The organism is Flavobacterium gelatinilyticum (assembly GCF_027111295.1).
GTDB lineage: Bacteria > Bacteroidota > Bacteroidia > Flavobacteriales > Flavobacteriaceae > Flavobacterium > Flavobacterium gelatinilyticum.
The window spans coordinates 173,014-230,684 of record NZ_CP114287.1; the positions used below are offsets into that span (position 1 = coordinate 173,014).

The window sequence follows — 57,671 nt, forward strand, 5'->3', positions numbered from 1 at the left end:
CGTTTTAGCGCATCCTGAAAAACCCAGTCAACATTGTTGTTAAACTGCTCAGATCCAGGCTGTACATGCATGGCAAAAATAGTTTTCTTATGTTTGGGATCTTCCTGATTAAACTGCTGCTGCAAAAAATTAAAGTCAGGCACAGGATGTGAGTAGTCAAATTCCAGCGCATTGGTATTCATGCATATAAATTTAGCGGTGCCTGCTGTAAATGAAAAGTTTTCATTTCCAAAAACAGAACGAAAAACATCTTGTCCGTTTGCCAGACAATCGTGATTACCAAGCAGCACTACATACGGAACGTAAAGTTTGTTCATTATATCGCGCATCCATAGAAACTCTTTTGTCAGCCCAAAATCAGTTATGTCGCCCAGATGAATTACAAAATCAATATCGTTACGCTTATTTAATGTATTGACAAATTCTTGAGTTTCATCATACCAGCGCTGAGTATCGCCCATTACAGCAAACCGGATAGTATCTTTGTTTAAGCAGGCAGCTTCGATACGTTTTATGTTTTTTTCGTTTATATTTCTTTCTCCTGTTATTTTACCGTCATAAGGATGGTAATCGAACATATCGCATGAAACCAGCAGACAGCACAAGAGTGAGGTAAGCAGGGTAATTTTTGGCATAATATATTTTATTGGCAGTTTAATTGATACAGAGTTTTTCCATGCATGTCTTTGCCATTCAGCTGCATTGGACTCCCGGCTTCTATAATTTTTATAGTACAGTAAATATCATGGCGTTGCAGCAGACTACAGACTTCTGACGCATATGAATCGAAGGAGGTGCTATTGTTTTTAACATTAATGACCAGCACACCGCCATACTCAAAGTCAGCGAGCAGGGCTCTGGAATCTTTTCTGATTTCTTCCAGTGCTTTAAAGTGTTTAGCTTCTTTTTCTATAGTGTGGCCGCAAGAAATAGTTGCCAGAAAAGAAAGCAGCAGTAAAATTTTTGAACTCATTAGAGGTAGTTTTGTGTAAGAAAATTAAGTGCTTTACTGAAAGGGGTATGTTTTAAACTTTTAAAAAGAACAATTAAATTTCAGGGATATGAATTCTTCTTTTACCCCTTCAGTGTAGTAAAGCACATCTAAATCCTTTATAAAGATAGTAAGATCAGGGACTGCATATTTAACTATAAATCCTAAGCGGAAAAAAGAGCTTCTGAATCGTCACTTTTATCAGTCCAAATTATTTGGTATCTCCTCTCTTTAAAAAAGAGGCAGTTGTTAGGTAATAGTAATGCCGAATGTAATTTTTCTGATACATAAGAATATCTTAAAACATTTAGATGCAATTCATCTCGTTTTTGAATGAGGCTGCCTGATGAAGAAATTTTTAAATTGACTTCCGGATAAATGTTTAAAAAATTAAATTTGTCTTTTATCAATATTCAAAGTGAGTAAATACCAAAGAATTGAAAATTACAGCTTACGCGATATTCTAAATATCCTGGGAGAGGAAGCCGCGCACGGGACAGAGTTTCATGTTCACTACAATAAAGAAGTAATTAGTGAGAACCCGTTTCCATTTCCGTTTAGAAGCAGTAATATAGCCATCATGCTTGTACTTTGCGGTAAGATGAAAGTACAGATTGATTTGGAAACCTTTATTGTCAGCCCAAAAGATGTTATGGTATTTTCTTCCCAGTCTATAATTCATATCCAGGAAATAATAGAACCGGTTCAGAGTATTGGTTTTGTATTTACAGAAGAATTTGCTTTATCCAATATACTCAACTACGAAGATATAAGGCTTTTTCGGTTTACAGAACTAAATCAAACCCCTATTTTATCACTTACAGAAGAGAATTATAGTATTATTTTGGATATCATGACAAAGATGTATAAACTTAATTTGTCACAATCCGAAACCAATCTTTACAAGAATGCGAAGGTCTTTCACCACTTTAATCTCCTGGCCTTGGAAATGATGGAAATGCACCGAACAAGAGGAAATCAGGCCGATGTGAAAACCAGCAGAAAAAAACAGATTATTCACGATTTTTTGTCCCTGCTTTCTATTCATATTCGTAAGAACAGAAATGTTCAGTTTTATGCTGATAAACTTTTTATTACTTCAGGACATTTGTCTAAACTGCTCAAAGAAGCTACAGGAAACACTTCCCGTGAAATTATTGAAGAAGCCGTAGTTATGGAGGCACGAAACCTGCTGATGGAAACTTCATATTCTCTGGCAGAAATTGCTGAAATACTCAACTTCAGCGATCAGTCTTTTTTTGGAAAATTCTTTAAAAAGAAAATGAAAATCACCCCAAAATCATTTCGGGACAAATACAAATAACCTTTAAATTACTGCTGTATTTTTCTGTAAAAACCGCCTTTTTTGCAAAAAGGATGCGAGATGTTAATGTTAAAAATAACGGTTTTAGACCAAAAACGGCTCAAAATAGACCTTTTGCAGACTAAAGATTCTATGGAGATTTGCACCATCAGTTTGAAATAACTGGATGGAATTTTTAATAATAAATTTAAAAAGCAAATTATATGGTAATCTCTAAGAGGAATATCTTGTCTATTCTGAGTGTTATGTTATTAAGTGCCGGCTGCGGTAAAAAGGAAACAGACCAAAACCAGACCACTGCACCTGTAAAAGTCAGCGTAAGAGAAATAGAGCTGTCATCTCAGGCAGAGGTTTTGGACTACAGCGGTACTATCGAAGCAGACAATACCGTTTCTATTGGCTTTAGTATCCCCGGAAGAGTAAATGCTGTTATGGTGCAGGAAGGCGAGCGTGTTGTAAAAGGACAGCTCCTGGCATCAATTGAGCAGAATTCGTATCAAAACAATCTTATTGCAGCAAATGCAGGCCTTGAACAGGCACAGGATAACTTTAACCGTCTGGACCAGCTGTATAAAAAAGGAAGTCTTCCGGAACGGGATTATATTGCCGGAAAAACCGGTTTAGCACAAGCGAAGGCTAATAAAGAAACGGCATCAAAAAACATGCAGGATACCAAATTGTATGCTTCTTTTTCCGGAATCGTAACCCATAAACTAACGGAGGCAGGAGCCAGTGCCGCGCCCGGAATTCCGGCTTTTACCATTGTAAAAACAGACAAAGTATATGCTGTTGCCGCTATAAATGAGAATGAAATCAGCTCACTAAAAATAGGTGCAGATGTGCTTATTACGATTCCGTCCCTGAATAGAGAAATCAAAGGAAAACTTACCATAATCAATCCACAAGGCGATGATCTTTCGAAAACCTATACCGTTAAAGTTCGTCTTGAGAATGCAGGCGGACAGCTTCTTCCTGGAATGATTGCAGATATCAGCATTAACTCAGGAAAGACTCAAAACTCAGTAATTATTCCCGCACAGGCTGTAGTGCGCGATCCCGATAATATAAACTACGTCTATATCGCTAAAGAAGGCAATACCGCTTTTAAGAAGAGAGTCAATATTTCTAAAATGACGGGAACTAATGATGTAGTGGTGAAAGAAGGACTTCAGCAGGGAGATAAAATCATTGTAGAGGGACAAACCAACTTAACAGATGGCACGCCTGTCAAATTCTAATTCCCTAAAATCCAATTAAAAGATGACAAAGCGTAAAATACACTTTTTAGAAGCCGCAATGAAACACAAGCAGGTTGTCATTGTGCTGGTTATCCTGATGATGCTTATGGGGATTAACTCTTTAGTTAATATGCCCCGAAGCGAAAACCCCCGAATTGACATGCCTACTGCTCTGGTATATGCTATTTATCCCGGTGCAGATGAGCATCAGGTAGAGGAAGAAGTAGCAAAAAAAATAGAACAGTACTTATTTTCATTTGAAGAAATCAAAAAGAAAAAAGTAAAATCTGAAGTTCGCGAAGGGCAGGTTTTTATAACTACTGAAATATATACAACGGTACAGGACAGAAAAAAATTCTGGCATACCTTGCAGCTGGATATGGATGCTAACCTGCGTTCAAAACTGCCTCAGGGCGTTATTGGTCCTTTTATCAACAGTAATTTTGCCGATGTAACGGCTATGATTATCTCTGTATCTTCAAAAGAACGTTCGTATGCTGAGATTGAAAAATACCTTGATAAACTTGAAGACGGTCTTAAAGTCATTCCAATGGTTTCTAAAATCAACCGTTCAGGAGGACAAAGACAGCAGATCTACATCAAAATTAACGACAAAAAGCTGCAGCAGTACGGCTTAGATGCCGGCGCGCTGATGGGAATCCTCCAGCAGCAGAATATTACAGGTTACACCGGAGAAGTGTCAGTTGGTTCAAATAACATTGTTCCTATTTATGCAGACAGCCGTTATAAGGATGAGAATGATATAGCAGGCCAGATTGTATACACAACACCTTCGGGAACGATTGTTCGTTTAAGAGATGTGGCAGAAATCGAACGACGTTTTGAAGAAAAATCTTCATTTGTACGTGTAGGCGAAGACAAAGCCATGGTTTTATCGGTTGATATGCTTCCGGGGAACAATATTGTAGCATTTGGTGAAGAGGTTGAAGCAAAGATTGCTGCCATACAAAAAAACTTTCCGCCGGATGTAAAGATGAAAACTATTGTGAACCAGCCAAAGGATGTGGAACACAGCATCAGTCACTTTATGAAAGAATTTGGTCTGGCAATTGGTTCAGTGCTTTTGGTGGTAATGCTGTTATTGCCTTTTCGAATAGCTGTGGTAGCTTCTGCAGCTGCCCCGATTTCCATGCTGATAACTTTTGCTTTTATGAACATGCTTGGTGTTGAGCTTCATCAGGTAACACTGGCGGCACTTATTATTGTACTGGGAATGGTGGTGGATAATGCCATTGTTGTGGTAGATAATTATATAGAAAAACTCGACGAAGGTGTACAGCCCTGGACAGGTGCCTGGCAGGCCGCCAAACAATTAATGGTTCCAATATTTACAGCAACGCTTGCAATCATATTTGCCTTCCTGCCACTGGCTATTTTTATGGACGGAATTGCTAAAGATTTTATGTTCTATCTTCCGGTAACGGTTGCCATTGCACTTATTGTTTCAATGCTTATTGCGCTTCTTTTTACGCCTTATACGTGTTATGTGTTCATAAAGAAAGGATTAAAACACAAAATAAGTGACAGACCGCTAAAGAAAAACCTTCTGGATCATCTTCAGTCTGTTTTTGATAAAGGAGTAGAAGCCGCTTTTAGAAATCCTAAAACAGCCATGGGATTGGGATTACTTTCTGTGATTGCCGCTCTTTTTATTGCAACAAAAGTAGATTCAGAATTTTTTCCTTTAAGTGAACGCAATCAGTTTAATATGGAAGTCTGGATGCCAAACGGAACATCTCTTGAAAAAACCGAAGCGAAAGTAAAAGAATTAGAAAAAATTCTAAAAGAGGACAAACGTGTTGTTGATGTTACCAGTTTTATAGGAATGAGTTCACCGCGTTTTCATACCTCATATGCTCCCGAAACACCAAGGAAACACTTTGCACAAGTATTCATTACCACAACCGACAGCGATGCGACAAATGAAATGGCAAGGGAATATCTGGACAAACTGAAAGGTTTTATGCAGGACGGAGCCGTTAAAATTAAACAACTGAGTTTTCAGGAAGGTGCGCCAATTGATATTAGGGTTGTAAGCGAAAATGAAGCCGATCAGAAGCGTACAGCATTAGAAATCAAGAAAATTCTTGAAAAGGCAGAAGGAGTAAACTATGTCCGCCTAAGCAGTGAGTATGATTATATGGGAGTAAAACTCAATATAGACAATGCTAAAGCAAACCGTTTAGGTATAACCAAACAAGCCATTACACAAACTTTAGGCGCAGGTTTAAAAGGATATTCTATTTCGACTTTATGGGAAGGAGATAAAACGGTAGACATTTTTCTTCGCTATGACGAAGACAGCCGTAAAGATCTTGTTGCCTTACAAAACCTGCATATTACAACCCGTTACGGAAAAAAAGTACCGCTTAAAGCTGTAGCAGCACTGGATCCTGAATGGCATACCGGAATGCTTCTGAGAAGAAACGGGTTAAAAATGCTAAGCGTGTATTCTGAAGCACAGCTGGGTAAAAAACCGTCACGTATTCTTCAGGACATACAACCTGAAATAGATGCTCTTAAACTTCCGCCAGGAACTACTATTCAATATGGCGGTGATGCAGAATCAAGCGGGGAGAATGCACCAAGTATGGGAGTATCACTGGGAGTAAGCCTTATTCTGATTTTCCTTACTCTGTTATTTCAGTTCAAAAGTCTTGGAAAATCGCTTATCGTATTGTGTACTTTTTTACTAAGCCTTTTTGGAGCATTCTTAGGACTTCTTGTAACAGGAAATCCGCTTGGTATGACCGGATTTATGGGAATTATAAGTTTAATTGGTATCGTGGTGAGAAACGGAATTATACTGGTTGATTATGCCGATGAACTCATCAGGGATCATGGATATAAGCATAAAGCAGCGGCGATTGCGGCGGCTAAACGAAGAATGAGACCCATTTTCCTTACTTCAGCTGCTGCTGCGGTGGGAGTAGTGCCTATGATTATCGGGAAATCGCCTATGTGGGCTCCACTGGGAAGCGTATTGGCTTTTGGATTGATTTTCTCGATGATACTGACCCTCTTTGTAGTGCCTGTTATGTATTACAAATTACTGAAGCAGCCTATAATCGAAGATGAAGCACCGAAGGAACAGCCGGATGGAGAAGATGATGTACTGTATAAACCGGTTCACGAGCATTGATAATAATAAATTCTTCAAACGTCCCGTCGTTTCGTCGTGAGTTTCGGCGGGACAGTTTAAAAATGAATTGATATGAAAAGCAAACACAACACTATATATATACTATTCCTGATTTTACTCTCAGGAATAGCCCAGGCACAAGAGACGGTTTCTCTGGATCAGATAAAAAGCATGGCTTTAGAAAACAATAAAAAGCTCAAAAAAGCCCAAAGCAGTATCAATGCTGCCAAAGCCGCCAATCAGGCTGCAAATGCAGCAACAAAACCTAAGGTAGATGCAAGTGTTATAGGCCTCTATCTTTCAGATCCTTTTAAAACTTTACTGCCGGAATACAGCGCTAACGGTTCTGTTGCCGTGACTCAGGTTTTATATGCAGGAAGTAAAATTCAGACTGCAAAAAAAATGACAAATTCGGTTGTGGATCTGCAAAGTATCCAGAAAAATTTAACCGAGGATGAAGTATTACTGAATGCCGAAACAGCGTATTGGCAGGCTGTCAACTTAAAAGAAAAAGTGGTTCTGGCAGAAAAATACTTAAAACTCTTAGGCGAACTGAAAAAAGACCTTGAAAACTCCTTTAATGCCGGTTTGATTTACAAGAATGATCTTTTGAAAGTTGAAGTACAACAAAATGAAGCCATCCTAAATCTGACAAAAGCAAAAGACGGTTTAACCGTAACCAAACTGGCTCTCTCACAAATTACAGGTTTAAGCGCAGCAGATTATGATGTAACAGGCAGTTTTTCAGATGATATTCAATTGGTAAGCAAAGCCGATGTTGCATCTGCTGTTAATAATCGTCCTGAAATAAATGCCCTCAGTAAGTCGGTTGAAGTGAATGAATATCAGGAGAAATTACTTGAAGGAGATCAGAAACCGACTGTCGCGCTTAGTGCAAACGGTCTGGCATCATACGGTAAAAAGATTAATTTTTCTGATGGAAGCGATAATATGCAGGCTTTCGTAGGGTTGGTAAGCGTTTCAATTCCCATTCTGGACTGGGGAGCAAAAAAGCAAAAAGTGAAAGAGCAGCATTTTGTAACCGAAGCACAAAAAATTGAACTCGAAGAAACAAAAGAACTCTTAAGTATTGAGGTCCAGAATTCATGGCTGATGCTTAATCAGGCTGCTGTACAAATCGATCTGAACAAGAAATCACTTAAACAAGCTGAGGAAAACCTTCGTTTAAATCAGGATCGTTTTGATGCCGGAACCGTTCTGGGAGAAGACGTTTTGGAAGCGCAGGTGCTTTGGCAGAAAGCCTATGCTGATCTTATTGATGCAAAAGCCGGTTACAAAATCACCGAAGCCAAATACAAAAAAGCAATCGGTGAATATTAAATAAGTTTTATAAGCAGAAGAAAAAAATCTTCTGTTTATAATAAAAACAGCTATGATGTTCTGCAAAAGCATCAAAAAATGCAAAATCATGATCTTTTGCGCATTATTAAAAAAACAGGAAGATTAAAATATTGATTTACTATTACTTAGTTATTGTTTGGGAGATACTATCTCCATGTTAATTAATAATGGCTGCCTTATCGATAAAATGTTTGGGATACTTTTCATTGGTTTTTTATTAAATAAATATTTTACAGATAGTGGCAGTCATTATTTTTTACATAATAATTGATTTTAAATACACTTGTTTCCTTTCTTCAAAAGCATATTAGAATAAAAACTACACTTAAAAAAATAGATTATGAATGCCGTCATAACAGCTGTCGGCGGTTATGTGCCGCCTTCTATTTTAGATAATAAGAAGATATCTGAGAAAGTTGAAACTTCAGAAGAATGGATTGAAAAAAGATCCGGAATTCAGCAACGCCGAATAGCAGGCGCCGATACGGCGGTATCTGATCTTGCTTCTTCTGCGATTAACAATCTTATAGAAAGTTATGAGGTTGACCCAAATGAAATTGAAGCTTTGATACTTGCTACTGCCACTCCGGATCATATGCTGGCGCCAGCAGCGGCAATGGTCTGCGAAAAAAGCAATTTAAAAAACGCATTTGGACTTGATGTAAATGCGGCCTGCAGTGGTTTTTTATATGCATTGGAATTAGCAGGAAGTATGATAGAGAGCGGTCGTTATAAGAAAATTATTGTCGCCGGAGCAGACAAAATGAGTTCTATAGTAGATTATGAAGACCGGTCTACCTGTATTTTATTTGGTGATGGAGCCGGAGCCGTATTGCTTGAAGCATCAGAATCTCACTTTGGATTAATGAAATCAAAACTTCATACAGACGGCAGCGGTACTTCTTCGCTTTTAGTGCCGGCAGGAGGTTCAAAAATGCCGACAGGAATGCAGAGTCTGCTTCACCGGAATCATTATATAAAACAGGATGGATCATATGTTTTTAGAAAAGCGGTGGCAGCGATGAATTCCGTTAGCCGTGAAGTTTTAACCAATAACGGCTTTACTACAGGTGATATCGACTGGGTAATACCGCATCAGGCTAATCTGCGGATCATAGAGGCGGTAGGTTTAGATTTAGGTATCGATAAATCCAAAATAAAAGTCAATATCCAGAAATACGGCAACACAACTTCTGCAACAATTCCTTTATGTTTATGGGATTTTAAAGATGATTTTACAGCAGGACAAAATTTACTGATAACAACCTTTGGTGCGGGTTTTTCCTGGGGAGCAGCCTGCATAAAATGGGGCGTTCTCAGAAATAGGAAATCTTCATGCAAAACGATTCAGGAGCAGGAAAACGAATTGTTAATGTATTGACAGCAGTAAAAACATTGGGTATGAATAACATCACATTTACAAGAGAAGAACTTTATAAATTGGTCTGGGAGAATCCTTTAAATCAGATTGCAGTAAAGTATAATATTTCAAAATCGGATATTAAAAAAGCCTGTATTACTATGAAGATTCCTTTGCCGGTAAGCAGTTATTGGAGAAGTTTTAATTTAAACTCAAAACCGCTTCCTGCTTTGGCAGATGTTTTTTTAGAAACAAAAAGTGTTGAGATTCCACTCAATGACAAGAAAAATATTCTAAGGAAATCCTTTAATTCAGGACCCGATTTTGACTTAGCCGTACGTATTATAAACGATCCTGATTTTCCTTTGCATCTGTCTGATAAACTCCTAAATCCCTGCAACGTAATATATGAAACTAGAAGAAATCATATTATAAGAACTTCTTACGGAGTTTTTTCGAATGTTAAATCTTTGAAACTGATTACGGCTGAAGACAATTTTGAACGGGTGCTTATTTTTCTGGATGCTTTAATTAAACTTTTAAATTTCAGAGGACAAAAAGTAGAAATCAATCCTGATGGAACTGGACTGTTTTTTTTAAAAGACGGAATTAGTACTGAATTCTATCTGCGCGAAGGATGCAGAAAAATATTTTGTAAATCGTCTAATCGGGAACGAACTACTGAATTTACGGGACAGTTTATTGTTAAAATCAAAAATGAAAATATCCAGAGGGAATGGCGCGAAGTTGATATCTTAAAAGAAAGCAGCCTGGCAAGAATCGCCGCGATTATCGAATTCGCTGGAACCGAAACAAAGAGGTCGTTTGAAAGTGTGTTGTAGAGAGATACCTTTTTCAGATACTTACCAAAACCAGATTGAGATTATTAGCCGCCATCATGAAAAAATACTTCATTTTATTACTCTTATCCTTCTTTAGCAGCGGTTATACTCAAATTACACTAGATAGAGATTCCATTCATAAAATAATTACCGGACTTCCGGCATTTTCAATCTACAAAGACAATTATTTTGTGACAGGAATGCAGCTGGGCGAGACACCGACAAGAAACAATATGGACGCTAAGTTTCAATTTAGTTTTAAACAGCGGTTATCCAATAAACCCGAAATATTTGGTGCCTATCTCTATTTAACTTACACACAAAAATCGTTTTGGAAAGTGTATAAAGCTTCTAGTCCGTTTGAAGAAAGCAATTATAATCCCGCTTTGATGCTCCTCAAACCAGTTTTTCGTGATAATCAGTTTCTAGGTGCACTAACGTACGGAATTGAACACGAATCAAATGGACGTGACAGTATTTATTCCCGAAGCATCAATATGATTTCAGTTGGTTTTACAAGAGTATATTCTTCGCAGTTCAGTGTTAGTGTAAAGGCCTGGCTTCCATTTTTACTGGACAATAATCCGTCTCTGCCAAAATATATTGGCTACGCTGAAGGACAGCTGCAATGGATTTCATCTAACAACAGATTGTTTATAGATGTTGCAGTAAGAAAAGGGGCCGGTTGGAATTTCAAAGGCAGCATGAATACAGGAATCAGTTATAGAGTATCAAAAAAAGCAAATCAGCTTATTACCCTCCAATGGTGGCAGGGGTATAGTGAAAGTCTTATCGATTTTAGATCTGAAAGAAGTATGATCCGTGCAGGTTTTATTTTGAAACCAACTGTTTACCGTTTTTATTGATATGATTGTCTGCTTAAGTGTTTCTCTGCTCATGCGAAGCATATAAATTTCTGCCTCGTGAGGGAAAAGTGTAAACTTTGGTCTGTTTTTTTAGCGGCTTTAAATATGATTTAGGATGAATTTAGGATTTAAAAATAGGCTGGCTTCGCATACGAATCAGATATAACCGTATCCCAGGGATTATCGTTATACTCTTCCATCAGCTGGCTGGCAATCTCTGAACCCGCTTTAGTTTCATTGCAGTAATAACTTATGCCGTGTAAAAATTCGCAGTCAAAGTCCGGCTCGTCTTCCTGCTTTTGGTATAAGTAAAGTAATTGGGTGGCATGCTGCTGTTGAGAAAGAAGCATATTTATTAAATTCACATCACTTGTATTATTCGATGATGAGGCATTCAGATTTTTATTTGTAGATTCAGCTGGTTTCATAATTGCTATAGTATCAGGGTTTGTATTTATGATCTGCATGCAAAAATAGAGGACACCCTAAGCATTTTAATTATAGAATTCAGCTGTGGATTTATATAATTTGCGAGCCGGCTGGGAATAGAATTGGCATGAAAAAGGGATTTTTTTGTCATAAGAACCAAGAAAGCCAGAATAATTGTCTCTATTAATATTTTTTTTCAAAAAATATCACTGAAAAAGCTGGCTCTAATGTTGTTTTGGCAGAAGGTAAACGCAAAAAAAACATCCAGAGGATTTAGAAAGCAAGGAGAATGAAAAAGATTAATTTAATTTAATTATACTGTGACATTAGGGTCACATTCTGGAAGAATTACTAAGCTGGGATTCATACCGGCATCTTGGCTGAAGTGTAGTGTAGAATTTTTTCCGGTCTCTTGCAGCCTTGCAAGTCTCATGTGATAGAATTTTTGTATCTTTCATAGGTAAAATAAAAGTATTGGAAAATCTGCCTTTATATATTGCTGTGTTTTTTGAACTCACGACATTGCTCACCCTTATGCTGTTTTTAGGTGCTGTTAGGAATTCAAGTTCTGCATCTGTTCGACAGTATTCTTTTAAAATTTTCATCGGCTTGATATTATGGCTTTTTCTGCAGGCTGTTCTGGCGCTGGAAAATGTTTACAGTTTCCATACTGAACGGTTTCCTCCTGCTATCCTGGTGTTCGGCATTTTTCCCGCAATTTTTACTGTATGTGTTTTATTTGGCACTAAGAAAGGACGGCGGTTTGTGGATAGTCTTCCGATAAGTAATCTCACCTTTTTGCAGATAGTAAGGGTGCCTGTCGAAATTATTCTATACCTTCTTTTTCTTAACAGAGCGGTTCCAGAACTGATGACCTTTGCGGGAAGGAATTTCGATATTGTGGCAGGAGTGACCTCGCCGTTAATTGCCTATTTTGTACTGATTAAAAGGAGAATAGGAAGCTGGGCGCTGCTGGTATGGAATTTTATTTGTCTGGGGCTGTTAATCAATATTGTCATAAACGCTTTTTTGTCTGCTCCCTCGCCAGTACAGCGATTTGCATTTGACCAGCCCAACATTGCCATACTGCATTTTCCTTTCAGCTGGCTGCCTGCTTTTATTGTACCTGTGGTTCTGTTTGGGCATCTTGCCTCGATCAGGCTTCTGCTAAAACATCTTTCAAGAACTAGAGAAGAAAGTAATGCAGAAAAGGCTGTCAGAAACGACAGCCTTTAAAGACTAATAAAATAAAAATGTATCCTAAAGTTTTACTTTCCTGATTGGCTTTCAGGGTTCATAATAACTTCAACGCTACTTGAACTATCCAAAACGTGCTTACTAAACTGCTGAATAGTTTTCTGATTAATTTTAGAAATTAAACTTTTATATTCTTCATCCGTAGAAAACGGAATCTGATTTAAACTGTAATTGTATAAGGTTGTCGCCCAGAAAGAGTTGGTTTTAAGAGATTCCTCTCTGTTCTTCAACAATGCTTTTTTAATGTCTTCCAAATCATTTGCATTAACTGGATTTGATTTTAAATCGTTTATTTCTTTCCAAACAATCTGCATTAATTTTTCTTGTTTGTCAGGATTGCAGTCAAAAGATAAAGCAAGGCTGAAAGTAGGTTTTGGAATAATTTCGAGATTACCGCCAACATTTACGCCATAACTGCCGCCTTCTTCTTCTCTAATAGTCTGAAGAAAACGTTTCGATAATAATTCGCCAATGATGTACATCGTCATGGCATTTTCTTTAGTATATTCTGTTTTGCCAGTCAGATTTAGGTAAACAGTACTTTTAGCAACTTCCATTGGACGATTAAAATGTACGACTGTTTTTCCTTTTTTCGGCCCTATATTATGATCTGTAAAAGTTTCTTTTAAAGCAGGATTTGATTTTAAATTGCCAATGTATTTCTGAATCATTTCTAAAGCATTATCAGGAATGTTTCCAACAAAAACAAAAGTAAAATCTGATGCATTTTTAATTCGGTCTCTGTAAACAGCTTCTGCTTTTTGTAAATCTATATTCTCCAGAAATTTGTCATTGAAAATAAAAGTCCTTGGATTATTGTTTGAATTGGCTAAATCAACAGCATCTTTAAACGCATTATCATTATCTTTTTTAATCGTTTCCAAACGGTTTTTATACTGCTCTTTTAAGATATTGAAAATATTCGGATCAAAACGAGGAGCCTCTACAGAAAGATAAAGCAATTGAAGCATCGTTTCGAAATCGGCTTTATTGGAACTTCCTTGAAAACCTTGTGTATTCTGACTAATAAAAGGAGCAGCTTGTGCTATTTTACCCGTAAGTTTTTCTTTTAAACCTATATTATCAAAATTGCCTAAACCAGATGATCTGGCAAGTACAGTTGCGATTTCGGCAGAAGCCAAATCTTCAGTTTTAATTAAAGATTTTCCTCCTTTAGCAAAAGCAGTAAGAACAATTTGATCTTGAGAATAGGTCGTTGGCAATAAAATTACATTGGCGCCATTTTCTAAAGTATAACCTTTTGCAGCAGTAATTCCTGGAACTTCAAATGTCTTTTTGATGGCCGCAGGTTTTAATTCTTTGGCAATTAAAGGATCATTGTTTTCTTTTTTAGTGTACGGTTCCAAAGTCTTGTTTTCGACTTTCTTCATAACTTGTACAAGAGCATCTTTAGTTGGAAAATTGGCTTTGTCTTCTTCAGAACCTGTTACCAAAAGGACTTGGTTGTTTGGTTTCTGAATGGTTTTTACATAAGCATTTAATTCCTCTAAAGAGATACTTTTTATTATACCGACAATGAGTTTGTAATCGTCATCAGCAGAAAGAAACGGTTTTGCTTTTAAGAAATAATTCGTCAATTTTTCGGCCCAGCTGTCGTTATCAACTTTATCTTTATTGCTGATAAAATCATCATAAGAGCTTATGAAAAGCTTTTTAGTTCTGTCAAGTTCAGCCTGCGCAGCGCCATAACGTTTTAAACGTTCCGCTTCTGTATAAGCTTCTTCAAAAGCTTCAAGATTTTTTCCTTTTTTTGGCCCAGCCGAAATATTAAAAGAAGTATTTAATCGTGAAATCGGTTCAAAATAAGCGTTAAAACCTAAAGCGCTGCTTTGATTTTTTAAAATTAATTCTTTAAAACGGTTGTTAAGAATACTGGTGTAAAAAGAATTCATCACATTTTTTCGGGTCACAATACTGTCTTTTACCAAAGGTTCGTCCAATACATATTGTAATGTAATTGTAGTTGAAGAAGCTTCTTTATCAGAGGCAGTTCCAAAATACAGTTCGTCGTGCTTCGGAATTGCCTCGTAGTTTCTTGGAGCTGCTTTTTTTGCTAACGGTATTCCAGAAAAAATAGTTTTTACTTTTTCTTCCATTGCTTTTACGTCAACATCTCCCACAATAATTACAGCCTGTAAATCGGGTCTGTACCATTTTTTATAATAGTTTCTTAATTCAGGATATTTGAAGTTATTGATGATATTTAAATCACCAATAACATCTCTTTTGCTGTATTTTGAGCCTTTGTATAAAACCTGATCCGTCTGCATTTTTAAACGGAAATCACTTGTGCGGCGCGTTCTCCATTCTTCTCTAATAACGCCTCTTTCGGCATCAATTTCTTCATTAGTTAAAGAGAGAGAACCAGACCAATCGTGCAAAACCCAAAGTGTAGAATCGATTAGTTTTTCGTTTGTCACAGGAACAGTGCTTATGTTGTAAACTGTTTCGTCCTGAGCTGTATAAGCATTGATATCTTTTCCAAAACTGACACCGTTTTTCTCTAACATTTTAATGATGCCTTTTCCTTTAAAATGTTCTGTTCCGTTAAAAGCCATATGTTCCAGAAAATGCGCCAATCCGTTTTGATTGTCGTCTTCCAGAATAGCACCAACATTTTGAACAAAATAAAAACTAGCTCTGTCTTTTGGTTCTTCGTTATGCAGGATATAATAGGTTAAACCGTTTTTTAATTTTCCAGCTGCAACGTTTTTATCCAGCGGAATTGTGGTCTTGAACTGCGAAAATGCGCCTTGAAAAGACAAGGCCATTAGCGCAATGATGATATTTTTTTTAGTATTCATTTTTGGTGTTTTTTTATCTTCTGTTTCTTCTAATTAATAGGAAAGCGCCGCTTAATATTATCAATAAAGGAAATAATCCGATGAAAGCTATTTTGCTAATAAATACCTGATTTGAAGTAACCGTAATCTTTTTATCTGTTTTTAAAGGACGAGTGGTGTCAATAGGATATTCATAATTGCTGAACCAGCTGAAAAGATCGGTTACAAATTGAAATGTTCCAGATCCTCCACGTCTTAACTCAGCATTACCCATAAAATCAGCATCTCCGGCTACAATTATTTTTTGTGATTTTCCATTAATCTTTCTCGTTAAAGCTACCACTAATGGAACTGATTTTTGAGAAGGTTGTGTTTTTAATTCTTGAGGAAAAGTGGTAATACCAGTTTGATATTCCCAAGCTGGCTGATTGTTTGTTTTTAAAAGAGGTGTTACTTTAAATCCTGCTTCTTTTGCTATTATAATACCGCTGCTTCCTAAAAATGGAATTGGATTATTGTTTCGAGAAAGTTTTATTACTGTAGAATCAATATTTTTTTGAAGTTCCGTTACTAAGAAATCCGGAGAGTTTGTTTCACTTTCCTGTACTAGAGCTTTTTTGGTAAAGCTTAGTCCTAATTTTTCAGTTAAAGAAGCCAAAGCAGAATTTGTTTCAGGTTCACCCAAAAGTATTATGTTTTTTCCCTCATCAATATATTTTACAATTCGGTCAACAGCGCCCTGACTAAGTTGTGTTTTTGGATCTGCCAGAATTAAGACATCTGTATCAGCAGGAATATTTTTTGCATTGATATCAATCGAAGCAGTATCAAATCCCTGATTTACGAGTGAATTTCTAAATGTGATTTCGTTAGCAAAGGTTTTATAGTTTTTATCACCATTTTTTTCAATGCTTCTTTCCATATTGCCAGATGTAAAAACAACTTTTGCTGGTCCGTTTACTAAACGTTTAAATGCAGCAGAAATCTCTTTTTCAAAAGGGGATCGAAACAAGTCGTCGTACATTCTTAAGAATGTTTTCTTTCCGTTATATTCAACAGTTCTAACAACACGGTTTTGTTCTGGTCCTAAATCGATGATTTTTTTAATTTCGGCAGGAGAATATAATTTTTTCAATTTCATATCCTGAGATTCCACCATCTTTTCTGCGAGCTGTTTGTCATTCAATCCCGGATTTTGTGCATACAAGGCTTCATTTGTCGAAGTATCATAATAATAGACATATTCCATTTCGATTTGCGGTAAAAAACGGGTATATTTTGAAAAACTTGCAATATCTGAATTTTGTGCATACGGCATTGCTACAAAATAGTTGATATCCAGTAAGTTCACATAAGTAGTTATTTTAACTGGTCCCTCTATTTTATCGACAATTTCTAAACTGCTTTTGGTTAGGGTATTGTCTTTGTTACGAGTCATATCCTGATAAAAAGTTAGAGGAGCTCGTGAGGTAATGTAACCTAATGACAATACAACAGTTATTAATAGAGTATATTTTAGAACTCTTTTTGAAAGACTCTGAGCATCTCTTCCTGTTTGTAGTTTATAGATGCTAAGTACAATAAACAAGGCACTTACCAGAATAAAATAAAATACATCTTTAGAAATAATTAACCCTTCAAGCATTTCATTTGCACGTCCTGCGATGGATAAGAAATATGTGATATCTTTTACGATTTCTACATCCTGCCAAAGTTTACCAATAAAGTTTAATCCCGCCAAAACTACCAGAGTACTGATTGCGGCCACAACTTGATAAGACGTAAGGCACGACATAAAAAGTCCGATTGCGGCATAAGTGCAAACCAATAAATACAAACCAATTAGTCCTGAAATAACGAATTTAACATCGAGGTTTTCAATAGAAAATCCAGCGATAATAACCTGAATTCCGAGAATTGCAACAAATAGCAAACAATAAGCGGCAATGGCTAAATATTTACCTAAAACAATTTCTTTGATTTTTATTGGAGAAGAAAGTAAGAGTTTAATGGAGCCGCTGTTAATTTCACGACTCACTAAACCCATTGTCAATAATGGAACATATAAATATAAGTAATTCTGCATTTCAGTATAAAGACCGCTGAATCCTGAAAATATGACCTGGGACAAGTTGTCCATTTCCTGACCTATTTTTTGCGCTTTTTCAAAACGTTCAATAGAATCAAAGAATTTCCAGCTTGACTGGATTGAAAATATTACTAAAACAACCCACGCCACTGGTGAGTAAAACATCGTGTTGAGTTCTGTTTTAGCAATTCTATATATTGTTTTCATTTGTTTATTTTTTTAAGAAAGAATAGCGTTTTTAGATGGGGCTTTTTTAGATAATTGGGCAAAGATTTCGTCTAATGAAACTTTTTCAAATTGAATTTCACGAAGTTTCCAGTTGTTGTGAACACTGGCGGCTACAATTTTTTCAGCAATTTCCTGTGAGCCGCTGAAAGTAATTTGGACTTTTTTAGGAGTTAGGTAAACAGCTTCTGTTATTTCCGAAATTTCTTTGAATGCCTCAACAGCCGGCGGATTTTCAAAACTTGCAGTTAATTTATCAGCTTCGATATAATTGTTAAAAGCGTCAAGCGTATCAGAAAAAACCATGTGGCCATTTTCAATCATTCTGATATCCTGGCAGGTTGCCTGAACTTCAGAAAGAATATGAGAAGAAAATATCACAGCTTTGTCTTGGGCTATTTTCTTAATTAAATTTCTAACCTCTAAAATCTGATTTGGATCTAATCCGTTTGTTGGTTCATCAAGAACTACCAATTTTGGTTCATGAATAATAGCCTGCGCAATTCCAACACGCTGTCTGTAACCTCCAGATAAGTTTTTAATCAAGCGATGACTGAAATGCGAAATGCCGCATTTTTCCTTTGCTTTTTCTACAGCATTTCTTAAGTTTTCTTTTGGCACCAATCTTAATTGTGCACAATGAATCAGATATTCATCGACTGTTAAATCAAGATGAAGTGGTGGGGTTTGAGGCAAAAAACCAATTAGTTTTTTGGCTTCAACCGGGTTTTCTTTCAGATTAATTCCATCAATAAAAATGTTCCCTTTGGTTTGGTTTAAAACCCCGCAGAGAATATTCATCGTAGTAGATTTTCCAGCTCCATTTGATCCTAGAAGACCTAGAATCCTGTTTTCTTTGATTTCAAAACTAATATTTTGTATTGCCCAATCCTTACTGTATTGATGCGACAAGTCCTCAACTCTTACAATTGTTGTTTCCATAGTGTTTTTTAAGGCGCAGGAATGTCTTAATTTCATTCCTGCGTTATTTTTTTAGTATTTAGTATCCTGAATTTTGTTCTAAGAAAGGATTCGAACGAATGGCTGTCTCTGGAATTGGATAAAAGGCATCTGTAGATTTCCAAATTTTATCAGACAGAACAGAAAGGGTTTCGTCAGTTTTTCCAGTTCTTTTAAGGTCTAACCAACGGTGTCCGTTTTCTGCAAAGAATTCACGTTGTCTTTCCAAAGCAATTAAATCCAATAATTGATTTGAATTTGTTAAAGTAGTATTGCCAAGTAATGCTCTGTTTCGGATTACATTAATATCCTGCTGAGCCCCTGTAATATTATTAGAATGTACTCTGGCTTCGGCTCTTATTAGAAATAATTCTGCTAATCGAAGTACCGTTGAGCGTTCGATAGGAGAGGCGCCAAATCTGTTTTTGTATTTCGTTGGAGCTACACCGGAAAGACTACCCTGCGTGCTGGTAACATTTCTTGTCCAGTTTATTTTTCGGGCATCATCCGTTTCAAATAACGTACTGCCGTTTCTCAATAAGAATGCAGCTGTATTTGCATTTAGAAAAACAGAAGATCCTTCATAACTGTAGTTTACGTTAAAATAAGGAATTTGTAAAATAGCTTCATTATTATTTGAAATAAAAGGACTATTAGTTGCTGATAATCCGGTGATAACGTTATAAGTTCCTGTTTCATTGATTACCGCTGTTGCATGGCTGGCTGCTTCGCTCCATTTTCCTAAATAAAGATTTACTCTTGCCAGTAAAGTTTCAGAAGCCCATTTAGTAGCTCTAATTCTTTCATTATCATAATTAGCGTAATTTGTTGGAAGATTTTGCGATGCTTCTGTCAAATCTTTAATAATTTGTGTATATACAACATCTTGAGAAGATTGTGGAAGCAAAGCTGATACATCTATATTAGTTGTCAATACCAAAGGCACATTTCCCCAAATATTAGTTAAATAAAAATAAGAGTAAGCTCTAAGGAATTTAGCTTCAGCTATCCATTGTCTGCTTTTGGCTGGAGTTAGCGAGTTACTTTTGGTTATTCCTTCAATAACATTGTTTGCATTATAAATGGTTTTATACAATTCTGTCCACATACTGCTCACTGTTCCATCAGTTTCGATAAGTTCATTGGTATTAGCAGTATTGGTTAAGCCACTAGCCAGTATAAGTTCATCTGAAGTTTGTCCAAGAATACTATGAACGTGATTATAGAAAAAGCCCGCCACCATACTTTGGTAAATTCCATTTACAGCGGCTTCTGTTGTGGCATCTGAGGCATAAACTGTTTCTGATGATAACTGGTTGCTCGGAAGATCTACTTCAAGAGCACTGTCACAGCTTGTTAATCCCAGTAAAATTGAAAACGAAAATGCAGCGATATATTTAGTTGAAATATTTTTCATGATTTTTTAGATTTAAAATGTAAACTGAGTTCCAAGAGTTATTGTACGTAATGGAGGCAAGACCAAACCTTGTGTTTCTGGATCTAGTCCTTTGTAACTAGTTATGGTAAATATATTTTGCCCTTGAAGTGAAAGACGTACAGATTGTAAATATTTCTTGGTAGCCTCGCTTAACGGAATTTGATAAGAAGCACTTACATTTTTTAATTTGATATACGACGCGTCTGTAATAACAGCATTTGAGCCGATGTAGTTAAAATAGCTGTTTTGGTAACCTGAGCTTAAGACATTTCCTTTTGCTAAATAATCATTGAATTCATCCACTTGAAAATTAGCAGTTCCGTAAGGATATCCAGGCTGCGTTCCTGTAGAAGCCATTAAAGTGGTACCTTCTTGTTTTACAAACTGAAATAAAAAGTCAAGAGTAAAAGCTTTATAGCTTATAGTATTAGAGATACCACCATAATATTTAGGATAGTTTGGTCCATAATATTTTCTGTCTCCTCTGCCGGTTTCTGCAAATCCGCTAGAGATTCTTCCATCTCCATTTGCATCTTCAAATTGAGCAATTCCGTTTGCATCAACGCCTGTGAAATTATATAAAAAGCGAGATCCCAAAGGTTTTCCAACCACATATTGAGAGTAATAACTAGTAAACTCTATTCCTGGAAAGGAAACCAGTTTATTAGAGTTGGTCGAAATGTTAAAAGAAGTTGACCAGCCAAAGTTTTTAGTACGAATATTGGTTGTTCCTAAAGTAAATTCCCATCCTTTGTTTTCAACTTCAGCAGGTAAATTTGCTGTATAAGTTGTAAATCCTGCTTGCGGACTAAGTGTATAGCTTACTAACTGATTGCTTGAAGTATTTTTATAATAAGCAGCACTGAAAGAAATACGATCGTTGTTGAAACTTAAGTCAAGTGCGGCTTCGAATTTTCTTGTTAATCCCCATTTGATATTCGGATTTGCAATTCTGGATGCTGTCATAGAAGGATTTCCGTTTCCATAAGTACGAGTGTCAAAAGTGTCAGCATATTGATAATCTCCAATTTCGTCACTTCCAATTTCTCCATAACTTGAACGAAGTTTTCCAAAACTTAATATTGGAATATTTTTCATGAAATTTTCTTGAGTGAAAACCCATGCCGCTCCAATTGAACCAAAGTTTCCAAAACGATTATTGGCGCCAAAACGAGAAGAACCATCTCTTCTAAAATTAAGATTTAAGATGTATTTGTTCTCGATATTATAATTAACTCTACTAAAAATAGAAATGTATTTATATTCTACAGAGCCATTGTTTGCCGTAACATTTTCTGCGGTAGCTAAATTACCAATCAGATTGTCTGAGCTGTAACCACTCGAATACACATAAGCAGGCATTTCGGATTTTCTATTTTGCCAGGAACCTCCAACAAGCGCCGTAAAATTACCTTTCCATAATGATGTGGTATAATTAAGCTGCGGTTCAACCGTAAAATTATTTGTGTTATTGGTTGATGTACTGTAAGATCTTGAAAAATTTGAATCATATCCGTTGGCTTCATTATATACGTGATTGCTGGCAGCGACGGGCATAAATTGTTTGGTCTGCATTTGCGCTCTTCCGTATCCTAAATCTGTTTTAAAAGAAAAACCTTTTGCTATTTCATATTGAAGGCTCAAACTTGTAATTAAGTTAAGTCCTTTATCATCAACTCTTTTTCCTAAAGCCGCAACCGGATTGATATCACTGAAATAATCAGGAGACCAATAATAGCTTCCGTCTGGATTGTATAATGGGCGGTTTGGTGCAGTGCTAATAGCATAGTTAGTAATATCAAAAAAAGGAAGCTTGTTGTTATCTGTGGCAAAAATTACCGAAGCACCAATTTTAAGTTTATCATCTAGAGTACTGTGATTCACATTAAAGTTAGTAGAGAATTTATCATAACTAAAATCTCCAGGAACAACAGTCGTTTCTTTATGATAAGCACCGCTTAATAGAAAATTAGTTGTTTCATTTCCTCCTTTTAATGAAGCGGAGTAATTATTAAAATTAGCTGTGCCGCCTATTAATTTTTTCTGCCAATTAATGTAAGCATTAGGATCCCAGTCTGTAAGAGCAATACCATTACTAAAATTAGAAGCCGTATCGCCATTGTTATCTAATGCTGTTTGCAGCATGTTAAGATAAGCTGGAGTATCAAGAGTTTTGATCATATGAGCTACTTCAGAAACCCCTGAATTTGTATTGATAGTAAATTCAGTTTTTCCAGATTTACCTTTTTTCGTTGTGATTAATACAACGCCATTTGCACCCCTTGAGCCATAAATAGCTGTTGCATCTGCATCTTTCAGGATTTCGATGCTTTGAATATCATTCGGATTTATAATGTTTAAAGGACTTGTAGACTTTTGAGCACCCCTAATTACATTATCATCTTGTACTTGTTGTTTAATATCATCACCAATGTAAGGAACACCATCTACGATGTAAAGAGGCAGGTTATTACCAGCAATAAAGTTTCTGCCTCGAATACTGATGTTCATATCACTTCCGGCGTATCCAGAAGTCTGTGTTACAAAAACTCCGGGAGTTCTTCCTTGAAGGGTTTGTAAAATATTGGTTACGGGTTGTTTCTCAATATCTTCGGCAGTAATTTTTACTACCGATCCAGTTGATGTTCTTCTAGTTGTGGTTCCATACCCAATAACTACAATTTCATCAAGTTTAGCTAAGTCGGGCTGCATTTTTACAGTAAGCGAAGTTTTGTTTTCGACCACAACATCCTGAGTTTTATATCCTAAATAAGAGAACCTTAATGTGTGCCTGCCTGCTGGCAGTTGAATGTAAAATCGGCCGTCAAAATCTGATATACCTTGTTTATTACCTCCTACAAGTAACACGCTGACACCGGGAAGCGGCTGGCTGTTTTCATCCATAATTTTTCCTTCAAGGACATAATCAGCATCTTCATTCTCTGTATTAGAGTTCGTTGCCAGCGCCTTTGGTTGCTCTTTTTTATAAATGACAACATTTTTATCAACTTGTTTAAAGACGAGGTTAGTGCCTTCAAATACATTGTTTAAAATATCACTTACACTTCGGCGTCCACGCGGGGTAGTTACTTTTGGGAAATCTTTTATGATTTGCGGCTGGTAGGCAAAAAGTAATCCCGTTCTGTTTTCTATGGTTTTAAACAGCGTCTTGATATCTTGGTTATGAAGTTCAATATCAACAGATATCGACTCCAGATTCTGGCCGCTCATTTCGGTAGCAAAGATCATATGAGTACCGCAGGTCAGTAAGAAAATGTGGAATAAACTGATTCGCATAATCATAATGGTTTTTTTTGACAGATGAAAAAAAGACGAATTTTTTTCACTGTCAAACATGGTTGTTTTACAGCGTAATTTCATAAATTTGCTTGTTTTTTAATGGTTACTGGATTAATTGTTAAAAATCTGAGCCATCTGGTGTAGGAGCTGGATGGCTTTTTAATTTGGTTTTTGGTTAATTGGTTTATCGCGTTTTTAAGGTTAATATTTATTTTATAAGCTTTCTAAGTAGGAGGTTAGTCGGCTTTTCTCTCTTTTTTATGCTTTATTCACAGCCTTTTCCGTCTAAAATAACTGTGCCTGTTTTATCATAACGATATTCTGTTTCTATAACACTGCTGATTACTTTCAAGACATGATCTAAATCTTCTTCGTTTAAGAAACTAGCTGTGATTCGGCAATTTTTAATTTTTTCATTCGAGATTAAAATCTGCACTTTGTATTTTTGTGCTATTAAAGCAGCAGCTTCAGCCATATTTAAATCATCCAAAATCAGGTAATTACTTTTCCATTCGGTTACAATAGCGGCGCTGACATTGTTTTGTTCAAAACTTAAAGTACTTTTATTTACTTTAATCTGCTGGTTTGGAGTAATTACGCCATATACTTTTTCCAGATGTCCAACCTGAACTTTACCGCGTGCAACTGTAACTTCAATATTATCTGAAGAATTTTGAGCATTAATATTAAAAGCAGTTCCCAAGACTCTGGTCTGAATTTTACCAGTATGTACGATAAAAGGTTTTTGAGCATTGTGTTTAATATCAAAAAAAGCTTCGCCTGTTAATGTAACTTCACGAGTTTTGGAGCCAAAAGAATTCTGGTCGTATTTCAAGGTACTGTTATCGTTTAACAGAACCGTACTGCCATCAGGAAGATGAACCAATTGTTTGCCGCTAAAGTCAATTAAGGTATTTTGCGCTGCCACAGCTGGTGCTTCTGGTGCAATGGTTGGAACCGTTTTTGTTTTAAAGAAGAATGAATTTCCTAAAGCAATTAGTAAAGCAATACTTGCTGCTGCAAAAAGCGATTGTAAAACCACCTTTCTTCTTCGCTTTTGATTTAAATCCACCACTTTAGGTTCGTTTTGTGGTTTAGATAAAATGTAATTCAGAATATCATCACTTTGTTTTTTATCCATTACATCTGTAACATAATCACTTCTCAGCATATCATGAATTTTTTCTTTAAGAAAATCATCATGCTTGCCTTGCTGAATGATCTCCATCATTTGCTGCTGTTCGGCATCAGATAGATTGTTCTGCAGATAGCCTTCAAATAACTCTTCGAACTTTTTTTGCTGCATTTGTCTCGTTAATTAAATTAGTACTTGTTTGTAAATGATAGTTTGGAGTTTTTTTTTTTTTTTTTTTTTTTTTTTCAGACCCTTCTAATTTTAGGGATAAGAACATAGTAACTTATGTTCCTTTTATATAAAGACCATTTAAAAAAGGGGAGGGAGTAGTCGAAAGTGAAAAAAAATGTAAAAAAAGAGAATTGAAGCTTTTTTGAAAGAAAAACCTTTAGTTTAAAACTTTAAAAATAACAGCAATGACATGAACATATTCATGTATGGAGAAATTTTAAGACGTATGAATTTTAAAGCCTGAGCCATGTGTTTTTTTACTGTCTCAGTTGAGATTCCTAAATCTTCTCCTATTTTTTGATGACTAAGACCATCTCTTTTAGCCATTTGATAGACTTTTTGCTGTTGAGGAGGTAATTGTTCTACGATTTGATTTAAAATAGTATTGTACTGCTCATCTTTGATATTGCTGTCAGTATCAATAAAACCAGCTTCTTTTTTATCGAATTCAGTTATTTGACTCGTTTCTCGAGCTATTTTTTTAATTGAATTGAATAAATGATTTCGCGATAGGATAAAAAGATAATTTTCAAAATGAGTTACTTCAGCTAAGTTTTCTCGATTCTGCCATATTTTTAAAAAGATATCCTGAACGGCTTCTTCTGCCTGAATTTTTGATTTTGTAATTCGTAAAGCAGTAGCGTAGACATTGTTTTTATACAGATTGTACATACTCGTAAACGCAGGCTCGCTTCCTTGAGATAATTCAAGAAGAAGTTTTTTTTCGTCTATATTCGAATTTTGAGCCATGTTTTTTATAACAATCAATTAAGCAATATTATTTATTTTTTTTCAAATGAAGATTATTTATCGATAACAAGCCCCGAAAAATGTTATTTTACTATTTTATCATTAAAATATTAAATAATTGTAAAAATAAATAACGCTCTTTTGCATAAGATTCAATGATGTGAATTTTTGATGTTTGCTATATTGTAGGTTAAGTCTTGTTTTAATTGAAAATTGAGCAGAATAGAATTAAAATTTCATTCTTTTTTGAAGTATATTTAGAAAAAATATAGATTTGTCTTTTTTTTAGACCCATCTTTTTTTATCAGAAAATTATTCAATCTTTAATTTGATTTTTAATTATGAAAAAAAAGTTGTTTTTAATACTCAGCTTAAGTTGTAGTATTGTTTTTTCGCAAACAATCAAAAAACCTTTGGTTAGTGCGATTACTTTAAAAGATCTTAAAACAGATATGTACCAAATGGCTGGCGATCATTTTAATGGGCGTGAAGCTGGTACATTAGACGAATTAAAAGTATCGGTATGGCTGGCAGAAAAAGCCAGAGAAGCTGGAATGTCACCGGCAGGAGACGACGGTACTTTTTTTCAGTTTTTTGATTTATACAGACATCAGGTTACCAGCAATTCTAAATTTAAAATCGGACAGAAAGAGTTTAAACTATGGAAGGATGTTCTGGTGGCTGAAACGACAAACAATAAGGTCGATGCGCCTCTGCTTTTCTTGGGGGATGCTTCGGCAGAAGAAATCAGGAAAATTGATGTAAAAGGAAAAGCCGTTGTTGTAATAGCTTCTAAAGAGGGTATTTTAGATAATATTTCGCTTTTCGAAAGACGTTATCCGGGATTTGTCAAACAAAAATATTATGAAGATTTAGCTTATAGAGGTGCGGCAGCGCTTATTATTGTTGCCGATGAATTGGGAGAAAAAAGCTGGTCTCAGGTTGAACCTCAAATGAAACGAGGCGTTTATGGCATTGAAGGATATCGCGACAAAATGCCTGTTCCGCCTAGAATGCCTGCTTTTTGGGTTCATAATGATCAACTGGAATTCTTAAAAAACACAAAAGAACGTCTAGTGGCCGAAGTAGTTTCAGAAACTTATAAATATCCATCCGTAAATGTTGTTGGAAAAGTGGAAGGAACAGATCCTAAATTAAAAAATGAATATGTGCTTTTCAGCGGACATCAAGATCATGATGGCGTAAGACAGAAATATGGACAAGATTCAATCTACAATGGAGCAGATGATAATGCAAGTACTTGTGTAGCCATGCTGGCTATTGCGAGGGCTTATAAAAAACAACCTGCAAAAAGAGCTGCATTATTTGTATTTCATGGTTCAGAAGAACGAGGATTGTTAGGTTCCAGCTGGTATGCTTCACATACAACAGTGCCTGAAAAAGACATCATTGCCGTTTTGAACGGCGATATGATAGGAAGAAATGACATTAATCAAGCTGCACTTTTGGGTTCAAGTGATCCGCATCAAAATTCTCCTGATCTTGTGGCTGCCGCTAAAAAAGCCAATGACGAAGGACCAAAATTCGAGCTCGATAAACAATGGGACAGACCAGAACATCCTGAATTTTTCTATTTTAGATCAGATCATTTGCCTTATGCTCAAAGAAATATTCCTTCAGTTTTTTTTACAAGTGTGCTGCACAGTCAATATCATACTCCGATGGATGAATCGGAAAATATTGATTTTGCAAAACTGCATAAAATGACAGATTGGATGTATAGAACAGGTTGGATTTTATCTAATCTTAATCTAAGACCAAGAATTTCGGTTATAAGTAAAGTAAAGCAATAAAAGAAATATAAAATAAAAACTTTATCAAAAGCATCTTCGGATGCTTTTGAACTCTTATCTCGGATTTACAAATAAATCTATTTGATTTTCGGAATTTTTAGCTTTTTGGGTGAGAAAAAGTATAAAGCCAATACTTATTGATTGCTGTTCCAAGGTGTTAAAAATTGGTTTATTTTAAAAAGGCTTTTGACGTTTTGCTGTTAAGAAATTATAAGATTATATTTGCGCATAATTAATCTAAATAAAAATAATTGCAACAAATGTTTCTTAAAAGCCATATGAATTTAAAATTCCCATCCTTTTTAACTGTTTTATTTTTTTTAACCCTTAATTTAAATGCGCAATCGCTTCGTTTAAAGATTGAAAATGAATCAAAAAGTGCTATTGTAAATGCCTCGATTTCCTCCGGTAATAAAACTATTGGAACAACAAATGCCTCAGGTGAGGTTTCTATTTTAATTAACGCCATACGAAACAATACGGTTTCAATTTCAGCTCCAGAATATGAACCGCTATCTTACGTTTTTTCTGACCTTCAAGAGAAAAATACCATTTTCATTGTCTTAAAAAGTGAAAATGAACTGCAGGAGGTTGTAGTGACTGCAGGAAGAAAACAAGAAAATATTGCTACAGTTCCTTCTTCTATAACCATTATGAGCCAAAAGGAAATACAGACACAGAGTAGTATTAATACCAATTTATCTTCTATATTAGGAAACGTAGTGCCAGGACTTGGTACAACAACGAACAAAGCAACCAACTCAGGACAAACTTTAAGAGGACGCCAAGTTTTGGTTTTGATTGATGGAATTCCGCAGTCGACACCTTTGATGAATGGTGCTCGTGATTTGCGTGTTGTCGATGCCAATGCAATTGAACGTATAGAGGTGATTAAAGGAGCGACTTCTATTTATGGAAACGGTTCAGGTGGAGGTATTATCAATTACATTACAAAAAAAAGTCCGTTAGTTGATAGTTTTCACGGAATAACAACTGTTGGTGCAACTTTTAATCCAATACATAGCAAAGAAACTTTTGGTTATCGAGTTTCACAATTTTTCAACGGAAGAAAAAACAAATTCAGTTACGTTATTGGAGGAGTTTTTGATTACACTGGACTTCAAAGAGATGCTGATGGTAAACCTTTAGGACAAACAGATGGCTTGTCTAATTCTTCCCAGTCTAATGCTTTTGTGAAATTAGGATATGACATGGATGAGCATACCAGCTTTAATGTGGTCTATAATTTTTACAGCAGTACTCAAAATGCTAAATATATCAGTCAGGCTGGTGTATATGGGCAGACTCCTACAATTGGAGTACGAGGGACAGAACCTGGTAAAAATGCCGGAACGCCTTTCAATCATAACTTTATGTTTACTTTTTCGAAAAACAATTTATTTAATAATACACAATTGGATGTTTCAGCTTATTTAAATTCTTTTCAATCTATGAATCGTTATGTTGCATCGGCTACAGCTTGGTACGGTCCGGGGCAAACGATGATTAATTCTAATAAAAACGGAACAAGAATTAATTTGAATACTCCTTTTACAGTCGCTTCAATGCCTTTGGAAGTAACCTATGGTATTGATCTCTTGAATGATGTTACGTTTCAGGATTTAGTTGATGGACGCGTTTATATTCCGAAAATGGATATGTTAAATATTGCTCCTTATGCACAGTTAAAAGTAGATGTTTTAGAAAATTTAATTTTTAAGGGAGGATTGCGTTATGAAAATGCGACAGTTCGAGTTAAAGATTACAATACAATTGCTTCGGGACCAGGAAATCAAGGAAGTATTTTTGTAGAAGGAGGTAATATTCCTTATAACGCTACGATGTTCAATGCCGGTCTTCGTTTTAATAAATATGAAGTTTTTAATCCGTTTGTGAGTTTTTCTCAGGCATTTGCAATAAATGAATTAGGTAGGATTTTAAGAAGTGCAGAAGAAAGCACTATTGCGAGTTTAGAAACAGACCCGATTATTACAAATAATTATGAAGCTGGTTTTTCCAGTAAGTTTTACAATTTTAATTTGACAGCTGCTTACTACATAAGTACTTCAAAACTGGGAGCTAATTTAGTAGAAGTTGATGGTCGTTTAGTTGCGCAGCGTGAACCTGAAAAGATTCAAGGGTATGAAATAACTTTAGATTATAGATTTTCTCCTAAATTAAATCTTGGAGGAAGTTATTCCTATGTTGAAGGAAAAGCAGAGTTTGATGGCGGAAGCACTGTTTACTTAAATGGATCCCGCATTGCGCCGCCTAAAGCAACTGGTTTCATTACTTATACTCCAACTTCTGATTGGTATTTGCAGCTGTCGTGGGTAAATACAGGTTGCCGTGATCGTTTTGAACCAAATGCAAATGGAAGATACAACAATAGTGAAGGGCCAATTTCGACAGTCAATCTGCTAAATTTTGCCGGAAGTTATGCCTTTAACAAAAATTGGACATTGAACTTAGGGATTGAAAATTTATTAAATAACAGTTATTATTCCACTTTGAGCCAATATCGCGCTGTAAATGCCGATTATGTTATGGGGAATGGTATGACAACCAGCTTAAATTTACGTTATAAATTTTAAAAAGAAATCACTCTGGAAGCTTAGGTTATATTTGAAAACCGTATTTCGAAATAATGGCATAAATTAACAAAACGTTTTAAAAAATATAGGCTTATTGCACCTTTGGCCCGGACTTACATCCGGGCTAATTGTTTTTATCGTTGCCCTAACAGGAAGTATATTGGTCGTTGAAGACGAATTAGACGCGTTCTTTAATACTGAATTTTATAAAGCAGTCAGTGTTAGTCAAAAAAACTGCTGGTTAATGGCGGTTTTTCAAATATAAAACATCTCTTGAATTGATCATCGAGCTGTTTCTACAGACTTTACGATTTATTATGAATAATAATGATGGGATAAAAGTTCATCAAAATATTCAGTTAGGGATATTTTTTATCTAATGTATTTTACTTTATCAGTGTAACGTATTGGAGCTTGAGGATTTTCATCAGGATATCCCAAAGCAAGTGTTATGGCGATTTCATAATCTGAAGGAATATTGAATAAATGGAGCAGGTCACTATTGTTGTCAAGATTCAAAAAAGGAACGATTCCGCCCAGCGGACAACTGCCGAGGTTATTTGCGTGCGCCGCCAGCATAATATTCTGCAGCAAAAGACCGCAGTCTAGTAAAGTAGGCAGTGTTCCTGTGCCCTTAATTGCTTTTGCAATTATAATCAGAACGGGAGCATGGTAATTTATACTATGATTTTCAGGGTCTTTTATTTCTTTTTTTTCAATCCTTAAGTAGTCAGTATGCCGCTTGGAAATTTCTGCAATTATTTTGGGATTTTGTATAACCCTCAGTTCCCATGGCTGCGAGTTTACAGCGCTTGGAGCAAAAATGCCGCACTTCAATATGGTATCGAGTACTTCTTGTGGAATATCCTGATCAGTATACTTACGGATAGATCTGCGTGTCAATATATTATCAATGATAGAATCTTCGCTATTGCCGTCATATATTGTTGGTTTAGCCTTAGGTTCTTTGCAGGCCGATGCCAGAAACGGCAGACTGCCTAACAAGCCTAACGTTCCTAATGAGCCTAAAAAAGAAGATCTGCTAATTGTTTTTTCATCCTCTCGCATAAGGTATAATTGTTTAGATTGTAAGAAATTTTATTACTCTTTTTTCAAACTCTTTTTCGTAGAAAGCCAGCAGAGAATAGACCCCGTACAGACCAATAATGCACCCTGCCAGAAAGACAATCCCAGAGAGGCAGACAAAAGAAAAGAAGAAAGCAGGGATGATAAAACAGGTGTGAAATACGACGCGCCTGCCAGAACAGTAACGTTTCCATGCATAATTCCTATATTCCATGCAGCATATCCAAAACCCATAGCGCATCCGGCAAGCAGGAGATAAGTTATGGATGAAAAACTAAAATCCATAGACGACTGGTCGAAGAGAAAAAGGTATTTGATCCATAACACAGCGGCAGTGATCATAAAAAAGAAAGTAATGCCATTGGCACCATTGGAAATACGGATGGTCACAACGCAATATCCAGCCCATAACAGCGCTCCTAAAAAAGCCAGTCCATAACTTAAAGGATTTTTTTCAATGTTTGACATCATTTCGGAAACATTAAATCCTTGTTCGCCGCCTAAAACCCAAACTATGCCCAGCATTGATATCAGGATGCCGGGGAGAATGAGCCAGTTTGCTTTTTTCGAAGTAAAAAGAACGGCAGCTATCATTGTAAAAGTGGGCCATAGATAATTGACCATTCCCACTTCTATAGCTTGTCTGCTGTTTTGTGAATAGCCAATTGATAATGCCAGACATAACTCGTAAGACACCATTAGTAAGGCTCCAAAAATTAAATATTTTTTTGAGAATTCTGCCAGCGGCTTCCATTTTATAGTAAAGAATAAAAATATAGAGGCGGTAGTGTAAATCATCGCCGCTCCAGCGGTTGCTCCAAAAGAATGGCTGACTTCCTTGATTAATCCCACAATGGAGCTCCATAGAATAATGGCGCAGAATCCGATAGCAGTGGCTTTTGATTGTCTGATCACGTCTGCTTTTTTTATAATTGCTGTAATTCTTTCAAAATAGCTTCTCCAACTCCCTTGGCAGAAAATGGATTCTGACCTGTAACCAATCGCTGATCTACAGTTACATGAGGTTGCCAAGATCCTGAACCTTCCCATTTTGCACCACGTTCTATCATAGTTGTTTCAATAAGAAACGGCACGATATTTTCGAGTTTCATTTCTATTTCTTCTTCATTTGTAAAAGAGTTTACTTTTTTGCCTGCCACCAAATATTTTCCATTGCTGAGTTTTATATTTACCAATCCGGAAGGTCCATGACAGACTGCGCCGACAACACCGTTGTTTTCATAGATTTTTCTGGTTATTTCCTGCAGTTCGGCATTATCAGGAAGATCCCAAACCGTTCCATGTCCTCCCACATAATAAACAGCCGTATAGTCCTCTGTATTTATTTCAGAAGGGATAAAGGTATTTTCTCTTTTATTTTTGTAGATTTCATTTTCTCAAAACTCTTTGTTGGTTGGTTCACTCAGATCAAAATAATCTACTGGAGATTCTCCTCCTTTAGGACTTACAAAATCAATTTCATAACCTGCGTCAGCCAGTACTTTCCAAGGATGGGAAAGTTCTTGAAGATGATAGCCTGTAGTTTTTTCTGTATTGCCAAGTTTACCGTGGCTCGTAAGTACGAAAAGAACTTTTTTCTTCATGTTTATTTATTTAAAAATGCAAACACAAAGTTTTTAATAAAAATACTTAATTCAAATGATGCAGGTCACAGCAATGGCGTGATGTAGATCACATCTACGAATTAGATATCCGGCTGAGGGTTTCTCTTGTAATTCCGAGATAAGATGCGATAATGGATTTGGGAAGACGCTCCATGAGCATGGGATACTGCTGGACAAAAATTTCGTAATGTTTTCTAGCATCATTGGAGAGCATTGAGACAAGGCGGCGCTGAAAAGCGGAATATGCACCTTCCATTTTTTTTCGAAAGAAATTGTTCATTTCCGGAAGTTCGCTGCAGAGCCTTTCCCTGTCCTCTAGTGAGAGCGCAAGGAGTTCGCAGTTTTCAAGGGATTCAATATTAAGTGTAGCAGGCTTACTTTTGAAATAGGCATCGTAATCGCTTACCCACCATTCCTCTATAGCAAACCTTATGATCTTTTCCTTTCCGTCTTCAAGCATATATGAAGATTTTAAGCATCCTTTAAAAACCCAGTATTCATAAGACGACAGATCTCCTGAACTGATGATGATGGTATTTTTTTTGATTTTCTTTATTTTGAAAAACGAAAAGATATACTCAAATTTTTCATCGCTAACCGGAGTAATTTTTTCTATGTGTTTCCTTAACGCGTTTTTCATTTTTTGGACTAATTGCATATTTTTGTCTAAATTATGAAAATTTTGCATAAAGGTTAAATCGCAAATCTTACCGGCTTTTGCTTTTTTAAAATAAACCATGCCGCGATTCTGCGATAAAACTTCAATGGATGGAAAAATTCAGAAATTCGCTTTAGTTTTTTGCGGCAAAAAAGGTATTGCCTTAAAACTGAGACAATGATGAAACGGCCTCAGTTTTCAATTTTTTTTGTCTCAAGCCGCATGGCGGAAAGCCCGCTGTTGGCGGTAGTTTATTTAATCACGGGTTTTTAATAATTCTTTGATAGCTGTGTCTAATACGGGGTCATTCATGTTTAGCAAATCATTTTGGGTATTTAGAACATGAATGTCAACAGGTGCGCCGATTCCTTCATAACAAATCATTTTGTTGTCGTAGTACCGCTCATTAGAGAGTGAAATAAGCCACCCATTTGGAAGTGTAAAACCATACATATTAGAGTAAATGCCGCGTGTGTTTGAACCGACAATTTTTACATTTGGCAGTTCTCTCATTATCGAAGCAAATAAATCTCCGGCGCTTACTGTTTTGTCATTCGTTAAGACTACTACAGGTTTTGTAAATTGAAAAACACCTTTAGGCTCAGTGTACCATGTTTCAAGCTGCCCAAAATCTTCATATCCTCCCTTTCTTATTCTTGTTTTTTTATGCATCCCAATTACTTTACCAGCTGTAAATCTGCCAGCAGCTTCATAAGCAAATTCATCATTGCCCCCAATATTATCTCTTACATCTACGATAATTGATTTCACATCTTTAAAACTTGCAAACAGCGTATCCAACAACTTACCTGCAACTACTGTATCAGGCACATTATCAGAATTTTGATCAACGAAACATCTGTTGAAACGCAGGTATCCAATACCATTTGAAGTCGAATAAGCAAACAGAGGTACATGATTAAATTCAGGACCTGCGTATTGCAGCGCTGTAAAATGTTTTTGCGATAAGGAAGAATTTACCATTTGCCAAAACTGATAACGTAAACTATCCGTTGGGAACTCTTTTACGAACTGCGAAGGTTTCACGGATTTGAATTGCTTTATTCCCGGAACGATAACATTGATATGATTGTCATTAAAAGGAGCCAGCATCTGAGAAAAAACCGTATATAAGGAATCATCAGAAGTATTGGCGTTTATCAGTGGTCTATATTTTTGATAGGTGGCATGCCAGTCAATATTCCTTAACTTAAAGAAAGCATAGTTGTCTTCAAAAGTATGCCATAACACTTCAAAATTTAATTCCGGTTTTGAAATAACAGTGTCTTTTGGATAGGATACCGGATTTTGGGCAAAGACAAAACTAACAGAAAGAGACAGCAATGCAAGGATAATTTTTTTCATTTTAAAATTTTTAATGTTCGTTTTTAGTTTCCATTTTCGAATAGCGGCGATAAGGCATCGAATAAGTCACCCGGCCCTGTCACAGTTCGTAGAAAAAACAAAACCTCTGGCAGCCTCTCTGTTGCTTTCTGTCTTGACAACTATCCATCTTGGGGCACTTTTGTTTTTTCTCAAAATTACAGGATTTAGCATTAAATACTGCATTTGCGGTTTGTTTATAAGAGGAGCGTTTACTGCAGCCCACTCTGATTTTCCAGCTTTTGCATAAAGTAAAATTACTCGATCGGCATGACATTAAATTGTACAAATGCGAACGGCATACTGTTTTTTAAACGAGAGGGAGTAATTTGGTATGTTTATCCTTTTTGGAGAAACTTTGGTAAATGGTACGAAAGTGTCAAATCAACTTTTTCCCTTTCTGAAGCAACAATTAAAAATTGTTTTTAAAAGCAATTCAGATAAATGACAGCTTAGTAATAACCAAACGGGTCGGCATCAGAGAGATTAAAAGTTTCTTCTTTTGATTTTTCCGGATTTCTTGTTTTAAAAAGCACCATGTCCCATGATTCTGCCGTAGTTTTATAAATAAGGAAGTTTTATGCGCTTTAATGAAAAGAAGTTTTTTCTGAAACATACTTATTCAAAAAATATGCAGCAATAGAAATTGCAAAATAATAGGATCTTATTTTGTTCAAGGACTTATTTGGCTAGGTTTGGCTTTTTGAAAACTTGAGGGCTGTGATACCAGTCTTTTTTTTGAAAAATCTGCTGAATTCTTCCAGGTTATTATAGGAAAGCTGTGAAGCAATTTCCGACACATTGTATTTTCCTGATTTTAAAAGCACTTTAGCCTGTGAAATTACCATATCTTCGATCTGTTCTTTAGCGCTTTTCCCAGTAAGCAGCTTCAACGAATTGGTTAAGCTTTGGGTCGTTACGTTGAGCCGCTTGGAATAAAATCCAACTTTGCGTTGGGTGAAAAAATTTTGAGCCAGCAACTGCTGGAAATCCGATACGATCTTATTCTTTCCGTAATTATAGCCGATATCATGATCTGCAGTCTTTGTTTTAAGACTATTCTCAGCTTCATACAGCAATATTATGATCTGATTTCTGATAATGTCTCTCCTGAAAGGATGCTTCTTATCTTTCTGTCGGGCTATTATGCCTGCAATGTGGGCCAAAAGTGCGGCAGAAACTTCTTTTTCTAATTTTAGATTAAATAGGCCGTTGTTGTTTAGAAAATGAAATTTCTCTATAAAATAGATGTTGTTGAGCGTCTCGATGAGAAAGCTTTTCATGAAAATTACCAAATGGCATCCATAGTCTTCAGATATTTCAAGCACCTCTATTATTGTTGCGGGTGTAAATGTTGATAAAGTGCCTGCTTCAATGCAGACTTCCCCGCCATTCAGCCGCACTCTAACAGTGCCCGACGTGCATAGTGAAATCATATAAAAATCCTGACGGACGGGAAAATACCGCAAAATGTTGTGGACGGGATCATTGGACGCGTAATAATCTCTGGTGTCCCATTTTATATTTTCTCCTAATGTAATTTCATCAATCGCTAAATTAGGGATATTGCGGCGCATACTATATTTTTTTTGTCAAATTAAACACTTTTTTTGTCAAAAACAGCATTTTAATAGGTTGTATATTTACATGAAAGAACTAAGAACAGGATTAGCTGCAGAACTTTGCGTAAGTTAATTTTTAAGGGGATTGGGAATTTCCGGCAGCTGCAGAATGCGCATTATCGGCATAGATCCTCAGTTTCCTTAAAATCTTAATGGTCGAAAAATCTTAAAGCGGTTTGCTGCTAATACGACAGATTACAAATTTTAATAGAATACAAAATGGACAGACTTAAAGAAAAAGTAGCGCTCATCACAGGGGCGGCAATGGGAATGGGAAAAGCAACTGCTGAACTGTTTGCAGAGGAAGGGGCAAAAGTTATTGTTGCTGATTTTAATGAAGAGGAGGGAAACAATGTTGTTGAACAGATCAGAGCAAGAGGCGGCCAGGCAGCTTTCTTCAAAGTTGACATTTCAGATGCAAAGCTAGTGGAGGCAATGGTGAAATTTACTGTTGATACTTATGGCAGGCTGGATTGCGCTGTGAACAATGCTGCGCTAAAACCAGATAATAATCTGTTTGAGGATCTGGATGAAGAATATTTTGACCGTCTTCAAGCGGTTGATTTAAAAGGGACGGCACTCTGCATAAAATACGAACTCCAACAATTTATGGCACAGGGAAATGGGGGATCAATTGTTAATATTTCTTCAATAAATGCCTTTAAACCCACTTCAGGAAATCCGGCATATCAAGCTTTCAAACACGGTATCGAGGGATTAACCAAAGCCGCGGCGTTTGAATATGGTGTAAAAGGAGTTAGAATTAATTCTGTAGCGCCAGGAGCAATTAGAACTCCAATGCTTGCAGCAGCCTTAAAAAGTCAGGGATTGACTGAAGAGGATATTCTTCCTCAAATGAGTCTTGTTGGACGCTTAGGCGAAGCAAGAGAAGTTGCGCAGGGAACTTTGTTCTTAAGTTCCGATGACGCCAGTTATGTTCACGGGACAGTTTTACACGTTGGCGGCGGGATGGAACTGATCTAATCCCTTATAAGATTTGGTAATGAAATAGTGACTTGAAAATACAAATTTAGACAGCAGTAAGCTCGTGTTTACTGCTGTTTTTTATTTTTGTGTTATTTTGACTCTCTACTTGCCGATGCAGAAATTAGCAAAAATATTCCCCAGTAATTCATCGTTTGAAACCTGACCTGTAATAAGTCCAAACTGATACAAAGCTTCTTTAATATCGAGAGCAATTAAGTCACTTGAAAGATTGGTTTCGAGACCAAATTTAACTTTTTGTATTTCATCCAGTGCTTTTAGTAAAGAATCGTAATGTCTTGTATTAGTTACTATTGTTTCATTATTTCTTAACGCTCCGGTGTTTACAAACGAAAGCAGTTCGTTCTTCAATTCGTCAACTCCGATTTTTTGCTTAGCTGAAATTAATAAAAGTTTTGCGTTTATATTTTCAAGATTAAGAGTGATATTCTGAACTTCATCTTGAGATAAAAGATCTTTTTTGTTTACCACAATCAATAAAGGTTTTAGCGGATATTTGTTTTTAATTTGTTCGATTTCCGAAACAAATTCAGAACTTGATGCTTTAAATTTTAAACCGTCAAATAAATAAATGACAACCTGTGCCTGATCAATTTTTTCGAAAGTTTTTTTAATTCCGATGCTTTCTACAACATCTTTTGTTTCCCGGATTCCGGCAGTATCGATGAATCGGAAGCCTACGCCGCCAATTACCAGTTCGTCTTCAATCGTATCGCGGGTTGTTCCTGCAATGTCAGATACAATTGCACGTTCTTCATTAAGTAAAGCATTCAATAATGTTGATTTACCAACATTTGGCTCACCGACAATCGCTACCGGAATTCCGTTTTTAATTACGTTTCCAACAGCAAAAGAATCGATCAGACGTTTTAAGACAAATTCTATTCGGTTTAATAATTCGTGAAACTGGGTTCGGTCTGCAAATTCAACATCTTCCTCTGCAAAATCCAGTTCAAGTTCGATTAGAGAAGCAAAATTTAAAAGTTCTTCACGCAGTTTTGCAATTTCGTTACTAAACCCGCCGCGCATTTGCTGCATGGCAATTTGGTGCGATGCTTCGTTGTCAGACGAAATTAAATCGGCAACAGCTTCTGCCTGCGATAAATCGAGTTTTCCGTTTAAAAAAGCTCGTAAAGTAAATTCTCCCGCATCGGCCATTCGGCAGCCTTTTCTCAGTAATAGCTGAATAATTTGCTGCTGGATATAGGTTGAACCGTGGCAGGAAATTTCGATAGTATCTTCGCCTGTATACGAATTAGGACCTTTAAAAACAGAAACTAAAACTTCATCGAGTGTCTTCTCGTTATCTATAATATGTCCTAAATGAAGCGTATGCGTTTTTTGTTTGGTTAAATCCTTGTTTTTTATGGATTTAAAAACCGAATTTCCAATAGAAATTGCCTCAGCTCCCGAAATACGGATTATGGCAATGGCACCCGCTCCGGAGGGTGTGGCCAATGCAACTATAGAATCTTGATTTATCATTTTGCAAAGGTATGAAAAAGGAATAAAGTTCTAAAGTCAGGAAATGCAGGTAAATTTCAGAATATTCCTTAACTTTATTAGAAAATCATTAATTGTTAAATTCCTGATAATTGTCACGTCAGTTTGCATCGATAATGATTAAATTTGAGTAACAACCTATAATCTGAAATAAAATGAAAAGAATACTATTCCCAACAGATTTTTCTGAAGCAGCAACAAATGCGTTTGTTCATGCATTAGAATTTGCAAAAATTGTCAAAGCCGAACTGGTTTTACTTCATACATTTGAGATTCCGGTTTATGATAGTCAGTTTTTCCCTGAGAATTATGCTTCAATTTACAGTTCAATCGAACTGGCTAAATTTGAAATGTTTAAAGATGAAATTCCAAAACTTCGTGCTATTGCAGCCGAGAGAAATCTCGAAGAAATTGTAATAAAACACCGTTTGATGGATGGTGATTTAATTTACAACCTGAGAAATGCCGTAGAAGAAGATCAGATTGATTTTGTAATTATGGGTACAACAGGAGCTTCTGACTGGACCAAATTCTTTACAGGATCTAATACAAACTCTGTAATATCTGAGGTAAATGTACCGGTTCTCTGCGTTCCCATTGATGCTCCGTACAAACGAGTAAAAACAATTGGTTTTACAACACGATACCGCGATAAAGATAAAGAGGTGCTTCGTAAAATTTTAAAAATCGCTAAAAAGACAGATGCCAAAGTAAAAAGTTTATATGTAAAATCCTCTGATACTGATGTTTCTGATGCGACAATTAAAGAGTGGGAAAAAGAGTTTGAAAATGAAAATGTAGAATTTCTGGTTCTGCCAAGCAATGAAGTTAAAGAAACCATTCTGGATTTTATACTTTACAAAGATATTGACATTTTAACCACGATTACCCATAAACGATCATTCCTGGAAGGTCTTTTTGATTCAAGTTTCAGTAAAAAAATCACAAAAGAAGTTTCTGTTCCCGTTTTGGTGATGCATGAAAAATAATGTGCTTTTTTGAAAGTGTAAAACTTATATTTGTATTTCATTAAATTAATAAAATGGACGCATACAAAAGTAAAGTTGAGCATTATTCAAAAGTTTATACAGCAATCAACAAAAGATACAACAGCATAAGTATTTTAAGGCTTTTAAGCATATTTCTTTGTTTGTTAATGGTGTATTATTACATCAAAACCAATGAAACTCTTTACGCCGGCTTTGCTTTTCTGTCTTTTGTTGGTTTTCTTTTTTTAATGAGGGTTCATTCAGCTTTATCTTTTAAAAAAGAGCTGACCAAAGCCATTCTGAAAATTAATGAAGATGAGATTTCATACTTGAAAAGAGAAAAACTTTCTTTTGAAAACGGAATCGAATTCAACGATTTTCATCATCCGTATGCTTACGATCTGGATATTTTTGGTGAACATTCGCTTTTCCAGAATTTAAACAGAACAGCAACTTTTATTGGCAAAAAAACATTAGCGTTTAAGCTATTGAATCAGTTTTCTAACGAAACGATTCTTAAAAATCAGGAAGCCATAAAGGAACTTTCTGCAAAAATAGACTGGCGTCAGGATTTTCAGTCTTTGGCAATTGTCAGTACTGACACGAAGCAGGCTTATGATTCAATATTGTTCTGGAAATCATCTCAAAATAATTCTTTATCTAAAGTTTTAGCTGCATTGTCAATTATAATGCCAGCGGTATTTTTTGGCTTTTTGACAGCTTATTTTATTACTTCAAAACCTATTCTTTTATCGTACCTGAGTTATGTTTTTATAGCCAATCTGATTATTCTGGGACAATCGTTAAAACGAATTAAGTCCGAAATAGCAAAAGCAGATAATGTCGATAAGATTATAAAACAATACAGCCTTTTGGTTCAGAAAATTGAATCGGAGAAATTTGAATCTAAAAAATTAAACGAATTAAAAGAACAGCTGGTTTCTAAAAATGCATTCGCCAGTTCGCATTTAAAACAGTTATCCGAGTTATTTTCGAGAATGGATACGATTAACAACTTTGTTACGGCGATTGTTTTTAACGGATCATTTTTATTTAATCTTCACGTTTTGAGAGCGCTTTTAAAATGGAAAGAAGATTATTCTGAAGAACTGGAAAAATGGATCAATATTATTGGCGAATTTGAAGCTTTAAACAGTCTTGCCAACCTGGCTTATAATAATCCCGGTTTTGTTTTTCCGGAAATTAATTCTGATTATAAAATAGAGTTTAAAGATTTAGGTCATCCGTTATTAAATCCGAATGGGCGGGTAGGGAATGACGTTGTTTTTTGCCCTCAGTCGTTCATGATTTTAACCGGCTCTAATATGTCCGGAAAAAGTACTTTTTTAAGAAGTTTAGGAATCAATATGGTTTTGGGAGGTATTGGATCAGTTATTTGTGCTTCAGAAGCTAAAATGCACCCACTTCCAGTATTAGTTTCAATGCGTTTGTCTGATTCTTTAGCTGATAGTGAATCGTATTTCTTTGCCGAAATTAAACGTTTAAAACAAATTATGGATGCTCTCGAAGAACGCCCGGCTTTTGTTCTTTTAGATGAAATTTTAAGAGGAACAAATTCTGATGATAAACGAAACGGTACAATTGAAGTTGTGAAAAAAATCATTGGTAAAAAAGCCATTGGAGCCATTGCAACGCATGATATTGAAGTCTGTCTGACTACAAACGAATATCTGGATATTTTAACCAATCAATGTTTCGAAGTGGAAATTCAGAATAATGATCTGCATTTTGATTACAAGCTAAGACAAGGAATCTGTAAAAATAAAAGTGCCACTTTTCTGATGCAGAAGATGGGAGTGATTTGATTGTAGATTCTAGATTTTAGATTGTAGAATTTAGATTGTAGAATTTAGATTGTAGAACTTGAAAATTGGAATTAAAAAAATGCCTGAAATCATTTTGATTCTCAGGCATTTTTTTTGTCTCTTTTTTCTTGAAAATTTTATTAGAGAATCTGTATTATTTAGTTTGAAATTCGATAAAATATCTTTTGAAAAGAAAAATTTGTTATAAAAAGTCAAAATGACAATAACATTGTAAAATATGGTATTTGATGATAATTCTGTTTTATTTTAGCAATAATTTAATAATTTATTAAAATAAAATTTTACTAAAACGTTTTTGTAAGTTTCGTTTACATATATTTGTGATGTAATAAAATTTCCACTAATAAATTACATGCCAGATGAAAAAGATTACAATTAGAGATATTGCCAAACAGGCTCAGGTTTCTATATCTACCGTGTCTTTTGTTATCAATGGAAAAGGCGAAAAAATGGCAATAAGTCCTGCTGTAATCAAAAAGGTACAGAATGTGGCTCAAAAACTTCAATATAAACCCAGCATGATTGCCAGCAGTCTGCGAACCGGAAAAACGAGATCAATCGGGTTGATTGTTGAAGATATATCCAATCAGTTTTTTGCAGATTTGGCAAGAGTGATTGAAGATGAAGCAAAGAATATCGATTACAGAGTTTTTTACTGCAGTACAGGTGATGATAACAACAGATCAGAAGAATTGATTCAGAGTCTTTTGCAGGCAAATGTTGAAGGTTTCATTATAACACCGACTAAAAACTTAGAGAAAACCATCAGCCATCTTTTAAAATTGCAGAAACCAGTTGTTTTAATCGACAGGTATTTTGCAAATCAAAAAGTAAGTCATGTTGTGATGGACAATTACGAAGCATCGCATTCGGCGGTTAAATTTTTGATCGGCAAAGGATTCAGGAATATTGCAGTTGTAAACAATAAATCCGGAATGGTCCAGATGAAACTGCGCGAAAAAGGGTATTCTGATGCTTTAAAAGAAGAAGGAATTTTTAACGAAAATCATATACTGCATTTAGATTACCAGATAAACGAACAAAACCGTACCGAATCGATTGTACATTTTTTTAAAGAAAACCCGATGATTGATGCAGTCCTTTTTTTGGCCAACTATTTAGGACTTGCCGGACTTCAGGCTTTCAGGCGCCTTAATTATAAGATCCCAGACGATATTGCAGTGATTAGTTTTGATGATCATGACAGCTTCAAACTGCATACGCCCACAATCTCGGTTATTGCACAGCCAATAGAAGAGATTGCCATTAAATCCATACAATTACTAATGAGTCAGATGACAAATTTTAGTGATTTTAAAGTAGAAAAAGTTCTTAAAACAGGAACATTGATTGTAAGAGAGTCTGTATAAGTCATACAGAAATTAGTTTAAAATTTAGGAAAGGATAAAGAGCATAAAGCTTTTTTTTACTCGTTTAACTAAAACGATTTAGTATCGCTTTGTCTTGTTTTAACTAGTATTTCAATCAGCATTTTTTAGAGTATTCATCAGGAAAGACTGAGGTGTAAACCATTTTCTCATAGTTCCCGGAACTTATGAGCAAGGCTTTCTGTGATTATATCGAGCCCAAATTTTTATTAACTATTAAAAAATCAAACAACAAACATTAACAAACAAAAATCAAGACAAATAACCAAAAAGAATGCTTATGAAACGAATATTAGCAGTGTTAGGAATGGTGTTGCTGAGCAGCTTAGGAGCCGCCGCGCAAAACCGATTAATAACAGGCGTTGTAGCAGATGCAGAGAACAAGGGAGTTGTTGCCGCATCAGTAGAGGTACAAGGAAAACCGTTTAGTGCCATTACAGATACCGAAGGAAGATTTAAAATGAATGTTCCGGAGGGAAAAGTGACCCTGAATGTTTCATCGATGGGATATCAGACTAAAACAGTTGTTCTTCAGGAAAATGAAGCCAAAATTACAATTGTATTAGCCGAAAGTACACAGGAATTGAAAGATGTGGTCGTAACTTCATTTGGAGTTAAAAAACAAAAGAAAAGTTTAGGATATGCCGTTGGTGAATTAAAAGGCGAAGAGCTGACAAAGAATAAAGAAATTAATCTGGGAAATGCGCTGCAGGGCAAAATTGCCGGAGTAAATGTTTCGGCTCCGGTTACAGGACCATCTGGTTCGAGCCGTGTTGTTATTCGTGGTGCTACTTCGGCTTCGGGACTTAACCAGCCTTTGTATGTGGTAGACGGAATTCCAATCGACAACAGCCAGCAGGGTAATGCCGGAATGTGGGGCGGGGCGGATAAAGGAGACGGAATGTCGTCTTTTAACCCGGATGATATTGCTACTATGTCGGTTTTAAAAGGTAGTGCCGCTTCTGCTCTTTACGGGTATAGAGGATCAAATGGTGTTATTTTAATTACCACAAAAAAAGGAAAAAGCGGTACCGGAATTGGTGTGGATTTTAGCACAAACTCATCGTTTAATACTCCGGTAAGTTTGTTGAGATGGCAGGATCAATACGGAACGGGAGCACCAAATGCAAGCGGTGTTCCAACAAGATTTACCAATTTGCAGGAACTTAGGGATTCGTACTATTTTGCATGGGGTGATAAGTACGACGGAACAAACTCTCTGGCAATCGACGGGTCTACAAGACCGTATAAAGCTTATGGACAAAATAATGTCGAAAATTTCTACAGAACCGGCTATTCTTTCAGTAATACTTTAGCTATTTCGGGAGGAAATGAAAGCACCAATTTCAGATTGTCTTTTGGAAATACTAAAGATGAATCGATAATGCCTGAAACGACTTTCAAAAGAAACAATGTGGCTTTGAGTTTAAATTCGGCACCAAATAAAAGAATTAATATAGAAAGCAACGCTCAGTATATTACCGAGAAAAGCCATAACAGACCGTATTTGAATGATTCGCCAAGAAATCCTTCTTTTCCTACTACTTTCATGAGTCCGGGAACAGATATTAGATGGTTAAGTAATCCGTATGATGCCAATGGAGGCGAAAATGATTTTCTGGGGGCAAACGTCTATCATACAAACCCATACTTTGCAGTTGCTTCGCCTTTAAATGATGATCTTAGAAAACGCTTTATTGGTTCGGCAAAAGTAACATACAATATTACAGATAAAATTTACGCCAAGGCAGTAGTGGGTATTGACGATATTAATTACGAATATACAGAGATTGAGCCTACAGGAATCAATTACAGTCCGGGCGGGGTTTTTGAAAACAGGGTCGAAAACCGTTCAGAATTTAATGCTTCGGGATATTTAGGTTATAAAGGTGACATTGTTAAAAATCTTTCACTCGATGCTTTTGTAGGTGCTAACCGTCAGGATAACCGATACAGTGGTATCAAGATGAGAGGAAACAATTTTATTGTTCCGTTTGAATATTTTTACGCGAATACACAGCCTGAAAAAACAGAAAAATTGTTTTCTAAAAGCGAAGTAAACTCTCTTTTTTATTCGGCAGATTTAGCTTATAAAGACTTCTTGTTTTTAAGTGTAACGGGACGTGAAGACTGGTTCTCAACTTTATATATAAATGATAACAGTACTTTTTATCCTTCTGTAAGTTCAAGTTTTATTTATTCTGAAGTGATCAAAATGCCGGAATGGATATCGTACGGAAAAATTAGAGCAGGATGGGGTAATGTAGGTGGTGCATTGCCAGAAGCTTATGCTCTCGCATTAACTTATATTATACCTGATGGGCAGACAGATTCATTAGGGCAGCCAATTTTAGGCGTGAATGGAGAGACGATTCCGAATAAGTTTCTGAAACCGTATAATGTAAGTACAATTGAATTTGGTTTTGAAAACACATTTTTCAATAACAGAGTAAGCACAGATTTGACTTTCTACAGCAAAAAAACAACGAATGATATTACAGATGCTGATGTTTCTCAGTCTTCCGGATATAAAACGACAAAAATTAACGTGGGTGAAATCCTAAACAAAGGAGTTGAGTTTGCTATAAATGTAAAAGCAATCAAAACGCCTAGTTTCTCATGGAGCGTAGGATATAATTTTGCTTATAATGACAGTGAGGTTCTTAATCTTTCGGATAAAATCACAACCAAATCATTAGAAGGAAACAGAGACGGTAGAGCTTCTGTAGTTTTAGAAAAAGGACAGCCTTTTGGAGTTATCAAAGCGTATGATTATTTAAGAGATGCTCAGGGAAATATTGTTCTGGATACAGACGGACGTTTCCTGAGAGGAGATTTAATTATTGCCGGACAAGGTGTTGCGCCGACATCTATGGGGCTTTCAAATGATTTTTCATATAAAAACTTTACGCTTTCGGTATTTGTTGATGCGAAATTTGGAGGGGAAATCTATTCGGCTACAAACCAGTTAGGAACACGTTACGGATTGTCTGAAATCACGCTTCCGGGTCGTGAAACCGGTATTGCCGTATCAGGAGTAGATGTAAACGGAAATCCGGTTAATACTACTGTTTCTGCTTACGATTACTGGAGAAGTTACAGCGATGTAACGTCAAACTTTGTATACGATGCCGATTTTGTAAAGCTTAGAGCGATTTCTTTTGCTTACAATTTTCCAAAAGATTACTTAAAGAAAACACCTTTTCAATCGGTTAGTTTAGCATTTTCTGCTCATAATGTATGGACTATTTATGATAAAGTGCCAAACATAGACCCTGAATCAAATTATTCTAACAGCAATGCACAGGGTATGGAGAGAGCTTCAATGCCTTTGACAAGAAACTATGGTTTAACTCTTAACGTTAAATTCTAATACCTGATAAAATGAAAAATAGATATATAAAAATAGTTTGCGCAGCGATTGCCGGTGTTTTGGCATTCACTTCCTGCGACAAAGGATTCGAAGAAATGAATAAGAATCCAAATGCTTTGACTGATCCTTCGATTAAATCGATGTTTACACTGGCAGAAATTTATGTTGACGGTCAGGATTATTCGAATACCAGAGGAAATAATATTTACGCGGCGCAGATTGTACAGCACTTTTCTTCGTTAAGCGGAGCGGGTTCTAAATACACCTATTCATCTGAATATTCTGCGGCTCTTTTTGGAGAAACATACGGAAAAGGGCTAAATCAGATTTTTCAGCTGATGTCGGTTATTCCAGATGCTCCTGAAAATTCAAATATGATTCAGGCCTGCAGAATCATGAAAGTCTTTCTGTTTCAGAAGCTGACAGATACGTATGGAGATGTTCCATATTTTGAAGCCGGAAAAGGATATAACGGAGGTGTTTTTGCTCCCAAATATGACACGCAGGAAGCCATTTACAATGACTTACTGAAAGAATTAGATGAAGCAGGAACTGCGCTCGATCCGGCCAAAGGTTTTGTAGGTGCAGCCGATTTATATTACCAAAGCGATGTGGCAAGATGGAAAAAATTAGCCAATTCACTGATGCTTCGCGTTGCCATGCGTTTATCAAAAGTTAATCCCGCCAAGGCAAAAGAATATGTAGAAAAGGCATATTCAAAAGGTGTTTTTACCTCCAACGATGACAGTTTGGTTTTAAGACACGAATCAGGGCCTCCGGGAGTAAAAACAAACCCAATTACGTCTGCCTGGGTTCGAAATGATTTAAACGGAGGAGAATCTAATATCAAATTCAGTAAAACTTTTATCGATTTACTAAAAAACACAAACGATCCCCGTTTAAGAATTTATGCCAAATTAGAAGCAGCAGGAGACAATACTCCGGCCAATCAGCAGGGACTTGCGAATGATGCTAAAGAATTTCCGGGAGGAGATAAAAAACTGTTTTCGGATCCAAACACTTCTACGGTATTACGTTATGATGCGCCTACGCTGATAATGTCGTATGCCGAAGTTCAGTTTTTATTGGCAGAAGCAGCTGTAAAAGGCTGGAATGTTGGCGGATCTGCTCAAACCTATTACGAAAACGGCGTGAGAGCCGCGATGAATATTCTGGCGATTTACGGAGACAAAGTACCTGCTGTTACGCCTGCAGAATACAGTACTTATATTACAACATATCCGTTTAAATCGGCGGGAACAGAAGCTCAAAAAATTGAACAGATTATTGGTCAAAAATGGATTCTCTTGTTATTTAATGGCTTCGAAGCATTTTCAGAATACAGAAGAACTGGTTATCCGGTATTAGTTCCGGTAAACGATCCTACGGGTGAAACTCAGGGAACAATTCCAAGGAGATTAATTTACGATCAGTCGGAACTTATTACAAACGCTGCAAATATCAGAGAAGCTATTCAGCGTCAGGGATTAGATCTTATGACTACAAGAATTTGGTGGGATAAATAAATTTTAAGTTGGATTGGTTAGTTAAAATAAGTCGGGTAAAACCCTGCCCGGCTTATTTTTAAATCACTTTTAAGATACTGACTACGAAGATTTACTGAACAGGAGAATGTCTTTTTTTCGCATAAGAATTACGCTTCTGCTGAAAAAGAGAGGTTGTTTTAAAAGTTAGTATAGCATCTCATGTTGTGTCAGAAAGCTGAAAAGAATCAAAATCAAATAAAAAAAATCATAAGAATTGAGCAGTATATAGAGAATATTTCTGAAGTTTTTTTGAGTTAATGACAGATTTAGGCCTTAAAAGAGAAGGAATGATTAATACAAAATGTTCCTTCTCTAACTGCCAATAAATTCCTTATTTTTATGCAAAGTTCTTTATTAAGATACTAAGGTTCTGAGTGATAAATTGACAAAGGTTTTCTCTGTAGATACGCACTGCAGTGCGTCTCCTTAAAGGTTGAAATATTCTTGTATAAAAAAGAATGAAATAAAAATAATAAATGATAAAATATAAAATAATTTTTAGCGGAATTTTAATTTTTAATCTGTTTTGCAGCAGTACTGTGTTTTCTCAAAAAAAGGATAAAGAGTTGTATAATTACACACAATATGCAGATCCTATAATTGGTTCTGCGGGGCACGGACATGTTTTTGTAGGGGCTAATGTTCCGTTTGGAGCGGTGCAGTTGGGACCGGTAAATATTTTTGAAGGCTGGGACTGGTGCAGCGGTTATAACTATGCCAGTAATACGATTTTAGGATTTACACATACTCATTTAAGCGGTACCGGAATAGGAGATTTAAATGATATTTTGGTGCTTCCTGTCAGCGGAAAAACCGATTTGACCAAAGGAACCAAAGAAGATATGGTAAATGGTTATGGCTCCTATTTTTCGCATGAAAATGAAGTAGTAAAACCCGGTTATTACAGCGTGTTATTAGATAAATACAAAGTAAAGGCTGAGCTGACGGCAAGTGAAAGAGTTGGTTTTCATAAATATACTTTTGATGATGCGAATGATTTCCATATTTTGGTAGATCTGGCAGATGGAATAGGATGGGACCGACCTGTAAAAACATTCATCAAAAAAGTCAGTGAGAACAAGATCGAAGGGTATCGGTATTCAGCAGGCTGGGCAGCAGATCAGCGGATTTATTTTGCAATGGAATTTTCTGAACCTATAACAAATATGGCAGTTTATGACAGCACGGCAACGGTTAAAGGAACTGCTGCAGAAGGTTTGAAAATAAAAGCGATATTAGACTTCAAAACATTAAAAAACAAGCAGATTCTGATAAAAGTGGGCATTTCTCCTGTAAGTTCAGAGAATGCTTCTGCTAATATAAAAGCCGAGATTCCGAATTGGGATTTTGAAGCCATCGTAAAAAAAGCCGACTCAAAATGGAATAAGGAACTCAATAAAATTCAGATAAAAGCCGACGAAAAAACAATGAAAGTATTCTATACTTCATTGTATCACACAATGTTTGCACCTTCTATTTTTAACGATGTAAACGGAGATTATCTCGGAACCGACAAAAAAGTCTATGAAAAATCAAACTTTACCAATTATACCACTTTTTCGCTTTGGGATACCTACAGGGGACTGCATCCTTTGTACACCATCACACAGCCGGAAAAAATCAATGATATTATAAAATCGTTTTTGGCGATTTACCAGCAGCAAGGCAGGCTTCCGGTCTGGCATTTAATGGGAAATGAAACCAATACCATGAACGGAAATCATTCGATAGCCGTTATTGCTGATGCGTATTTAAAAGGATACCGCGATTACGATGTTAATCTGGCTTACGAGGCAGTTAAAAAAACAGCCATGCAGACAAGAGAAGGAATGGATTATGTTCAGAAATTAGAATATATTCCGGCCGATAAACTTCTGGAATCTGTTGGAAATGCGCTGGAATATGCTATAGATGATTATTGTATTGCTTTAATGGCAAAGGCATTGAATAAAAAAGAAGATTACGAATATTTCACTAAAAGAGCCAATTTATACAAATTGTATTTTGATAAAGAAACTACTTTTATGAGAGGTAAATTAACCAACGGAAACTGGAGAACACCGTTTAATCCGCTTTCGTCTGCACACCGTAAAGATGATTATGTAGAAGGGAATGCCTGGCAGTACACCTGGCTCGTGCCTCATGATCCGTATGGTTTAATTGATTTATTTGGAAGTGAAGAGAAATTTTTAGCCAAACTGGATTCACTTTTCTTATTGACAGATAAAGTTGAAGGAGAAGATGTTTCACCGGATATAAGTGGTTTGATAGGACAATATGCTCACGGAAATGAACCCAATCACCATATTCCGTATTTATATGCGTTTGCAGGTCAGCCGTGGAAAACGGCAAAATTAATCCGTGAAATCGACGATAAATTCTACTCTGTAAAACCTGACGGATTGTGCGGTAATGAGGATTTAGGACAGATGTCGGCCTGGTACATTTTATCTTCAATGGGATTTTATTCGGTAAATCCTGCAAACGGAATTTATGTTTTAGGAAGTCCGCTTGTAAATTCTGCAGTGATTCACCATACAAAAAATGCTTCATTTACGATAAATGCAGTTAATAACAGCGCTTCAAATATTTATATTCAAAAAGCAGTATACAACGGAAAACCTTATACAAAATCATACATCACACAAGATATGATCGTAAAAGGAGGAGAACTAAAATTATATATGGGAAACAAACCATCTAAGACTTGGGGAGTTAAAAAAGAAGATAGACCTCAATAATTTAAGATTTCTGATTTTAGATTTTTAAGCAACGCTAGGTTTTTAAAACCTTGTACGTATAATATAAAGCCATTTCACAATTCACCATTTACAATTCACAAGAATGAAAATAAAGAGTTTAATTTTTTTAGGACTATTACAAAGCTTTTTTTTCCTAAATGCGCAGGTAAAAGTTACAGATCCGGTAGAATATGTAAATCCATTAATGGGAACGCAGTCTGTGCATAATCTTTCAAATGGGAACACCTATCCAGCAGTCTGCAGGCCTTGGGGTATGAATTTCTGGACACCGCAAACAGGAAAAATGGGCGACGGCTGGGCCTATACCTACACAGCTGAAAAAATCAGAGGATTTAAGCAAACCCACCAGCCATCGCCGTGGATGAATGATTACGGTCAGTTTTCTATTATGCCGGTTACCGGTAAAACGACTTTTGGCGAAGACGAACGGGCAAGCTGGTTCAGTCATAAAGCAGAAATTTCAAAACCATATTATTACAGTGTTTATCTGGCGGATCATGACGTTACAACCGAAATTACAACAACAGAACGAGCCGCACATTTTCAAATAACTTTTCCGGAAAACGAACATTCTTCAATTGTAATCGATGCGTTTGACAAAGGCTCTTATATCAAAATAATTCCGTCAGAAAATAAAATTATTGGTTATACTACCCGTAATAGCGGCGGAGTTCCTCAAAATTTCAAAAACTATTTTATAGTGCTGTTTGATAAAAAGTTTAGTACCACTTCAACATGGATTGATAAAAATCTAACCAAAGATAAATTGGAAGCCGAAGGATTTCATACAGGCGCAGTTGTTGGATTTGAAACTAAAAAAGGAGAAAAAGTCAATGTTAGAATTGCTTCGTCTTTTATAAGTCATGAACAGGCAGAACTGAACCTGAAAATCGAATTAGGCATGTCAACTTTTGAAGAAACGGTTTTGCAGTCTAAAGAGGAATGGAATAAAGTTTTAGGAAAAATTATCGTTGAAGATACTAATCCGGATCAGTTAAAGACTTTTTATTCTTGTTTATATCGTACAGTCTGCTTTCCTCAAAAGCAGTATGAAATTGATAAAGACGGAAAAATTGTGCACTATAGTCCGTATAATGGAAAAATACTTCCCGGATATATGTTTGCCGGAACCGGATTTTGGGATACTTTTCGCGCCTTGTACCCTTTACTGAATTTGGTTTATCCTTCGATAAATAAAGAAATGCAGGAAGGTTTAATAAATGATTACAAAGAAGGAGGTTTTTTACCCGAATGGTCAAGTCCGGGTTTTAGAAATGTAATGGTTGGGAATAATTCGGCTTCGGTAGTTTCAGATGCTTATATGAAAGGACTGCGAGGTTACGACATCAATATTTTATACGAAGCTTTGCAGCATGGCGCAAATAACGAAGGCCCAATGGATGCTGTAGGAAGAAAAGGCGTACAGTATTACAACACTTTAGGTTATATTCCGTATGATGTTAAGATAAACGAAAATGCTGCCAGAACACTGGAATATGCGTATGATGATTTTGCAATTTGGAAACTGGCAAAAGCTTTGAATCGTCCGAAGAAAGAAATCAATCTGCTTGAAAAACGAATGCTGAATTATAAAAAGCTCTACAATCCGTCCATTGGATTGATGAGCGGACGAAATAAAGACGGCAGCTTTCCTGCTGATTTTAATCCGTTTAAATGGGGAGATGCTTTTACAGAAGGCAACAGCTGGCATTACAGCTGGAGTGTGTTTCATGATATACAAGGGCTGATTGATTTAATGGGAGGAGAGAAAAAATTCGCAGCAAAATTAGACGAAGTTTTTACAACACCGCCCATTTTTGACGATAGTTATTACGGATCGGTTATCCATGAAATCCGTGAAATGCAGATCATGAATATGGGGCAATACGCACACGGAAACCAGCCGATCCAGCACATGATTTATTTGTACAACTACGCTGGTGAACCATGGAAAACACAATATTGGTCAAGAGAAGTTATGAACCGTTTGTATAAACCAACTCCAGATGGTTATTGCGGCGATGAAGACAACGGACAGACTTCTGCCTGGTATATTTTCTCTGCAATGGGGTTTTATCCTGTCTGCCCGGCAACTGATGAATATGTTCTGGGAGCGCCTTTATTTAAGAAAACGACTTTAAAGCTTGAAAACGGAAAACAGCTTATTATCAATGCACCTAATAATTCAGAAACGAACAGGTATGTAAATGAATTAAAATGGGATAATTCACTTTATACTAAAAACTTCATTAAACATTTCGATGTATTAAAAGGAGGCGAGTTAAATTTTGATATGAGCAATTCTCCAAATTTTCAAAGAGGTACGACTAAAGATGCGTATCCGTATTCATATTCAAATTCTAAATAAAAATATATGCAGTCACGTAGAAAATTTATAAAAAATGCCGGAATTTTTTCGGCAGGATTATTAGCGTTGCAAACCGAAGCTTTTGGATTTAATTCAGGTATTTTTCAATTTCCGTTGAAAGATTTTGTTACCAAAAGACCTCCCGCTGCCGAAAGAAAATTTACCAGTAAAGCAATTGAAGCAGCTATCGTACGTGTTAAAAAACAAATCGCCAATCCGGAACTGGCCTGGATATTCGAAAACTGTTTTCCTAATACATTAGATACTACAGTCGATTTTGAAATCATTGACGGAAAACCGGATACTTATGTTATTACCGGAGATATCGATGCCATGTGGCTTCGTGACAGTACGGCGCAGATCTGGCCGTATATACCTTTTGTAAAAGAAGACCCAAAACTGGCTGAACTGGTAAAAGGAGTTATAAATCGTCAGGCAAAATGCATTCTGCTCGATCCGTATGCCAATGCTTTTTATAAAGATTTTTCTAAAGAAAGCGAATGGAAAAATGACCTCACTAAAATGCAGCCCGGTATTCATGAAAGAAAATGGGAAATTGACAGTTTGTGTTATCCTGTACGATTAGCACATGGTTACTGGAAAGAAACAGGAGACATAAGTTTATTTGATGCAAAATGGAAAGAAGCCATGCTTTTGATTCTCCAGACTTTTAAAGAACAGCAAAGACTGGACGGAAAAGGTGGTCCGTATAGTTTTCAGCGTCAGACAGCCTGGGCTACAGATGGAGTTCCGCTCGCTGGTTACGGCTATCCGGTAAAACCCTGCGGTTTAATTGTTTCGACTTTCAGACCAAGTGATGATTCGACTTTGTTTGGTTATTTGATTCCGAGTAATATGTTTGCAATTGAAATATTGGGTTATCTGATCGAAATTTTTTCCCTTCCGGCTTTAAAGGATAATAATTTAGTTGCCAAAGCCACGGAATTAAGAGATCAGGTTCAGAAAGGTTTAAACGAACACGGAATTATAAATCATCCTAAATTCGGAAAAATTATTGCTTTTGAAGTAAACGGATACGGCAGTTTTCACATGATGGACGATGCCAATGTTCCTTCGCTATTATCGCTGCCTTATTTGGGTGCAATTGCTCCGGATGATCCATTATATCTCAACACAAGGAAAGTAGTTTTGTCAGAAGATAATCCGTTTTTTTATAAAGGAAAAGCCGGAGAAGGAATTGGCGGTCCTCATACCGGAGTTGATACGATCTGGCCTATGAGTATTGTTTTAAGAGCTATTACAAGCGTTGATGAGAAAGAAATAAAAGCCTGTATCAGCAATTTAATTAAAACCAATGCCGGTACCGGATTTATGCACGAGTCGTTTCATAAAGACGATGTAGCCCAATTTACCCGTAAATGGTTTGCATGGGCGAATACTTTATTTGGTGAAATGATTGTGCACACCAGCACGCATTATCCGCAGATTTTAAGAGATAAAAACATTTAAATCAGTAAACAAAACAGAGAAGAATGAATACATCATACGCCATTGGGCTGGATATAGGAGGAACCCATATCACGGCGGCAGTTATTAATAAAACAGAAATGAAAATGCTGGATTTTTCTCTGTATAAAGAATCATTTAACTCAAATCTTCCGGTTCATGAAGTAATGAATATCTGGAAGAAAGTAATCTGTACGTCATTAGAAAATGCAAATATTAAAAATATAACCGGAATAGCGGTCTGTATGCCGGGACCGTTTGATTATGAAAAAGGCATCTGCTGGATTAAAGACCAGTCAAAGTACGAACATTTTTATGGATTAAGTGTAAGAGAGCTGATCTTGGAAAGTCTGGGCTTCTCAGAAGATTTCCCCGTACTTTTTGAAAACGATGCTGTTTGTTTTGGAAAAGGGGAAGTTTTTAAACAAAAAGAAAATCTTTCTAAAAAAGTAATGGCTGTTACATTAGGAACAGGATTAGGAGCCTGTTTTATTGATAAAGGGATATCAGTCAGTTCAGGTGATTTGGTTCCAAAAGATGGTGAAATTTATAATCTTCCTTACAAAGAAGGCATTGCAGAAGATTATGTTTCTGCCCGAGGCCTTTTACAGCATTACAAATCTTTAAGCGGTATTGAACTTAATAGTGGTCTAGAACTCTATGATCGGGCAAAAAATGATGATCAGAAAGCGATTCAGGTATTTGAAAGAATGGGAGAAGACCTGGCGGCGGTTGTGATTCCGTGGATAAAAAGTTTCTCGGCGGAGCATATTATTATTGGAGGAAAAATAGCAAATGCTGCAGATTTATTTCTGCCATCATTCAACAAAGTACTAGAGGAAGCAGGCGTGAGAGTTTTGGTTTCAATTTCTACAGATAATGAAGCGGCTGCTTTATTGGGAGCTGTAAGTTCTCTTTGAGATTAAATAAATAAAAACGGATGAATAAATCAGTATTCATCTGTTTTTATTTTAAATATTTTAAAATTATTTCAATCCTTCTTTTATAGTTTGTACAAAAGCTTCAACAGGCTGCGCCCCCGAAACAGCATACTTTCTGTCAAAAACAAAAAATGGCACACCCTGCACGCCAATCTGCTGTGCTTCGTTAATATCACTATGAACTTCTTTTATAAATAAATCATCGCTTTGTAAAACGTTCAGAATTTCATTCCTTTCTAAACCTGCTTTTTCTGCCAGTTCGATTAACGTTGGACCGTCATTCAGGTCTCTTCCTTCAGTAAAATAAGCTTTAAAGAAAATTTCTTCTATTTCGTCGCCTAATTTTTTAGTTTTTGCCAATTGAATGATTCGGTGTGCTGTAAAAGAATTTGAAATAACAGCTTTGTCAAAATTATAATCCAGACCAACGCTTTTTGCGCGCTCTGTGACACCTTTATGCATTTCTTTAGATTGTTCCACTGTCATGCCTTTTCGTTCCGCTAAATACGTATAAACGTCTTTTCCGGGCTGTGGCGTAATAGATGGATCAAGCTGAAAACTTTTCCACTCGATTTCAAATTCGTTTTCAGGAAACTCTTTTAAAGCGGTTTCCAATTGTCTTTTTCCGATATAACAAAACGGACACATGATGTCCGACCAAATTTCTATTTTCATATCGTAAAGATAACAATTTTTGTTTCAAAGTTTCAGGTTTCAGGTTTCAGGTTTCAGGTTGTTGGATTAACCGCAAAGTTCGCAAAGCTTTGAGTAGAAACTTTGCGAACTTCGCGTAAAACTTTGTGTCTTTGCGGTAAGAAAACCAAAAGGTATCAACCTGAAACCTGAAACTTGAAACTTGAAACCTGAAACTTGAAAAAAAAATCATACAAACTAAAAAACCGCAATTCTCAGAAAGAATTGCGGTTTCTAGGTATAAAAAATGGTTGGTTAATAGCGATATTATTTTTTTTACAATGATATGTCTTTAATTCGAAACTAAAAAAAATCCCTGTAACAAAAAGAAGTTTTGATGTTAACTATTTAACATTACGGGCATTACAAGCATTGTTACGCTTTCGCCTTCTTCAAGACCATCAGCAGGAGTTAAGATTCCGGCTCTGTTAGGCAATGACATTTCTAACATGATGATATCTGATTGTAAGTTGGTCAGCATCTCGATTAAGAAACGTGAGTTAAAACCAATTTGCAAATCATCACCCTGATAATCACAAGTTAGTCTTTCCTCTGCTTTGTTTGAGTAATCGATGTCTTCTGCAGAAACATTTAGTTCAGCCCCTGCAATTTTTAAACGAATCTGGTGTGTGGTTTTATTAGAGAAAATCGCAACACGGCGAACAGAACTTAAAAATAAAGAACGGTCGATCATTAATTTGTTTGGATTTTCTTTAGGAATTACTGCTTCGTAATTAGGGTATTTCCCGTCGATTAAACGACACATTAAGATATAATTGTCAAATGAGAAAGTCGCATTTGAATCGTTGTATTCAATTTTTACTTCAGCATCAGATGAACCTAAAATACCTTTTAAGATATTTAAAGGTTTTTTTGGCATAATGAAATCAGCAACCTGAGATGCTTTAACATCTGCACGGGCGTATTTTACCAGTTTGTGAGCATCTGTAGCAACAAAAGTTAATCCTTCTGGCGAAAACTGGAAGAAAACTCCTGACATAACCGGACGTAAATCATCGTTTCCGGCAGCAAAAATAGTTTTGCTTACAGCAGTTGCCAAAACATCAGCAGGAACTAAAGTTACAGATGGTTCTTCAAGATTTACCGATTTAGGGAATTCCTCACCGGCAGCATATGCTAAAGCATATTTACCAGAGTTAGAACTAATCTCAACCGTATTGTTGTCTTCAACAGTAAAAGTTAAAGGCTGTTCAGGAAAAGTTTTTAAAATTTCAAGTAAAA

Annotated in this window: 41 protein-coding genes (2 of these 41 only partly in view); 21 read left to right on the plus strand and 20 right to left on the minus strand. The window is 36.1% G+C overall.

The window, feature by feature from the left end:
• Both OZP11_RS00585 and OZP11_RS00590 read right to left on the minus strand, forming a co-directional pair.
• Positions 1–635, minus strand: partial view of a metallophosphoesterase family protein gene (locus OZP11_RS00585; RefSeq protein WP_281233304.1) — the 5' portion only. The gene continues 172 nt to the left of window position 1, outside the view; 635 of the gene's 807 nt are visible here — the first part of the coding sequence; its start codon is at positions 633–635; its stop codon lies beyond the left edge, outside the window.
• Positions 636–643: 8 nt separating this feature from the next.
• The gene (locus OZP11_RS00590; protein ID WP_281233305.1) at positions 644–973 is read right to left on the minus strand and encodes a hypothetical protein; all 330 of its coding nucleotides are present in this window, start codon (positions 971–973) and stop codon (positions 644–646) included.
• Between the two features lie 436 nt (positions 974–1,409).
• On the opposite strand from OZP11_RS00590, the gene OZP11_RS00595 reads away from it, so the two are divergent.
• The 7 genes from OZP11_RS00595 to OZP11_RS00625 all read left to right on the plus strand — a co-directional run bounded on the left by OZP11_RS00595 (position 1,410) and on the right by OZP11_RS00625 (position 11,146).
• Entirely contained in the window at positions 1,410–2,315 is a 906-nt protein-coding gene (locus OZP11_RS00595; RefSeq protein WP_281233306.1) for a helix-turn-helix domain-containing protein, read from the plus strand.
• 203 nt (positions 2,316–2,518) lie between these two features.
• Entirely contained in the window at positions 2,519–3,553 is a 1,035-nt protein-coding gene (locus OZP11_RS00600; RefSeq protein WP_281233307.1) for an efflux RND transporter periplasmic adaptor subunit, read from the plus strand.
• 22 nt (positions 3,554–3,575) lie between these two features.
• Positions 3,576–6,716, plus strand: a complete 3,141-nt coding sequence (locus OZP11_RS00605) for an efflux RND transporter permease subunit (protein ID WP_281233308.1) — start codon at positions 3,576–3,578, stop codon at positions 6,714–6,716.
• 72 nt (positions 6,717–6,788) lie between these two features.
• Positions 6,789–8,057 carry a TolC family protein gene (locus tag OZP11_RS00610; RefSeq protein WP_281233309.1) on the plus strand — a complete coding sequence of 423 codons (1,269 nt, stop codon included), beginning with the start codon at positions 6,789–6,791 and terminating at the stop codon, positions 8,055–8,057.
• 361 nt (positions 8,058–8,418) lie between these two features.
• Positions 8,419–9,459, plus strand: a complete 1,041-nt coding sequence (locus OZP11_RS00615; protein WP_281233310.1) for a beta-ketoacyl-ACP synthase III — start codon at positions 8,419–8,421, stop codon at positions 9,457–9,459.
• On the plus strand, positions 9,414–10,280 hold the full coding sequence (locus OZP11_RS00620) for a hypothetical protein (RefSeq protein ID WP_281233311.1): 867 nt from the start codon (positions 9,414–9,416) through the stop codon (positions 10,278–10,280). Before OZP11_RS00615 ends, OZP11_RS00620 begins: the two co-directional genes overlap by 46 nt.
• Before the next feature lie 56 nt (positions 10,281–10,336).
• Positions 10,337–11,146: a phospholipase A gene (locus OZP11_RS00625; protein ID WP_281233312.1), complete on the plus strand. Its 810-nt coding sequence runs from the start codon at positions 10,337–10,339 to the stop codon at positions 11,144–11,146.
• Between the two features lie 128 nt (positions 11,147–11,274).
• Here the strand turns inward: OZP11_RS00625 and OZP11_RS00630 are convergent, their stop codons facing one another.
• Entirely contained in the window at positions 11,275–11,574 is a 300-nt protein-coding gene (locus tag OZP11_RS00630; protein ID WP_281233313.1) for a hypothetical protein, read from the minus strand.
• Between the two features lie 475 nt (positions 11,575–12,049).
• Between OZP11_RS00630 and OZP11_RS00635 the strand changes: the two genes are divergently transcribed.
• Positions 12,050–12,811, plus strand: a complete 762-nt coding sequence (locus tag OZP11_RS00635) for a hypothetical protein (protein WP_281233314.1) — start codon at positions 12,050–12,052, stop codon at positions 12,809–12,811.
• 32 nt (positions 12,812–12,843) lie between these two features.
• Here OZP11_RS00635 and OZP11_RS00640 read toward each other — a convergent pair whose 3' ends face one another.
• From OZP11_RS00640 to OZP11_RS00670, 7 genes are all read right to left on the minus strand, one after another.
• Positions 12,844–15,657 (minus strand): M16 family metallopeptidase, encoded by a 2,814-nt coding sequence (locus OZP11_RS00640; protein WP_281233315.1) that lies wholly within the window; start codon positions 15,655–15,657, stop codon positions 12,844–12,846.
• A 13-nt stretch (positions 15,658–15,670) separates the two neighbouring features.
• Positions 15,671–17,932 carry a Gldg family protein gene (locus OZP11_RS00645; RefSeq protein WP_281233316.1) on the minus strand — a complete coding sequence of 754 codons (2,262 nt, stop codon included), beginning with the start codon at positions 17,930–17,932 and terminating at the stop codon, positions 15,671–15,673.
• Positions 17,933–17,944: 12 nt separating this feature from the next.
• Positions 17,945–18,892, minus strand: coding sequence for an ABC transporter ATP-binding protein (locus OZP11_RS00650; RefSeq protein WP_281233317.1), 948 nt, complete (start codon positions 18,890–18,892; stop codon positions 17,945–17,947).
• Positions 18,893–18,950: 58 nt separating this feature from the next.
• The gene (locus OZP11_RS00655; protein WP_281233318.1) at positions 18,951–20,327 is read right to left on the minus strand and encodes a RagB/SusD family nutrient uptake outer membrane protein; all 1,377 of its coding nucleotides are present in this window, start codon (positions 20,325–20,327) and stop codon (positions 18,951–18,953) included.
• 12 nt (positions 20,328–20,339) lie between these two features.
• Positions 20,340–23,729, minus strand: coding sequence for a SusC/RagA family TonB-linked outer membrane protein (locus OZP11_RS00660; RefSeq protein WP_281233319.1), 3,390 nt, complete (start codon positions 23,727–23,729; stop codon positions 20,340–20,342).
• Positions 23,730–23,913: 184 nt separating this feature from the next.
• Positions 23,914–24,954 carry a FecR family protein gene (locus tag OZP11_RS00665; RefSeq protein WP_281233320.1) on the minus strand — a complete coding sequence of 347 codons (1,041 nt, stop codon included), beginning with the start codon at positions 24,952–24,954 and terminating at the stop codon, positions 23,914–23,916.
• A gap of 222 nt (positions 24,955–25,176) precedes the next feature.
• Positions 25,177–25,764: an RNA polymerase sigma factor gene (locus tag OZP11_RS00670; RefSeq protein ID WP_281233321.1), complete on the minus strand. Its 588-nt coding sequence runs from the start codon at positions 25,762–25,764 to the stop codon at positions 25,177–25,179.
• A gap of 341 nt (positions 25,765–26,105) precedes the next feature.
• On the opposite strand from OZP11_RS00670, the gene OZP11_RS00675 reads away from it, so the two are divergent.
• The 3 genes from OZP11_RS00675 (at position 26,106) to OZP11_RS00685 (ending at position 30,437) form a co-directional block, all read left to right on the plus strand.
• Positions 26,106–27,578: a M28 family peptidase gene (locus OZP11_RS00675; protein WP_281233322.1), complete on the plus strand. Its 1,473-nt coding sequence runs from the start codon at positions 26,106–26,108 to the stop codon at positions 27,576–27,578.
• A gap of 278 nt (positions 27,579–27,856) precedes the next feature.
• A complete protein-coding gene (locus tag OZP11_RS00680) occupies positions 27,857–30,172 on the plus strand; it encodes a TonB-dependent receptor (protein ID WP_281233323.1) in 2,316 nt (771 codons plus the stop codon).
• A gap of 94 nt (positions 30,173–30,266) precedes the next feature.
• Complete coding sequence (locus tag OZP11_RS00685) at positions 30,267–30,437, plus strand: PepSY domain-containing protein (RefSeq protein ID WP_281233324.1); 171 nt, start codon at positions 30,267–30,269, stop codon at positions 30,435–30,437.
• A 107-nt stretch (positions 30,438–30,544) separates the two neighbouring features.
• Here the strand turns inward: OZP11_RS00685 and OZP11_RS00690 are convergent, their stop codons facing one another.
• The 7 genes from OZP11_RS00690 to OZP11_RS00720 all read right to left on the minus strand — a co-directional run bounded on the left by OZP11_RS00690 (position 30,545) and on the right by OZP11_RS00720 (position 36,501).
• On the minus strand, positions 30,545–31,240 hold the full coding sequence (locus OZP11_RS00690; protein WP_281233325.1) for a nitroreductase family protein: 696 nt from the start codon (positions 31,238–31,240) through the stop codon (positions 30,545–30,547).
• Between the two features lie 33 nt (positions 31,241–31,273).
• The gene (yddG, locus tag OZP11_RS00695; protein ID WP_281233326.1) at positions 31,274–32,173 is read right to left on the minus strand and encodes an aromatic amino acid DMT transporter YddG; all 900 of its coding nucleotides are present in this window, start codon (positions 32,171–32,173) and stop codon (positions 31,274–31,276) included.
• Between the two features lie 11 nt (positions 32,174–32,184).
• Positions 32,185–32,646: a type 1 glutamine amidotransferase domain-containing protein gene (locus OZP11_RS00700; protein WP_349293786.1), complete on the minus strand. Its 462-nt coding sequence runs from the start codon at positions 32,644–32,646 to the stop codon at positions 32,185–32,187.
• Between the two features lie 9 nt (positions 32,647–32,655).
• Positions 32,656–32,862 (minus strand): type 1 glutamine amidotransferase family protein, encoded by a 207-nt coding sequence (locus tag OZP11_RS00705; RefSeq protein WP_281233327.1) that lies wholly within the window; start codon positions 32,860–32,862, stop codon positions 32,656–32,658.
• Between the two features lie 94 nt (positions 32,863–32,956).
• Positions 32,957–33,523, minus strand: a complete 567-nt coding sequence (locus OZP11_RS00710; RefSeq protein WP_281233328.1) for a Crp/Fnr family transcriptional regulator — start codon at positions 33,521–33,523, stop codon at positions 32,957–32,959.
• A gap of 273 nt (positions 33,524–33,796) precedes the next feature.
• A complete protein-coding gene (locus OZP11_RS00715) occupies positions 33,797–34,906 on the minus strand; it encodes a S41 family peptidase (RefSeq protein WP_281233329.1) in 1,110 nt (369 codons plus the stop codon).
• 707 nt (positions 34,907–35,613) lie between these two features.
• The gene (locus OZP11_RS00720) at positions 35,614–36,501 is read right to left on the minus strand and encodes an AraC family transcriptional regulator (RefSeq protein ID WP_281233330.1); all 888 of its coding nucleotides are present in this window, start codon (positions 36,499–36,501) and stop codon (positions 35,614–35,616) included.
• A gap of 264 nt (positions 36,502–36,765) precedes the next feature.
• Between OZP11_RS00720 and OZP11_RS00725 the strand changes: the two genes are divergently transcribed.
• A complete protein-coding gene (locus OZP11_RS00725; protein ID WP_281233331.1) occupies positions 36,766–37,530 on the plus strand; it encodes an SDR family NAD(P)-dependent oxidoreductase in 765 nt (254 codons plus the stop codon).
• A gap of 105 nt (positions 37,531–37,635) precedes the next feature.
• Here the strand turns inward: OZP11_RS00725 and mnmE are convergent, their stop codons facing one another.
• Positions 37,636–39,036 (minus strand): tRNA uridine-5-carboxymethylaminomethyl(34) synthesis GTPase MnmE, encoded by a 1,401-nt coding sequence (mnmE, locus tag OZP11_RS00730; RefSeq protein WP_281233332.1) that lies wholly within the window; start codon positions 39,034–39,036, stop codon positions 37,636–37,638.
• Between the two features lie 173 nt (positions 39,037–39,209).
• Here mnmE and OZP11_RS00735 point away from each other — a divergent pair, with 173 nt between their 5' ends.
• From OZP11_RS00735 to OZP11_RS00775, 9 genes are all read left to right on the plus strand, one after another.
• Positions 39,210–40,043 (plus strand): universal stress protein, encoded by an 834-nt coding sequence (locus OZP11_RS00735; protein ID WP_281233333.1) that lies wholly within the window; start codon positions 39,210–39,212, stop codon positions 40,041–40,043.
• Positions 40,044–40,096: 53 nt separating this feature from the next.
• Entirely contained in the window at positions 40,097–41,869 is a 1,773-nt protein-coding gene (locus tag OZP11_RS00740; protein ID WP_281233334.1) for a MutS-related protein, read from the plus strand.
• Positions 41,870–42,249: 380 nt separating this feature from the next.
• Positions 42,250–43,260 carry a LacI family DNA-binding transcriptional regulator gene (locus tag OZP11_RS00745; RefSeq protein ID WP_281233335.1) on the plus strand — a complete coding sequence of 337 codons (1,011 nt, stop codon included), beginning with the start codon at positions 42,250–42,252 and terminating at the stop codon, positions 43,258–43,260.
• 298 nt (positions 43,261–43,558) lie between these two features.
• Complete coding sequence (locus OZP11_RS00750; protein WP_281233336.1) at positions 43,559–46,651, plus strand: SusC/RagA family TonB-linked outer membrane protein; 3,093 nt, start codon at positions 43,559–43,561, stop codon at positions 46,649–46,651.
• Positions 46,652–46,662: 11 nt separating this feature from the next.
• Entirely contained in the window at positions 46,663–48,177 is a 1,515-nt protein-coding gene (locus OZP11_RS00755) for a SusD/RagB family nutrient-binding outer membrane lipoprotein (RefSeq protein WP_281233337.1), read from the plus strand.
• Positions 48,178–48,674: 497 nt separating this feature from the next.
• Positions 48,675–50,939, plus strand: coding sequence for a GH92 family glycosyl hydrolase (locus OZP11_RS00760; protein ID WP_281233338.1), 2,265 nt, complete (start codon positions 48,675–48,677; stop codon positions 50,937–50,939).
• A gap of 103 nt (positions 50,940–51,042) precedes the next feature.
• Positions 51,043–53,328, plus strand: coding sequence for a GH92 family glycosyl hydrolase (locus tag OZP11_RS00765; protein ID WP_281233339.1), 2,286 nt, complete (start codon positions 51,043–51,045; stop codon positions 53,326–53,328).
• Positions 53,329–53,334: 6 nt separating this feature from the next.
• Positions 53,335–54,798, plus strand: a complete 1,464-nt coding sequence (locus tag OZP11_RS00770) for a glycoside hydrolase family 125 protein (RefSeq protein ID WP_281233340.1) — start codon at positions 53,335–53,337, stop codon at positions 54,796–54,798.
• A 23-nt stretch (positions 54,799–54,821) separates the two neighbouring features.
• Positions 54,822–55,715, plus strand: coding sequence for an ROK family protein (locus OZP11_RS00775; protein ID WP_281233341.1), 894 nt, complete (start codon positions 54,822–54,824; stop codon positions 55,713–55,715).
• Positions 55,716–55,781: 66 nt separating this feature from the next.
• Here OZP11_RS00775 and OZP11_RS00780 read toward each other — a convergent pair whose 3' ends face one another.
• Together OZP11_RS00780 and dnaN are read right to left on the minus strand one after the other, a co-directional pair.
• A complete protein-coding gene (locus tag OZP11_RS00780) occupies positions 55,782–56,411 on the minus strand; it encodes a DsbA family oxidoreductase (RefSeq protein WP_281233342.1) in 630 nt (209 codons plus the stop codon).
• Positions 56,412–56,769: 358 nt separating this feature from the next.
• A protein-coding gene (dnaN, locus tag OZP11_RS00785) for a DNA polymerase III subunit beta (RefSeq protein ID WP_281233343.1) crosses the window boundary here: on the minus strand, positions 56,770–57,671 show its 3' portion. It continues 217 nt past the right edge of the window; the window shows 902 of its 1,119 coding nt (coding positions 218–1,119); the start codon falls outside the window, past its right edge; its stop codon occupies positions 56,770–56,772.

Coding starts and splice junctions, on each gene's coding strand:
- OZP11_RS00600 (WP_281233307.1), top strand. CDS start 2,519: ATGGTAATCTCTAAGAGGAATATCTTGTCTATTCTGAGTGTTATGTTA.
- OZP11_RS00660 (WP_281233319.1), bottom strand. CDS start 23,729: ATGAAATTACGCTGTAAAACAACCATGTTTGACAGTGAAAAAAATTCG.
- OZP11_RS00690 (WP_281233325.1), bottom strand. CDS start 31,240: ATGCGAGAGGATGAAAAAACAATTAGCAGATCTTCTTTTTTAGGCTCA.
- OZP11_RS00645 (WP_281233316.1), bottom strand. CDS start 17,932: ATGAAAACAATATATAGAATTGCTAAAACAGAACTCAACACGATGTTT.
- OZP11_RS00725 (WP_281233331.1), top strand. CDS start 36,766: ATGGACAGACTTAAAGAAAAAGTAGCGCTCATCACAGGGGCGGCAATG.
- OZP11_RS00605 (WP_281233308.1), top strand. CDS start 3,576: ATGACAAAGCGTAAAATACACTTTTTAGAAGCCGCAATGAAACACAAG.
- OZP11_RS00775 (WP_281233341.1), top strand. CDS start 54,822: ATGAATACATCATACGCCATTGGGCTGGATATAGGAGGAACCCATATC.
- OZP11_RS00655 (WP_281233318.1), bottom strand. CDS start 20,327: ATGAAAAATATTTCAACTAAATATATCGCTGCATTTTCGTTTTCAATT.
- OZP11_RS00780 (WP_281233342.1), bottom strand. CDS start 56,411: ATGAAAATAGAAATTTGGTCGGACATCATGTGTCCGTTTTGTTATATC.
- OZP11_RS00740 (WP_281233334.1), top strand. CDS start 40,097: ATGGACGCATACAAAAGTAAAGTTGAGCATTATTCAAAAGTTTATACA.
- OZP11_RS00590 (WP_281233305.1), bottom strand. CDS start 973: ATGAGTTCAAAAATTTTACTGCTGCTTTCTTTTCTGGCAACTATTTCT.
- OZP11_RS00750 (WP_281233336.1), top strand. CDS start 43,559: ATGAAACGAATATTAGCAGTGTTAGGAATGGTGTTGCTGAGCAGCTTA.
- OZP11_RS00715 (WP_281233329.1), bottom strand. CDS start 34,906: ATGAAAAAAATTATCCTTGCATTGCTGTCTCTTTCTGTTAGTTTTGTC.
- OZP11_RS00735 (WP_281233333.1), top strand. CDS start 39,210: ATGAAAAGAATACTATTCCCAACAGATTTTTCTGAAGCAGCAACAAAT.
- OZP11_RS00625 (WP_281233312.1), top strand. CDS start 10,337: ATGAAAAAATACTTCATTTTATTACTCTTATCCTTCTTTAGCAGCGGT.
- OZP11_RS00640 (WP_281233315.1), bottom strand. CDS start 15,657: ATGAATACTAAAAAAAATATCATCATTGCGCTAATGGCCTTGTCTTTT.
- OZP11_RS00765 (WP_281233339.1), top strand. CDS start 51,043: ATGAAAATAAAGAGTTTAATTTTTTTAGGACTATTACAAAGCTTTTTT.
- OZP11_RS00680 (WP_281233323.1), top strand. CDS start 27,857: ATGAATTTAAAATTCCCATCCTTTTTAACTGTTTTATTTTTTTTAACC.
- mnmE (WP_281233332.1), bottom strand. CDS start 39,036: ATGATAAATCAAGATTCTATAGTTGCATTGGCCACACCCTCCGGAGCG.
- OZP11_RS00670 (WP_281233321.1), bottom strand. CDS start 25,764: ATGGCTCAAAATTCGAATATAGACGAAAAAAAACTTCTTCTTGAATTA.
- OZP11_RS00770 (WP_281233340.1), top strand. CDS start 53,335: ATGCAGTCACGTAGAAAATTTATAAAAAATGCCGGAATTTTTTCGGCA.
- OZP11_RS00650 (WP_281233317.1), bottom strand. CDS start 18,892: ATGGAAACAACAATTGTAAGAGTTGAGGACTTGTCGCATCAATACAGT.
- OZP11_RS00620 (WP_281233311.1), top strand. CDS start 9,414: ATGCAAAACGATTCAGGAGCAGGAAAACGAATTGTTAATGTATTGACA.
- OZP11_RS00745 (WP_281233335.1), top strand. CDS start 42,250: ATGAAAAAGATTACAATTAGAGATATTGCCAAACAGGCTCAGGTTTCT.
- OZP11_RS00610 (WP_281233309.1), top strand. CDS start 6,789: ATGAAAAGCAAACACAACACTATATATATACTATTCCTGATTTTACTC.
- OZP11_RS00705 (WP_281233327.1), bottom strand. CDS start 32,862: ATGAAGAAAAAAGTTCTTTTCGTACTTACGAGCCACGGTAAACTTGGC.
- OZP11_RS00675 (WP_281233322.1), top strand. CDS start 26,106: ATGAAAAAAAAGTTGTTTTTAATACTCAGCTTAAGTTGTAGTATTGTT.
- OZP11_RS00760 (WP_281233338.1), top strand. CDS start 48,675: ATGATAAAATATAAAATAATTTTTAGCGGAATTTTAATTTTTAATCTG.
- OZP11_RS00710 (WP_281233328.1), bottom strand. CDS start 33,523: ATGAAAAACGCGTTAAGGAAACACATAGAAAAAATTACTCCGGTTAGC.
- OZP11_RS00615 (WP_281233310.1), top strand. CDS start 8,419: ATGAATGCCGTCATAACAGCTGTCGGCGGTTATGTGCCGCCTTCTATT.
- OZP11_RS00755 (WP_281233337.1), top strand. CDS start 46,663: ATGAAAAATAGATATATAAAAATAGTTTGCGCAGCGATTGCCGGTGTT.
- OZP11_RS00720 (WP_281233330.1), bottom strand. CDS start 36,501: ATGCGCCGCAATATCCCTAATTTAGCGATTGATGAAATTACATTAGGA.
- OZP11_RS00665 (WP_281233320.1), bottom strand. CDS start 24,954: ATGCAGCAAAAAAAGTTCGAAGAGTTATTTGAAGGCTATCTGCAGAAC.
- OZP11_RS00630 (WP_281233313.1), bottom strand. CDS start 11,574: ATGAAACCAGCTGAATCTACAAATAAAAATCTGAATGCCTCATCATCG.